Raw genomic sequence first — 57671 nt, forward strand, 5'->3', positions numbered from 1 at the left:
AGCTGCCTGCGCGGCAGCGAACGATGACCGCGCTCATGTCTTTCTCCGTAGCTGTTTCTGAGCTGCCTGCGCGGCAGCGAACCAGCTCGGCGATGTAGGGGGTCATGGGCGTCATTTCTGAGCTGCCTGCGCGGCAGCGAACTCACTTCCGCGGATGTACCACTCGCTCTCAATTTTCTGAGCTGCCTGCGCGGCAGCGAACTCGAACTGACCGAACTCGTCCGCGTGAAGGAATTTCTGAGCTGCCTGCGCGGCAGCGAACCTCGCGTATGGTTATTCGCAAACCGCTGATTATTTTCTGAGCTGCCTGCGCGGCAGCGAACTGGCCGAGATGCAGCCCGAACTTCCGGCGATTTTTCTGAGCTGCCTGCGCGGCAGCGAACCCTCACCTTCCGCTCGATGGGTTCCGGCGTCTTTTCTGAGCTGCCTGCGCGGCAGCGAACGGTGATTATGGCGATGTACCGGCGCGCGTTCTTTTCTGAGCTGCCTGCGCGGCAGCGAACCGCCTCCAGTGCGCGCACGGCAAGCTCGACCTTTTCTGAGCTGCCTGCGCGGCAGCGAACACGGCCGCGCGCCGCAGGGCCTGAATCCCCGTTTTCTGAGCTGCCTGCGCGGCAGCGAACGACGAGAGCCCGTCGAATGCCTGCGACATGATTTTCTGAGCTGCCTGCGCGGCAGCGAACGTGTAATTCATCTAGCCACCTTTCTCGCGTATTTTCTGAGCTGCCTGCGCGGCAGCGAACAATTGAACGCAAAGACCCCAGCCGATTTATCGTTTCTGAGCTGCCTGCGCGGCAGCGAACTGTTCAAGCTGCTGCGGCTTCGGAGTTTGTAATTTCTGAGCTGCCTGCGCGGCAGCGAACGCAGCGAGGCGCGCCGCATCGCGGTTGAGTTCGTTTCTGAGCTGCCTGCGCGGCAGCGAACTGGATCGACCTGCGCCGCCTGTGCTGGCGGGTTTTCTGAGCTGCCTGCGCGGCAGCGAACCGCTCGACGTCCGTTCGTACAGTGCGGTACATTTTCTGAGCTGCCTGCGCGGCAGCGAACAGGCGCTGCTCGATCGCAACAGCCTGGAGCTTTTTCTGAGCTGCCTGCGCGGCAGCGAACGACGCCTTCGAGCTGACTCGGACGTTCGTGATTTTCTGAGCTGCCTGCGCGGCAGCGAACTTCGGCTTGTACGGCCAGGCCGACCCCATCCTTTTCTGAGCTGCCTGCGCGGCAGCGAACGACCTGACCGACGCGCGCGCCGTGATGCGCGTTTTCTGAGCTGCCTGCGCGGCAGCGAACGGCTGCTTGAACGAGTTGCGGAACCGCGGGCTTTTCTGAGCTGCCTGCGCGGCAGCGAACGAGTCCGGCGCGACCCTGCGCGACTACTTCGCTTTCTGAGCTGCCTGCGCGGCAGCGAACGGGGATCGACGTCGGCCGGGACGCGCTCGGGATTTCTGAGCTGCCTGCGCGGCAGCGAACGGTGCGCAACTACGCCGCCATCGCGCTGACATTTTCTGAGCTGCCTGCGCGGCAGCGAACCGTCCACGCCCACGAATCCACCGACGCATTGATTTCTGAGCTGCCTGCGCGGCAGCGAACATGGGGGTCTCGCGCGGGACGCTGCACCGCATTTTCTGAGCTGCCTGCGCGGCAGCGAACCCGCTCACGCTCACCGCCGGCACCGACTACACTTTCTGAGCTGCCTGCGCGGCAGCGAACTCATGGGTGTTCTCCGAAAGGTGGGCTTCGATTTTCTGAGCTGCCTGCGCGGCAGCGAACGACACCGAAAAGGCCGACCGCATCCGTGCGGATTTCTGAGCTGCCTGCGCGGCAGCGAACCGGCGCAGCAGCACGCTGCCGGGGCCGTGCCATTTCTGAGCTGCCTGCGCGGCAGCGAACGATTTCCGACCCGTGCACCGGTGGCTGCACGCTTTCTGAGCTGCCTGCGCGGCAGCGAACCACCACCAGGGTGGCGCCTTCGGGCAGGTGCATTTCTGAGCTGCCTGCGCGGCAGCGAACGCCAGCAACGGCGACACCGGCGCCAGCCGCATTTTCTGAGCTGCCTGCGCGGCAGCGAACGCATCGGGCTACTTCGAATGGCGCGTCGAGGCTTTCTGAGCTGCCTGCGCGGCAGCGAACTCGAGGCGCCGGACAACGACCACGTGCTGTTCTTTCTGAGCTGCCTGCGCGGCAGCGAACTGTGCGTACAGGCACAGGTTCAGGCGCTCGACTTTCTGAGCTGCCTGCGCGGCAGCGAACGCTGGCCTCGGTGGAGGTCAGGAAGAAGTCACTTTCTGAGCTGCCTGCGCGGCAGCGAACGCCGGGGACGCTATCGAGCTCGGTCGTGTACTTTTCTGAGCTGCCTGCGCGGCAGCGAACGATCCGTGCGGACGCGGGCCGCCAATCGCAACTTTCTGAGCTGCCTGCGCGGCAGCGAACGATGAGCTGCTAGGGCTGGCGCCGATCCGTGCTTTCTGAGCTGCCTGCGCGGCAGCGAACGCGAGACTTCACCGTTTCAGCACCGGGGTCTATTTCTGAGCTGCCTGCGCGGCAGCGAACGATCAGGTCGAAGGCGTACGGGTGCAGGAACTTTTCTGAGCTGCCTGCGCGGCAGCGAACTGGGCGAAAGATCAGACTCATGCCATTCATAGTTTCTGAGCTGCCTGCGCGGCAGCGAACACCTGCCGGCCAACGTGCTGCCGCTGCAGCCTTTTCTGAGCTGCCTGCGCGGCAGCGAACATCACGCACATCGGCGACATCGCCCTGGCGCTTTTCTGAGCTGCCTGCGCGGCAGCGAACATTGAAGATCGTTGCGATGAGATCGCGGCCGATTTCTGAGCTGCCTGCGCGGCAGCGAACTATCCGTCTGGCGCTTTGTCGTTGACGTACAATTTCTGAGCTGCCTGCGCGGCAGCGAACGTCCTCTGCTGAACCTCGTTCAAGCCAGCTTTTTTCTGAGCTGCCTGCGCGGCAGCGAACGGGCTGGCCGGCAACGCGTGGGGTCATCCACTTTTCTGAGCTGCCTGCGCGGCAGCGAACAGGATCACGCATCGACGCTGGATGATGTGTTATTTCTGAGCTGCCTGCGCGGCAGCGAACCTCAGCACCAGGCGGGCGCCATGGCTCCCAGATTTCTGAGCTGCCTGCGCGGCAGCGAACCCAGTGGTGGGCCAACAGAAGTGCAGGGTTTTTTTCTGAGCTGCCTGCGCGGCAGCGAACGCCTGGTGTGCTGCTTCGACTTCCTCGGGGCAGTTTCTGAGCTGCCTGCGCGGCAGCGAACTTGGTCACGGCACGGGTTTCCACCTTCTTCTTTTTCTGAGCTGCCTGCGCGGCAGCGAACGGCAGACCGTTCCACATGTCGCGCAGGCGGTTTTTCTGAGCTGCCTGCGCGGCAGCGAACTCGCCGAGTAACCACTATGGCGGCACGGACCATTTCTGAGCTGCCTGCGCGGCAGCGAACTACGCGACATGGCAGGACAGGCAGCGCGCGCATTTCTGAGCTGCCTGCGCGGCAGCGAACTTCCGTGCCGCCTTTCGCGCGCGGCGGTGCCTTTTCTGAGCTGCCTGCGCGGCAGCGAACGAGCACCAGCGCTTTAGGCGCGGCGGCGATCATTTCTGAGCTGCCTGCGCGGCAGCGAACGACAACCGCCGGGCCTACATCGCGCAGTCGGCTTTCTGAGCTGCCTGCGCGGCAGCGAACCTGCATGGCTGCCGTGCAGGAGGTCGCGTGATTTTCTGAGCTGCCTGCGCGGCAGCGAACGCCGGCGATGACCACGGACGGCTTGCCGACTATTTCTGAGCTGCCTGCGCGGCAGCGAACGACTCCAGCGAGATCGAGAAAGAGGCCGATCATTTCTGAGCTGCCTGCGCGGCAGCGAACCTCGCGTGGACCGCGATGGTCGCGCTGTCGCTTTTCTGAGCTGCCTGCGCGGCAGCGAACTCGCCCACCCCGCTTGGCGTCCGACTCGGATATTTCTGAGCTGCCTGCGCGGCAGCGAACGGCAACGGCGATGCCGTCACCGGATTTTCTCTTTTCTGAGCTGCCTGCGCGGCAGCGAACGGGATCACCCACGGCTCGTGGGTTTCCAGCATTTTCTGAGCTGCCTGCGCGGCAGCGAACTTGGTCGCATCGGCGGCGCTTGCCTTGCGACATTTCTGAGCTGCCTGCGCGGCAGCGAACAGAACAGGGGAGGTGTTCGGCGCATAGTTGGCTTTCTGAGCTGCCTGCGCGGCAGCGAACTTGAAGGTGTCCTCAGTGGCCTTTGTGGTCATTTTCTGAGCTGCCTGCGCGGCAGCGAACACGTTGTCACAACTGCGGCAGGCATTGGCAATTTTCTGAGCTGCCTGCGCGGCAGCGAACCAGAACTGCGACGTGTGCTGTGGCAGCGGGTTTTTCTGAGCTGCCTGCGCGGCAGCGAACACCCCGCCGCTGACCGCGCTGCAGGTGACCATTTTCTGAGCTGCCTGCGCGGCAGCGAACGGGAGGAAGCGCGTGGGTAGGGGGTGCGATGCTTTCTGAGCTGCCTGCGCGGCAGCGAACGAAGCCGCTATCTGCCGGCGCCTGCCGTTCCTTTTCTGAGCTGCCTGCGCGGCAGCGAACGCGGTAGCTGCTTCCTCGGCCGTTCTCGCCTATTTCTGAGCTGCCTGCGCGGCAGCGAACGCAGGGTGCATGGGACTACTACGTGCGCAATTTTTCTGAGCTGCCTGCGCGGCAGCGAACGACTCCTACGGCATATCGCACGGGATCATTCATTTCTGAGCTGCCTGCGCGGCAGCGAACGTGTATTTCATCTCGCCACCTTTCTCGCGTATTTTCTGAGCTGCCTGCGCGGCAGCGAACTGTCCATGCCAACCTTTCAGCGCGGCAGGCAATTTCTGAGCTGCCTGCGCGGCAGCGAACACAGAATGGCAACAACGCGGCGCTGGCGGGCTTTTCTGAGCTGCCTGCGCGGCAGCGAACTACACAGCGAAGTTGAAAACCCGCGCGCAGATTTTCTGAGCTGCCTGCGCGGCAGCGAACGTATGGATTCCACCTGTACGGATTCCGCGCCTTTTCTGAGCTGCCTGCGCGGCAGCGAACCTTCCAGGTCAGCGTGTACGAGGTCGATCCAATTTCTGAGCTGCCTGCGCGGCAGCGAACAGCTACATCGACCCCAACGCGCGCTGCGGCGTTTTCTGAGCTGCCTGCGCGGCAGCGAACTTGATGACCTTGTTCATCGCCGCGGTCTCGTTTTTCTGAGCTGCCTGCGCGGCAGCGAACTCGAACGCGAGCGCCATCTCCTCGCGGCGGCTTTTCTGAGCTGCCTGCGCGGCAGCGAACGAGGAGAGCTGAGATGGGCCTGAAGAATAAATTTTCTGAGCTGCCTGCGCGGCAGCGAACTGACGAAGGTGAGAGCGAGGTCACGCTGTGCTTTTCTGAGCTGCCTGCGCGGCAGCGAACGATTCGGTCGCCAATGCTGAGACGTGGCGGAATTTCTGAGCTGCCTGCGCGGCAGCGAACGCCCGCGCATTGATCGCCCGGGCGCCGATCTTTTTCTGAGCTGCCTGCGCGGCAGCGAACGAAATCACCCGCGAACTGAAGATGACGGCCAATTTCTGAGCTGCCTGCGCGGCAGCGAACCATGTTTAGACCTTTGCGCAGCGAGCCGGCCATTTCTGAGCTGCCTGCGCGGCAGCGAACACCCCTAACAGGGATCGGCGTTGATGAAGGTTTTTCTGAGCTGCCTGCGCGGCAGCGAACCACGTCCGCAACCTCTTTCGGGTAGCGCGTGATTTCTGAGCTGCCTGCGCGGCAGCGAACATCTCCGCGCGCCGGCAGGACGTGATCAACGTTTTCTGAGCTGCCTGCGCGGCAGCGAACGCCCACGATTTCGCGGTGTACTGGCGGTTTCTTTTCTGAGCTGCCTGCGCGGCAGCGAACTTGTGCAGACAAATTGCCGCCGCCGTCCCGATTTTCTGAGCTGCCTGCGCGGCAGCGAACTAATCGCCTGGTACTGTCATCCTATGCTGTATTTTCTGAGCTGCCTGCGCGGCAGCGAACTAGAGCGGAACTCATCCAAGTATCTGACTCGCCACGGCAAAGCGCAAAGAAGGAAGCCAGCTCCCTTTGATGAGAGCTGGCTTCCAAGTGGTTGAATGTGCTGACTTGTTGCGTGTTTCAAAAAAATGGGTCAGAACCAGGGCACGGTGGCTGGGCCGCCAAGTCCGTGGCTGTTGAAGGGACCGGCGGTGGCCTCGGGCTGGAGCGGGCCGAGCGCGATGAACAGGCAGAAAGGTTGTCGGGTACTTCGGCTGTGTAGGTGGATGTAGGGCAGATCAGGGCGGCGTTCCACGCTGGTGGGAATGGCATCCCTGGCCTGTTCCATGGTTTCGTCCTTGCGGCGCATGCGCCGTCGTCGCAGCCGATCGGCATTGGTCTTGAATTGCTTGCGTTGCACGGTGCGGTGCGGCGCGTCGGTGGGCGAAGCGGCGATCTCCTTTGTGCGGACGTGATCGCGCATACCTTTTAGCCAGTCGGTGGCCATCAGTTGTTGCAGATCGGCTTGACTACCATGAAGACGAAGCGTGGTGCCCAGCGTGCGCGGGCTCAAGCTGTAGTCGGGGAAGCTGATACCGATGGTGTCCCGGCGCTGCTGCACCAATGCAAGATGCAGGTTGTCGTAGAGCGCGCCCAAGAGTTGTGTCGGTCCCGATTCAGGGTCGGGAACGACCTTGAGGTCGATGTAGTGCGTGGTCATGGCGTCAGTTCGCTTCGCCGAACACGCCGCCGCGGATCAGGGTGGCGATCACGAAATGCTGCTGGTCGGGTTCGGGCGCCTTGTCCTTGATGATCCAGTTGTCGAGAAGGTTGTAGAAGTCGGTCTTTTCCTTGGGCTGGCGATATGCCTTGCCTTGGGTAGTGACTGAGCCGTAGGGCTCGATGGCAATGGGGCCGTTCGCGGCCGCTTCGGGATACCAGGTGTCGATGGTGCGCAGCGCATTGCCGATCTTCTGCGAGTGGATGGCGGCCACGCCATCGACATCGTACAGCGTCTTGCTCTTGTCGCTGCGGCCGCGGTCCAGGATCAGCTCCTGCGAGGGGAACACCTCCTGCCCGGCGCCGATGCGCACGAAGGCAGTGACCTGCAGCAGCACATGGCTATTGCCGGCGAGGCCGTTGGCGATGAGTGCTGCCAGCTCGGACAGTGGCTTGGCTTCCGCGGAAGGCGCCTTGAGGTCGAGCAACGAATGGGTCAGTGCATCGAAGGTCCAACTGGTTTTTGCCTGGCCGTTCTCGATGTGGGCCACGGTCACTTCTACCTGCTCCGCGCAGATGCGGTTGCGCCACAGGAAGCGGCCGTTGGCGAGGTTGGCGGCGTAGCGGTTGGCCAATTCGGCAAAACCGTTCTGTTGGACGTAGCCCGCCACGGTGGCCAACAGTTTCTGCCGATAGGCGGCATCGTTGCAGGCGGAGGGCTGCCCGGTGCCGGCCAGCACACGCAGGGTGAACTGAACCTTCAGCGTGTCGGCATCGGCGGGCAGGGTGGCCACGTCTACGGTTTGCAGGTTGGGGTTCTGGATGGCTGCATCCAGTTTGGCCGGGTCTGTTGCGCCACCTTTCAGGCGGTTGGAGATGGTGCCGCGCACGGATTTTGCGCGCAGCGTGATGGGCGTCCAGTTTTGCGACTCGGTGCGTGCGCTCCAGTTGCCACTGGACATCAGTGCATCGGAAGGGTCGAGTTTGCGCTCGAAGGCGAGGACGGAAGCGGTCTTGAGTTCATTGGCCATGATGGAATTCCTTGTCGTGTCAGAGAGTGGTGTCGGCGGAGCGGTAGTTGTTGCGGCAGCGGTACAGTCCTTCGTCGGGACGGCTGTCGGCGTACCAGAGCAGGTCTTGCGGTGCATGCAGGCGGTGCGGGCCTATCCATTCGCCCATGGAATACAGGCTTTCGACGAAGCGGAAGGGCGTGGTGGCGTCGCGCGCGTGGGCCACGGTGCCCGCATCGTGCAGTTCTCCGAGAGCGCCGTAGCCCACGGGAATGGGCACGACCCAGCCCGAGCCTTTCTTGCGATCGTTTTGCCAGCCACCATTGCCTTCATTGGCCTTGGCGTCGTAATGCCAATTGATGCGCGAGAGCGATAGCCACGCATCGAGACGCGTGGCTTGTGGCGACTGCTTGCGCAACTCGTCCAGCCGGCTGTCGATCAGGTCGTCGCGGGCCACCAATGCCGAGCCTGGCAACAGGCGAGCGCGCAGCTTGCGGAACTCCCTGGCTTGGTCGTCGCTGTCGCCGGTGAAGTTGGCCAGCCATGGGCGATGACGCGAAGCCGCCGCTTGCGTAGCCGGCAACAGCGTGCCACCGGCGATGCGCATGCCTTGCAACAGGTCGAGGATGGTTTCCAGATCGTGCTGCTGCGCGTCCCTGTCCCATGCCCCGGCGTTCACCGCCAGCACCATACTGAGGTCCAGGTGGATGCGACCTTCCTCGACGATGGCAGGCATAGCGGCTCTTCCATCCTTGTCTATGAGTTTCCGCTCGATATCACGCTGAATCGGGTTGCGGGTGAGCCGGAAGCTTTTGACGAAGCCACCCTCGGTGGTCTGCTCCTGCCGGTCGTGGCAGACCACGCCCACGGCACCGAACTCCAGATCCAGCCCGGCGGCGCGGGTTTTGCGTTCCAGTGCCCACATCAGCCCGAGAAAGGCAGTGATGGACGGGAAACCGTGAGTCAACGGGCTGGAGACAGCGTTGGCGTTGTGCACCTTGAGATGCGGCAACACCAGTAGATGGGTGAAGTGCGGAAGCGTATTCATGCGGCACCTGCCTTGGCGCGGGGTTGCAACGGGATGGGCCAGGCCACGTCGAGGATGGCCTGCCGGGCGAAGTGACGCATTTCCGCCTCGCCGAGCATGGTCAGTTTGTCGCTACGCTTGCGGAGTTGACCGTTGAGCCAGAGGCCGAAGCGAACCGCTACTTCGTCGGCCCAGTCGCCATGCTCATAAGCTTGCTTGAAGGCGAGGTCGTCCTCTTGCCAGTGTGGATGCCATGGATCGTTGCGTTCCGGCAGCTCGAAGCGGTCGGGGTCGAGCCAGAGTTGCTCGCACAGCGGTAACTGGCAGGCCTCGTCCCGCGTCCAGCCGGCTGGGTAGCTTCCTCGAATCGCCACGCCGAACATGGCCAACTCTTGGCCGATGGCTTGTTCGATGGTCTCTCGATGGTTGCGGGTTTCCATGGTGGGGTCAGGGTTGGCCTTGAGGAAGGCGGTCAGGGTGCGCAGCAACTCGCGCATCCCGCCGAACCGGTTCAACTCGCCATGCCTTTCCCCGAACACCGAATCGAGCCTGAGCAGGTTCATCGCGGCACCCGGTTTCCAAGCCGGTGGCGGCAACGAAGCCAGCAGGTAGTTCACGCCGCCGCGCTCGCTGTTCAGTTGCGAGATGTTCTGTGGCTTGGTGCCACCCAGCTTGCGGGCGACGAGGTCGCGGTAGTCGCGGTAGATGACATCGGCCGGCTTGTTGTCGCGTCTGGCTTGTCGCATTTCCTTGTTGGCTTCACCAAAGCGCGCATCCTGGATGTCGGCGTGGACGGCATGGGCCAGCGAGCTGGAAAACATCGGCTGCAGCAGGTGGTAGTGGGCGTCGTCCTGCGGATCCTCGCCGACCAGCCAATAGAGCTGCTTGGCCATGGGATGGCTGGACGGCTGCGTTTCTTCGCGCACCAACGAGGCGAAGGCTTTCATCCAGCCTTGAGCCTGTTCGACGTCGTTGGACAGCGCGGCCTGCAGGTCGGTATCGCCGGCCTGCATCCAGTCGAGCAGGCGGCGGCCATCCACCTCTAGCTTGAGCAGCTTGAACACGTCCAGTGCAGCAGCATTGCCCACCACGTCCTCTGCGTAGCCCTCACCCAGCAGGTGGCTGCCGATTTCGGTATGCCGCGGCAGGCCGGACGGGGCGACATGCAGGCTGCTGCCGCGCGCGTCCGGGTGGGTGGCCTTGAGCACATGGGTCACGGCCTGGATCTGGCCCACCCGTCGTGCCGCATCGGCCAACCAAGTGGTGTACTCGTATTTCGATGCCGTGTCGGCATCGTCTTCCTTGCCTTTCAGCTTGGCCTCGCGCCGGGCTTCGATGAAGCCGGTGATGGTGGCGCGGAAGGCCTTTCCTCGGTCAGTCAGTTCGCTCATTCCCCTCTCCCTTTGCGGTTTTCCATCGTTAAGAAGTTCTAGCCCCGGGTGATCTCAGTACTTGCGACGGTTTTCGAGCGTGGCATCGCCCGAAGTGAGTGATTACAATGCAGTCATTGCAATCACTTATGGAGGCCCAGCCATGGCCACCATGACCATTCGAAACCTGGACGACGACCTGAAGGCGCGCCTGCGCGTGCGGGCGGCACGGCATGGGCGCTCGATGGAGGAGGAGGCGCGCAGCATCCTGCGCGCCGCCTTGGCCAATCGTGTTGAGGAAGATTCGGGTGCGTCGCTGTATGTCGCCATCCGCACCCGCGTGGAACCGTTCGGGGGCGTCGACCTGGAGTTGCCGCCGCGTGAGCCGCAGGGCGATCCGCCGGACTTCGGCGAGTGATCGTGCTGGATACCAACGTGCTGTCGGAGTTCATGCGGCCGCAGCCGGACGAGCGCGTGGTGGCATGGCTGAACCGGCAGGCGCGCTCGAACCTGTTCACGACAGCGGTGACGCGCGGCGAGATGTTGTATGGGGTATTGATCCTGCCCGACGGTCAGCGCAAGACGCGCCTGCAGCAGGAGGTCGCGGCGATCTTTGCGGTCGACATGGCGGGGCGCGTGCTGCCTTACGATGAGGCGGCCGCCGATACGCACGCCGCCATCGCCGCGGAGCGGCGCGCCCAGGGACGTCCGGTCGACCAATCCGATGTGATGATTGCCGGCATTGCACGATCGCACGGCGCCACCCTGGCCACGCGCAACTTGCGCGATTTCGAAGGTTGCGGCATTCCCCTGGTTGATCCCTGGCATTGATCTTCCTCAGCGTTGTCTGGTGAAGCCGAGCCATGGGTGCCAGCGCCAGCCTTGATGGTTCTCTTTGAGAGAAGGCACTTCCACGGTGGTGAACCTGCGAGCGGCGAGATCGAGCGGCAGGTCCTGCGCTTCGGCCTGTTCGCCCACCAGCGACGGCAGGTCGAACTCGCCCCAGCAGCTGATACCTGGCGCAACGCTCAACGTGACCTCGTGAAGCAGCTCCCTGGCGGGGACGTAGAGTTTTTCACCGCGGCGACTGCCCGGCGCGTCTTCCACGCGATGCGGCAGCAGATCGTCTTCATCCTCATCGGGCAGCCATGCCAGCGTGGTGCCGGGTTGCTCGTCATGGCGGAACGGTTGCTGTTGCGGCAGCACGCCGGCGAGCGCGGCGTGTGGGTGTTCCCAAGCCGCGGGCGCGTAGTCGCGTTCCAGTCGCGGGGCTGGAACGGCGCTGCGGCGTGTGGAATGAGTGGTGGGCGTAGGCGGCACCGGCAGCATGGCGGCGCGGATGCGCGCCTGCTCCAGATCCACCCAGCGATCGCGCGGCTGCAGTTCGGTTGCGCGCGGCTGGATGCGTGGCTGGGCGTCGAGATGGCGGTATTCGTTCTCGGCCAACAGCATGCGCAGGCTGTGGCTAGCCAGCAGGAAGCGGCCGTTGTCGCGCTCCGTCTCGAAGCCGGGGCGGGCGAATACCGGCTGGCGGCCGTCGCGCTGTTCGATGCCTTTGAGATTGGTGTCGAACACCAGCACGTTGGGCGTTTGCGGCGGCTTGCGGCGGTGGCGCTGCACGCGGCCGGCGAGCTGGATCAGCGAGCGCATCGAGGACGGCTCGGCCACCGCCCAGTCGGCATCCCAGTCGCGGCCCACCTCGCATACCGGCGAAGCCAGCACGACGAACAGATGGTCATGTTCGGCATGCGTGTCGAACGTGTGCCGGACCTGCGGCAGTTGCCATACCGCGTCTTCGCTGCGCCGATTGAACGCGGTATCCAGCATGGCTTCGATGGCCGAGCGCTGTGCCAGCGGAAAGCGGGCGTGATACACGCACAGGTGGATGCGCGTACCTTCCGGCGCGGCCTGCGTGTAGAGCGTGCTGGCCACGTCGAAGATCGGGTCGATGTTGGCCATGCGTACCAGGCCGAAGCTGACGCGCTTGCCGGTGACGGGGTCGGAGTGGGCGTGATCGCGGTGCAGGCGCAGGCAGGCGTCGCGTACGTGCCCGGCGAACTCGGCATGGATGCGCTCGGGCTGTTTGGCGGCGATGTCGATCGGCAGCAGTTCGGCGAGGCGCAAGGGTTCGACGGATTGCAGCTTGGCCACGCGGCGTCTGACGAAGCGCGCATGGCCCGCAGCGAAGCCGTCAGCGTCGGCAAGGATCTCGGTTTGTGCGCCGAATTCGTCCGTCCACAGGCAAGGCACCTCGACCGGTCGCTCGGCACCGCCATCGCGCCCGTGGTTGCGCTGGTAGTGGCGGCGACCGGCGCGATAAGCCATGAACATGCCCTCCACCAGAGCCGGCGGCAATGTGGCCGAGGACAACACCACGCGGCTTCCGAGCAGGCCGGCCCAGTGCATCAGCCGGGTCAGTGCGGGCAGGTCGTCGAGGTCATAGTCGTCCAGTTCGTCCAGCACCAGGTCGCTGCTCATCAGCCGCAGCATCGGTGCGATCTGGCGGCCGGCGCGCAGCGATTCGGTGGCCGGTGCGAGGTGATCGACGGTGCACACCAGCATCGGAGCGGAAATCAGCTTGCGGATTTCGGGGTTGGCCAGCGCCCGTGACAGCAGAGGGTGATCGGCCACGTTGCCCTCGTAGAGCACGTGGCTGTCTTCCTCGATCAGCGCCTGCACAGACGCCGAGCCGCTGGCCTCGGCTTTCGCTTCGTAATGCTCGAACAGGGCGCGGCTGGCGGAGCCGCCGACCAGCACCGCCAGCTCGTCGTCGTTCAAGTGCAGATCGTGGCGATAGCTGCGCCCGGTCTGCAGGGTAAGCGTGCGCAAACCCAGCGCGTAACTCACCCGCAACCCCAGTTGCGGGTCGGCCAGGGCATACAGGATGCGGGCGTTGGCCAGCGTCTTGCCGCAGCCGGTGGAAGCCATGTTGACGATGAAGGCACCATGTTCGCGTGCTGCCTCGCGCATGCCGGTGGCCGCATCGAAGGCTTTGTCCTGCCAGGCGAAGCGTGCGTCGCTGCTGCGTTTGCGCAAGCCACGATGGTTGGCCAGTCGCGGCAGGTAGCGCTCGAAATTGGGCAGCGCGTGGGCGATCAGGCTGGCGGTATGGCCCACGCCGAGGAGGTGTTCCAGCAGTGACTGGTTCATCACGCCGGGACGCAGGGTATTGGCGAACACGGCTTGGTCACGCTGCAGGAAACGCACGCGCTCGGTCGCTGGTTTGCGCTCCTTGTCTACGCCGAGGCTGGAGTAATGGTGGTCGGCCAGCATCAGGCACAGCCGCGAAAGGTGCATCGCGTAGGGATTGCTCAACCAGTCCTCGTTGCGCCGCGACTTGAGTTCCAGCAGTGCCTTGGCGGCACGACGGGCCTGTGTTCGCCACGCGGATGCGACTACCGGAAGCGCTCCGGCCAGCTGCCAGTAGGGCAGGGCCTCCATCGGCGAGCAGCGCTGGTCGATTTCATTCCAGTCGTGGGCCACGCTGGCCAAGGGTGCCTCCAGCCACGTGGATTCGAAGCGGTTCGCGCGTTTCCCCAGCCAGTCCTGCCCGTTGCCGTCTCTCCGTGGCTCGGGGATGAGCGGCAGGCGATGGTGGGTGACGATAAGCCATCCGATGGCGGCGGCAAGAGGCGCTTGGGCAGTGAGGCGGCGAAAAGGATGGCGCTCGATATTCTCGTCCACACCGTCGCGCAGATAACGGCCCGCAGCCGTCCAGTTCGTTTCGCTGGCTTCATCCTCGCTTGCCAGCCTTGCCAGCCAGGCATCGTCGTTGTCGGTGCCGACGAAGGCCAGGAACAGGCGCAGCGAAACCCATTCGTGCCGGTAGCGGTTGCGTTCGTCGAGCTTGTCTTGCAGCCGTTGCTGGAAGGCGAGGCTGGCCTTGCCGAGGTCGTGCAGCAGCGCGGCCAGTTGTGCCAGCAGGCGGATGTCCTGCGCAGTGTTCCAGTCGTTCTCATCGCCTTTGCGGAGCACATCGCTGGTCGTGCTGTTGGTGGGTACGGCGCCTTCGGTGTTGAAACGTCGACCGTCACCGACGATCCACAGAAGTTCGCTGTGGTCCTGCCCGCGTATCCAGTGACAAGCGACGGCGGTGTTCTTGCGTGCAGTCTTGCGCAAGAGCTTGCGCAGGGTGTCCAGCCCGGCTTTGGTGATCGGCGTCTGCCAGGTGCGGTCGCCACGGCGTTCGGCAAACTGGTCAAGGATGCGGCGCGTCTCGGTCAACGCGCGTTTATCGCATTGGCTGACCAACAGCACGTTCATTCCTGCTCCCTTTTTGCCGTGCCAGCCAATGCAGCGGTTTCCAGCGCCACGGCCTTCAAGGTGTCGATCATGAAGTCCAGCGATTCACTACGGGTTAGTGCCTCGATGCAGTTCTGGCGGAAGGCCTGCTCCTCGTCGCCTCGCATTGCCGAGAGAAATGCCTGCGGCAGGATGGTGGCGTCCTTGACAAGGTCGGCAACATCAAACACCAGTCCACCGCGGCGCGTCTTGCCATGCAACACCGCCAAGCCATGCGGCAGGCCCAGCACCCAGGTGGCAGTTGCGCCAAGGCCATAGGCCAGGTAGTTGCCGTGATCCAGAAAGCGATTGGCCGGGTCGCTGCCGCTACCGCGTTTGGCGCGGGTGAACTCGCCGTAGCCCACGGCATCCACTGCCAGTTTGAACAGCGCCTTGGTCAGCCTAGCCTCTTCAGTCAACAGGCTGGCGTTGTCAGGCGCAAGGTCGATGAGGCGATGGGTGCGGGCCAGCAGCTCGGTGAGCCGGCCCGGATTCACGGCGAAGCCCGCGTCGCGCAGCGCGCGATGTTGCCACGCATCTGCAATGCGTCTCGCGCGGGCGTGCTGAAAGGCCTTGGCAGCTGCGAGCCGGAAGTCGTCGTCGAACCAGAAGCGTACCCAGGCCTGCAGGTATTCCGTGGGCCGATACTCGCTTTGTGGCGACAACCATGCGACTTCGACGTCGATTTCATTGGCTGAAAAAAGCGGCGTGCCGCCGCCACCGCAGAAGCCGACCAGGACACCAGCTTTGGCCAGCTCGCGCATCGCTGACTGAGTGATCGAAGTGCCGGTACCCAGCAGCACCGTGGTGGTATTGGCGATGGGTATGTTCCAGTACAGCGACTGCCTGCCGGCGTCGGTGACGTATTCGACCCGACCGCCGTTGACCAGCACGCGGCAGTGCTGGAGGTAGTAGATATTGGCGCGCTTGGAATGCAGGATTGACTTGAGGTCGGTAGGGCCGAAATCGTCCATATCCCTCCCCTTTCCATGTGGCTCGATAGTACACGTTGCGCACCGTGGCCTCCCCGTGTCTCACGTGCTGCGATGGAAGGGACGTCTCGATGGAACGGGCAGCCGGGTGTTCCGCTTCCATGATCGCCATCGCGCAAGCATGAACGTCGCGGCACACGCGCTCACGGGCTGTTGATGTCGCGCTGGTTACCCATGGTGCTTCCCATCGAGTCGGAGAGAACCATGGGCCACGACACTGACCAGCGCGAAGAAGTGCGCCGCCAGGCGGCGGGGATGTCGCCGGCGGGCAAGGCGGATTTCACCGATACCGCGTCGCACGCCAGCGGTGCGGTGGACGGGACCCGCATCTACGAGGTCGCCGCCGGCGACGACCTGCAGGGCATCGCCCGTCGCTTCTACGGCAATGCCGACGGCTGGCGGCGGATCCTGGACGAGAACCGCGACCTCATTGCCGACCCCGGTCGGCTCGTGGCGGGGCAGATGCTGAAGATTCCGGCGAAACCGTGAGCCTCGCGCGGCCAAGGCGACGCGCCGACATCGCGCGTTCAGCTGGCCGCCTCAAGCTGAACGGCGCACCGCGGTGCTGATGGCCTGCTCACGAGCCGTTTACCGCGCCGCCGTTACCTGTGGTCGCCAGCTTCCCGCAGTGCCTTGGTGAAGTCTCGTGTTCGACGCGCTTGGCGACGAACTCCCAACCCGGATCGGACCCAAGCCAGACGGGTCCGTGCAACCCCGGGCTTTCCGCGATGAAAAGAGGTGCCCCCATGAAAACTACCCGACAACCCCTGATGCTTGCCGCGTCGCTGGCCGCAGCACTGGCGCTGGGTGCGTGCGGCAAGAGTGAGCCGGCCTCGCCGGTGCCCTCCAGTCCGCCGCCGAGCGGAACGGCAGCGTCCACCTCGCCGGAGCCACCGGCATTTCCGCCCCCGGCCACCAGCACGGGCTTGGCCAATGAGGGCGCCGTCGCGGCCGTGAGCTTCACCTCGCTTGAAGTGGGTTCGAGCGTCGACGCCAACCACAAGGTCGTGGCCACGGCCACCAGCTTCGCGCCGAAGGACACCATCTACGCGTCGGTCGAGACCACGGGTTCGGGCCACGCCACGCTGACGGCCCGGTGGCTCGGCCCGCGGGACCAGGCCTTGCACGAGGACAGCAAGGAGCTCGATGCGTCCGGCCCGGAAACGACGGCCTTCATGATCAGCCAGCCGGAGGGCTTCCCGCAGGGCGACTACAAGATCGAGATCTCGCTGGACGGGCAGCCGGTGGCGAGCAAGGACTTTTCCGTGAAGCCATGACGCTCCCTGCGCCTGGCCGCCGAAAGGGACGCGCTCGCCGCGTCCCTTTCGTTTTGCGGTGGAAGGGTCGGCGGGCATGACGACATGAAGGCGACGCGCTTTCCCGTGGCACGCTAAAACGCGACAATGGGCAGATTGCACGCGCGATGATCGGGTCTTTCGCCGCCGCGATGACGCCGAGCGTGCAACGACATCCATCCCGCGCCACGCGGCAGCAGAGAGGTTCACTCATACCATGTCCACGTCGTCCAAGATCATCTACACGCTGACCGACGAAGCCCCGTTCCTCGCCACGCAGTCGCTGCTGCCGATCATCGCTGCCTTCGCCGGCACCGCCGGCATCGCGGTGGAGACGCGCGACATCTCGCTGGCCGGGCGCATCATCGCGCTGTTCCCCGAGCGCCTGCGCGAGGACCAGCGCATCGCCGACGACCTCGCCGAGCTGGGCCGTCTGGCCACCACGCCGGAGGCGAACATCATCAAGCTGCCCAACATCAGCGCCTCGATGCCGCAGCTGAAGGCCGCGATCAGGGAATTGCAGGGCCAAGGCTACGCGCTGCCGGATTATCCCGACGAGCCGAAGGACGCCGACGAGAAGGACATCAAGGCGCGTTACGACCGGGTCAAGGGCAGCGCGGTGAACCCGGTGCTGCGCGAGGGCAACTCCGACCGCCGCGCGCCGGTTTCCGTGAAGAACTACGCGCGCAAGCATCCGCACCGGATGGGCGCGTGGAGCACAGATTCGAAGACCCGCGTGGCGCACATGGACGGCGGCGATTTCTACGGCAGCGAGAAATCCGTGACCGTGGAGCATGCCGGCAGCGTGCGCATCGAGTGGTTCGGCAGGGACGGCAGCCAGGTCGTGCTGAAGCCGAAGACGACGCTGCTCGCCGGCGAGATCATCGACGCGGCGGTGATGTCGCGCCGCGCGCTGGCCGCGTTCATCGACGCGCAGATCGCCGACGCAAAGAAGCAGGGCGTATTGTTCTCGCTGCACCTCAAGGCGACCATGATGAAGGTCTCCGACCCGATCATGTTCGGCGTGGCGGTGGGCGAGTTCTACAAGGACGTGCTGATCAAGCATGCCGACGCGCTGAAGCAGGCCGGCTTCAATCCGAACAACGGCATCGGCGATCTGTACGCGCGCCTCGGCAGTCTGCCGGAGGCGACCCAGGCGGCGATCAGGGCCGACCTCGATGCCGAGTACGCGCAGCGTCCTGCGCTGGCGATGGTCAACTCCGACAAGGGCATCACCAACCTGCACGTGCCCAGCGACGTGATCATCGACGCCTCGATGCCGGCGATGATTCGCGACTCCGGCAAGATGTGGAACGCGAAGGGCGAGCTGCAGGACATCGTGGCGGTGATCCCCGACCGCAGCTACGCCGGCGTCTACCAGGCCACCATCGAGGACTGCAAGGCGCATGGCGCGTTCGATCCGGCCACCATGGGCAGCGTGCCGAACGTGGGCCTGATGGCGCAGGCGGCCGAGGAATACGGCTCGCACGACAAGACCTTCCAGATCGCTGGCGACGGCGTGGTGAAGGTGATCGACGAGGCCGGCAAGGTGCTGCTGCAGCATGACGTGGAAGCCGGCGACATCTGGCGCATGTGCCAGACGAAAGATGCGCCGATCCAGGATTGGGTGAAGCTGGCGGTGAGCCGCGCGCGGCACACGCCGGCGGTGTTCTGGCTGGACCCGCAGCGTGCGCACGACCGCCAGGTGATCGCCAAGGTCGAGCGCTACCTGAAGGACCACGACACCAGCGGCCTGGACATCCGCATCATGGATCCGGTGGCGGCCACGAAGTTTTCGCTCGAGCGCATCCGCCAGGGTCTGGACACGATCTCGGTCACCGGCAACGTGCTGCGCGACTACCTCACCGACCTGTTCCCGATCATGGAGCTGGGCACCAGCGCGAAGATGCTGTCGATCGTGCCGCTGATGGCCGGCGGCGGCCTGTTCGAGACCGGTGCCGGCGGCTCGGCACCGAAGCACGTGCAGCAGTTCCTGGAAGAGAACTACCTGCGCTGGGATTCGCTCGGCGAGTTCCTCGCGCTGGCCGCCTCGCTGGAACACCTCGGCAACCGCCACGGCAACGCCGAGGTGGACGTGCTGGCCAAGACGCTGGACCAGGCCAACGGCAAGTTCCTCGACACCGACAAGTCGCCCTCGCGCAAGGTCGGCGGCATCGACAACCGCGGCAGCCACTTCTACCTCGCCATGTACTGGGCACAGGCGCTGGCGGCGCAGGACGTGAGCGCCGCGCTGAAGGCGAGGTTCGCGCCGCTGGCCAAGGCGCTGACGGAGAACGAGGCGACCATCGTCGACGAGCTCGCCCGTGTGCAGGGCAAGCCGGTCGACATCGGCGGCTATTACCACCCGGACCGGATGAAGGCCGGCGCGGCGATGCGGCCCAGCGCCACGCTCAACACGGCGCTGGGGTTGTTGTCCGCGTGATGGCGTGATCGCGGCAGATCAGGCGCTGGCCTGATCCAGCGCCGCGATCTCGTCGGCGCGCAGCGAGAGCTGCAAGGCGCCGAGCAGTTCGTTCAATTGCGTCACGCTGGTGGCGCTGGCGATCGGCGCACTGATGCCCGGGCGCGCCATCAGCCAGGCCAACGCCACCTGGGCCGGCGTGGCGTGATGGGCGGCGGCCACCGCGTCCAGCGCAGCCAGCACGCCGAGTCCGCGCGGATTGAGGTGGGCGCGCACGCCACCGCTGCGTGCCGGATGGCCGGCGAGGTCGGCCGCCTGGCGGTACTTGCCGCTGAGGAAACCGCTGGCCAACGCGTAGTAGCAGATCACGCCGATGTTTTCGCGGCGGATCAGCGGCTCCAGTTCGGCCTCGTAGCCGCGGCGGCTGACCAGGTTGTATTCCGGCTGCAGCACGTCGTAGCGCGGCAGGTTGTGCTGCCTGGATACGGCCAGTGCGTCGGCGAAGCGTTCGGCGCTGTAGTTGGAGGCGCCGATCGCGCGCACCTTGCCCTGCTCGATGAGTCGCGCGAAGCCGCCCAGGGTGTCGGCCAGCAGCACGCTGGCGTCGTCCTCGTGCGCGAAATACAGGTCGATGTGATCGGTCTGCAGCCGCTGCAGCGAACCCTCCACCGCCTGCTGCAGGTTCACCGGCGCCAGCCCGCGGTGCCGCGTCCATTTGCCGACCTTGCTGGCGATCACCACCTGGTCGCGCTTGCCACTGCGCCGCAGCCACTTGCCGATGATGGTCTCCGACTCGCCGCCGTGGTTGCCCGGCACCCATGCCGGGTAGACGTCGGCGGTGTCGATCAGGTTGCCGCCGCCATCGACGAAGGCGTCCAGCAGCTCGAACGCGCGCGGCTCGTCCACCGTCCAGCCGAAGACGTTGCTGCCGAAGGCGAGCGGCGCGATCGAAAGGGAGGTGCCGCCGAGTGACCGCTGTTGCATGGAACGCCTCTCCTGGTAACGAGCATGGAAAAAGGCGCGCGACGGTTGTCGCGCACCTTCATTCACATGGTGCATTCCAGACCGCATTCAAGCCGCGGATGGCTAGTGCGGCGCCACGATGCGCGGCCACACGGCGGCGCAGCAGGCCAGTGCCGCGGCCTTGGCGTCGCGGCTGACGGGTGCTTCGACGGCCTCGGTGTCGGCGGTGTCGGCGGCCGGGGTTTCCGTGCGCCATTCGAGGTCGTCCTTGTGCAGCAGGTGGCCGTGCAGGAACAGCAGATCTTTCCAGATCGAGCTCATGGGGTGCCTCCTCGGGAGGGTGTCAGGCTTGGGGTGTGCTCAAGATACGCGCGCGGACAAGCGCCAAAAAGCGATATATTCGCAAGCCAGACTTGAGAGATATTCAAGATGGGCAAGCTGCCGCTGGGACTGCTGCAACAGTTCGTGCTGATCGCCCGCCAGGGCAATCTGTCGCGCGCGGCGCGCGAGGCGAACCTCACCGTCAGCGCGCTCAGCCATCAGATGAAACAGCTGGAGGAGCGGCTGGATCGGCGCCTGTTCGAGCGCGGGCCGCGCGGGGTGACGCTGACCGTCGACGGCAACTGTTTGCTGGAAGCGGTGGGCGAGCACGTCGACGGCATCGAGCACGCGCTCGGCGCCTATCGCACGCGCCACCACGACGCGCTCACGCTCAGCGCCAGCCCCGGCATCATGTCGAGCTGGCTGGTGCCGCGGTTGCCGAAACTGGTCGCTGCGTATCCGGAGCTGGAGCTCAGCCTGCAATCCGGTTCGACCCTGGTGAACTTCGCGCGCGAACCGGTGGACGTGGCGCTGCGTTACGGCCGCGGCCAGTGGCCGGAGCTCCTCTGCGAAAGGCTGTTCGGCGAATGGATCGCACCGGTGGCCGCGCCCGCACTGGTCGCGCGGATGGCCGGCGTCGATCCGCACGATTTGTCGCGCTGGCCGCTGCTCGGCGAGCCCGGCGAATCGACCCGCTGGAGCGACTGGTTCGGCCGCACCGGCGGCACGCCGCCGAAACGCTACGTGGCGCAGTTCGACAGCCTCGACGCGCTGCGCCATGCGGCGCTGGAGGGTCTCGGCGTGGCGCTGGGGCGGATGGTGACGTCGAAGTCGCTGATCGACGCCGGCCGCCTGCAGGTGCTGGGCAACAGCTACCTGGCGGTGAAGGAGGCCTATTGGCTGGTGTATCCGCCGCGCTCGCAGGAGCACCGCGGCCTGCAGCGCTTCCGAGACTGGCTGCTGGCGGAGGCGGCCGAATACCGGGGGCAGATGTCGAGCTTCCGGCCCGACGACCCGGCGGTCGATTGACGCAGTTGCGCAAAGTGGCTGAAAACAGGCCATCATCGCGGGTCGTTGCCGATCCATTGCGAGGAGTCGAACCATGAAATCACGTGCCGCCGTCGCCTGGGCCGCCGGCCAGCCGCTCTCCATCGAACAGGTCGACGTGGCCAGCCCGAAGGCGGGCGAGGTGCTGGTGCGCATCGTCGCCACCGGCGTGTGCCACACCGATGCGTTCACCTTGTCCGGCGACGATCCGGAAGGGCAGTTCCCGGTGATCCTCGGCCACGAGGGCGGCGGCATCGTCGAGGAAGTCGGCGCGGGCGTGACCTCGCTCAAGGTCGGCGACCACGTGATTCCGCTGTACACGCCCGAATGCGGCGAGTGCAAGTTCTGCCGCTCGGGCAAGACCAACCTGTGCCAGAAGATCCGCGTCACCCAGGGCCGGGGCCTGATGCCCGACGGCACCTCGCGGTTCTCGCTCGACGGCAAGCCGCTGCTGCACTACATGGGCACCAGCACGTTCAGCGAGTACACCGTGCTGCCGGAAATCTCGCTGGCGAAGATCAACAAGGCCGCGCCGCTGGAAAAGGTCTGCCTGCTCGGCTGCGGCATCACCACCGGCATCGGCGCGGTGCTCAATACGGCGAAAGTGGAACCCGGCGCCTCCGTCGCGGTGTTCGGCCTGGGCGGCATCGGCCTGTCGGTGGTGCAGGGCGCGGTGATGGCCAAGGCCGGACGCATCATCGCGATCGACCGCCACCCGGAAAAGTTCGCGATGGCCAAGGCGCTCGGCGCCACCGACTGCATCAACGTGGCCGACTACCCCGACACGCCGATCCAGCAGGTCATCGTCGAGCTCACCGATGGCGGCGTGGACTACTCGTTCGAGTGCATCGGCAACGTGCACGTGATGCGCTCGGCGCTGGAGTGCTGCCACAAGGGCTGGGGCGAGTCGATCATCATCGGCGTGGCCGGCGCGGGCCAGGAGATCAGCACGCGGCCGTTCCAGCTGGTCACCGGCCGGGTGTGGCGCGGCTCGGCGTTCGGCGGCGTCAAGGGTCGCTCGCAACTGCCCGGCTACGTCGACCGCTACCTGGCTGGCGAGATCCACATCGACGAGATGATCAGCCAGGTGCTGCCGCTGGAGCGCATCAACGAGGCGTTCGAGCTGATGCACGGCGGCAAGGTGATCCGCTCGGTGATCCATTACTGAGCCGTTCTTGCGGGCTGCGGGATGCCGTAGAATGGGTGCGCGAGAGGGGCGGGCGCACGGCTCGCTTCCACCTGTCCACCTGGTCTGCACGGTCTTTCCGCCATATTGGCCGCCATCAACCGCTTTGTGCTCCACCTGCCCCGCGACGGCCTCGGCCGGAGGCGGGCAGTCGCGTGGCGCATTCGAACCACCACTGCATCGCGTCCGGACGGCCTGCGGGCCAGGGAGTCAACGATGAACCAAGCGAATCCTGCCAACTCTTCGTCCCGCGCACGATCGCGGCCGCGTTTCGCCTGGCTGCTGATCGCCGCGCTGGCGCTGCCGGCATGTGCGCAACAGGTGGCGCCGGGCGCCTCCACCGAAGCGGACCAGCCGGCCGATGCGCTGGTGCCGCCGACCAGCGCCAGCGATTTCACCGCCTCGCAACTGGACCAGGTGCTGGCGGGCAGCTGGCGTTCGCCGGCCAACCGTGCGCGTGACGTCTATCGCCATCCCAAGGCGACCTTGCAGTTCTTCGGCGTGCAGCCGGACCAGACGGTGATCGAGATCACCCCCGGCGGTGGCTGGTACAGCGAGATCCTGGCGCCGCTGCTCAACGACAACGGCCACTACATCGCCGCGGTGACGGCGCCGCGCCGCGACGCCGAGGCGCGCCGCGACGACAGCGCGCTGCATCGCCTGTTCGCCGCCGATCCGGCGCACTACGGCAACGCGAAAATCATCGAGTTCGATCCGCACGCGCCGGTGTTCGGCCCGCCCGCCTCGGCGGACGCGGTGCTGACCTTCCGCAATGTTCACAACTGGGTCCAGGCAGGTACCGCGCCGGCCATGTTCAAGGCGTTCTTCGCGGTGCTGCGGCCCGGCGGCGTGCTGGGCGTGGCCGACCATCGCGCCGCGCCGGGTGCCAGCCTCGAATCGGTGAAGGGCAGCGGCTACCTGCCCACCGACTACGTGGTGAAGCTGGCCGTCGAGGCTGGTTTCGTGCTCGACGGCAGCAGCGAGGTCAACGCCAACCCGCAGGATACGCACGACCATCCCAAGGGCGTGTGGACGCTGCCGCCCACGCTCACCCTGGGCGAGCAGGATCGGGCGAAGTACCAGGCCATCGGCGAGTCGGATCGCATGACGCTGCGCTTCGTCAAGCCGACCGCGCCGACGAGTGCCGCCACTGCCGCCGCCACGTCCGCCCGGTAATCCGGGCGGTCGCTGCACCCGTCATGCTGCTGGCGCTGAACAAGCCGTACGGCGTGCTCTGCCAGTTCACCGACCGCGAAGGCCGCGCCACGCTGGCCGATTACGTCGCGCAAACGGACGTCTATGCGGCTGGACGGCTGGATCGCGACAGCGAAGGTCTGCTGCTGCTCACCGACGACGGCGCACTCGCACACCGGCTCACCGACCCGCGCCACAAGCAGGCCAAGACCTATCTGGCCCAGGTCGAAGGTTGCATCGACGAAGCCGCGCTGGCCGCGCTGCGCCGTGGCGTGAGATTGAACGACGGCCCGACCCTGCCGGCCGAGGCCGCCTTCGCCGCCGAACCGGACTGGCTGTGGCCGCGCGACCCGCCGGTGCGCTTCCGCCAGGCGATCCCCACCAGCTGGCTCAGCCTCACCCTGCGCGAAGGCCGCAACCGTCAGGTGCGTCGCATGACCGCCGCGGTCGGCTTTCCGACCTTGCGGCTGATCCGCGTGCGCGTCGGCGACCACACGCTGGATGGCCTGGCCCCCGGCGAGTCGCGCGTGCTGACGGTGTAGGGCGGGCGCTGCCCGCCGCTCTTCACTCTTCGGGACGCGGAATCCGGCGGGCAGTGCCGCCCTACGCCAGCGGCGGCAATCCGAAGAACGCCTCGGCGGTCGCCGTGCTGTTCGCGGCGGTGACTTCCGGACTCTCGCCGCGGTCGCGGGCGATCTCCTCGCAGATGTGCCTCAGGTACATCGGCTCGTTGCGCCGATGCGCCGGCGACGGACGCACCGTGCGTGGCAGCAGGTAGGGCGCGTCGGTCTCGATCATCAGGCGGTGCGCGGGGATCTCGCGCACCAGCTCGCGCAGGTGGGTGCCGCGGCGTTCGTCGCAGATCCAGCCGGTGATCCCGATGTGGCAATCCAGTGCGAGGTAGTCGCGCAGCGCCTCGCCGGTGTCGGTGAAGCAGTGCACCACCGCGCCGGGCACCTTGTCGCGCCAGCGCCGCAGCAGCGCGACGAAATCGTCGTGCGCATCGCGCTGATGCAGGAACAGCGGCTTGTGCACATCCGCCGCGATCCGCAGTTGGCGCTCGAACACGGCCAGCTGGACCTCGCGCGGCGAGTAGTTGCGGTTGTAGTCCAGCCCGGTTTCACCGACCGCGCGCACCGCCGGGTCGCGCGCCAGCTCGCGCAGCAGCGCCTCGGTGGCGTCGTCGAAGTCGATCGCGTGGTGCGGATGCACGCCGGCGGTGGCGAACAGGCGGCCGGCGTGGTCGTGTGCCAGGGCCAGCGCGTGGCGGCTGCCGTCGGCAGAGGCGCCGGTCACGATCATCCGGCTCACGCCGTGCTCCTGCGCACGCGCCAGCATGGCGTCGAAGTCGTGCCGGAACGACTCGTGGCCGAGATTGGCGCCGATGTCGATGAGCTGCATGAAAGGCCTGCGGGAAGCGGGAAATGGGCGACGAAAGAACACGAGTTTGGACAGGTTCTCGGAATTTTTCCAATTGACGGGCCGTGCGCCGCTCTCCTACGGTCGCCGATTCGCCGCTCCGGGGAGGGCGGCGGAATCCAGCTGACCGTGCTGCGGCGCCTGCGCACCGCCACGGCAGATCGTCTGACTGTTTTGGGGGATGGAAATGCTCAACAAGAAACTCGTCGCTGCCCTGGTCCTGGCTCTGGGTGGCGCCACCGCCGCGTCGTGCATGGCCGCAACGCCGCTGCACATCCACGCCGGTGCGATGGGTCGGATCGCGCCTGCAACGCTGGCGAACCGACTGGGCCTGGGGACGGACGCCTCGTTCCAGGCGGATCGCCAGCTGCGCACCGCGCACGGCACGCTGAAATCGCGCGAGCGGCAGACCTGGCGCGGCGTGCCGGTTTACGGCCGCAGCGTGGTGGTGGAACGCGACACGCGCGGCGCGGTGCTGTCGGTAGCGGGCTCGGCCGAGCGCGACATCGGCGCGCAACTCGCTTCGGCGCAGCCGCGGCTGACGGCCGCCGCCGCTACCGCCGCGCTGCGCCGGCACATGGGCGATACCGGCCTGGCGGCACGCAATGTCGACAGCGAGCTGTTCGTCTACCCGCAGGCCGGTCGCGCGCCGCGGCTGACCTATCGCGTGTCCTACGTGCTGGACAACCACGGCCAGCCGTCGCGACCGACCGCGATCGTCGACGCCGACACCGGCGCCGTGCTCAAGCAGTGGGACGGGCTCGCCCACGGCCGGCGTCCGCCGGGCGGCGGCAGCACGCCGGTCGCGGTCACCGCCACCGGCCCGGGCGGCAACGCGCTGACCGGCTCGTACAACTACGACAACTCCGGCCCGGGTCTCGAGCGCCTCGATGCGGTGCGCATCGGCAGCGTGTGCTACCTGCAGGACGCCGACGTGGCCACCTACAACCTGGCCGGCGGCCAGCGCGTCACGCAGTGGTCGTTCGGCTGTGCCGGCAGCAATCCGGCGCTGTGGGTGAGCCAGGGCGACGCGATCAACGGCGCATATTCACCGATCAATGATGCGCATCATTTCGGCGGCGTGGTGCACGACATGTACTCGACCTGGTTCGGCGAGCCACCGCTGAAGAACACCGACGGCTCGGCGATGCAGCTGTCGATGTGGGTGCACTACGGCACCAACTACGAGAACGCGTTCTGGGACGGCCGCGAGATGGTGTTCGGCGACGGCGACCAGTACTTCTTCCCCTTCGTGGTGCTGGACGTGACCGGGCACGAGATCAGCCACGGCTTCACCGAGCAGCATTCGGGGCTGGAATACACCGGCCAGTCCGGCGGCATGAACGAGGCGTTCTCCGACATGGCCGGCGAGGCGGTGAAGTACTTCGACCGCGGCAGCAACGACTTCATGGTCGGCGCGGACATGGTCAAGCCGGCCACGGTGCCGCTGCTGGGCATGGCGGCGCTGCGCGACATGTGCACGCCGAGCAACGATGGTGCATCCATCGACAGCGCGCGCGATTACAACGACTCGCTCGACGTTCATTACAGCAGCGGCGTGTACAACCGCGCGTTCTGCCTGCTGGCCAAGACCAGCGGCTGGAACACGCGCAAGGCGTTCGAGGTGTTCCACGACGCCAATGCGCTGTACTGGAGCCCGGCCGAAACCTTCGACGGCGGCGCCTGCGGAGTGGAACAGGCCGCCACCGACCGTGGCTATGCCGAGGCCGACGTGGCCGCTGCCTTCAACGCAGTGGACGTGGCCTGCGCCGCACCCTGAAGCGGCCCGTTCGGGCCGAATCCGCCACCGGGCGTGACCGGCGCAAGCCGCACGCCCGGGTGGCTGCACATCACACGCCAGGCACCGCCACGCGCATCGTCGCGCGGGCGGCGCCGCACAGGAATCTCAAAATCATGAACACGATCTACAGCAAGATCTGGAATGCCGCGCTGGGCGCGGTGGTGGTGGTATCGGAGCTGGCCTCGCGGCGCGGCCGTCGCGGCGGTTCGCGCCTGCGCCTGGTCGCCGCCGGCGTGCTGGCACTGGCGCTGGCGCCGCTGACGATCCACGCGCAGACCGCAGCCGCGAGCTGCACCTACACCGTCGACGGCGTCACCACCACGGTGCCGGCCACGCCCACCGGCGACGGCGCCTTCGTCTGCGGCGTGGATGCGGTCGCCAGCGGCGACAACGCCAGCGCATTCGGCTCCCACGCCAGCGCCACCGATGGTTCCGCCACGGCGGTGGGCGGCGACTATGTCGATACCGACGGCACGGTCTACAGCACCGAGGCGAGTGCCTATGGCGCGACCGCGTTGGGCGCCGGCGCCGGCGCGGACGGCATCGACAGCACGGCGGTCGGCTCGCTGGCGTACGCCACCGGGCAGGGCGCGTTCGCCGGCGGCGCCAACTCCGGCGCGGATGGCTACAACAGCGTGGCGCTCGGCGCCAACGCGCAGGCATCGGACCGCGGCGGCATCGCGATTGGCGGCGGCGATCCGGACCCGGCCAATGGCTTCCTCGCCACCGAAGCCCAAGGTGAGGGTTCCATCGCCGTCGGTTCGCTGGCGGCTGCCGAAGGGCGCGGCGCGATCGCGCTGGGCTACCAGACCGTCGGCGTCGGCGACAACGCCACCGCCACCGGCAACGGTGCCTGGGCGCAGGGCGCCGGCGCAACCTCGGTCGGCGGCGCGGCCTACACCGGCGCCGACGCGGCCACCGCGGTAGGCAACAACGCCACCGCGCTGGCGCAAGGCGCGTTGGCACTGGGCGCAGACAGCCATGCCGAAGGCGTGTTCTCGATCGGCATGGGTACGCAGGACAGCAACGGCTACGGCGGCGCCATTGGCGAACAATCGCTGGCGCTGGGCTACGACAGCGGCGCGCTGAATGCCGGCACGGTCGCGCTGGGCGGCTACAGCGTTGCGCCGGGCTTCCTGGGCACGGCGCTGGGCTACAACTCGATGGCCATCGGTGACTACTCCCTGGCCAGCGGCACGGGTGCAGCGGCCAGTGGCGCCAGCAGCGTGGCGGTGGGCGAGAACTCGGCGGCCAGCGGCGACGAGAGCGTGGCCGTGGGTGGCAGCGCCGTCGGCGGGCAGTTCTTCACCGAGGCATCGGGCGTCGGCGCGACCGCGCTGGGCGCCGGCAGTTACGCCACCGGCGACTATGCCGCGGCGTTCGGCTGGCTGGCCGGCGCCGACGCGGTCAACGGCACCGCGCTGGGTTCGGGCGCGTGGGTGCAGTCCACCGCCGACAACGCGGTGGCGCTGGGCGCGCAGTCGCTGGCCGATCGCGCCGACACGGTGTCGGTGGGCAGCGCCGGCTTCGAGCGCCAGATCACCAACGTGGCCGCCGGTACCCAGGGCACCGATGCGGTGAATCTGGACCAGCTCAATGCGCTGCAGGCGCAACTCGACCTGACCGGCGCCGCGCTGGGCGACAATACCGCCGCGATCACCACCAACACCGCGGCGATCGGCGCGTTGGACGGCCGCGTCACCACCATCGAGGGGCAGATCGGCGATCTGCGGCAGAGCACGATGGAGCTGGGCGCGGTGGCGATCGATACGGTCGGCGACGGCAGCGACGACGCCAACGTGCTGGCCGGCTCCAGGGGCCTGGCGATCGGTTCGGCAGCCTCCGCCGGTGGCGATCATGCCACCGCGATCGGCGGTGACAGCCTGGCCGCCGGCGCGAACGACACCGCGATCGGCGGCAATGCCAGGGTGAACGCCGACGGCAGCACCGCCGTGGGCGCCAACAGCACGGTCGCGGCGAGCGCCACCAACGCGGTGGCGCTGGGCGAAGGCGCCTCGGTGACCGCTTCCGGCGCCGTCGCGCTGGGCCAGGGTTCGCTGGCCGATCGCGCCAACACGGTGTCGGTGGGCACGGCCGCGAACAACCGCCAGGTCACCAACGTGGCGGCCGGCAGCCAGGCCACCGACGCGGCCAACGTGGGCCAGGTCGAGCAGGCGCTGGTGACGGCCAAGAGCTACACCGACGCCAACGCGCAGCAGACCCTGCGCAGCGCCAACGCCTATGCCGACGCCAAGTTCGCCAACGTCGCCTCCACCGCCGACGTGAACGGCTTGCGCGACCAGATGAACGACCGCTTCCACGGCGTCGACAAGCGCATGGACCAGGTCGGCGCGATGGGCACGGCGATGGCGCAGATGGCGTTCAGCACGCAGGGCATCAACACGCCCAACCGGCTGGGCGTGGGTGTGGGCGGCTACCGCGGTGAAGCGGCGTTGTCGGTCGGTTATTCGCGGCAGCTGTCGCCGCGCGCCAACCTGACCTTCGGCGCGGCGGTGAGCGGCAACGAGGCATCCGGCGGCGTGGGTGTCGGCTTCGGCTGGTGACACGGTGGGGACGGCGGGCGGTCTGATGCCCGTCGTCCCCGTTTCGCGGTGGGTAATGCCCCGCAGGCTCCGTTGTGATACCAATGGCGTTTTCCGCGCGGTGTCGGGGGGCGCCGCGTATCGGGCATGCATTGAACGTGAGGTGACGGATGTCGGCAGCCATCGAGCCGGCGGGTGGCGGGGCAGGCGTGGGCGATGACCGCGAGGCCGCTGTCTGCGCCTGGCTGGTCGCGCGCGGCCGGCTGAAGGATTCCGACCTGGGCCGCGCACGGCGCCTGCACGAGGAATCCACCGAAGGTACGCTCACCACGCTGATGGCGCGGTTGGGGCTGGTTTCCGAACGCGACCTGGCCGAGGCCTGGGCCGAACTGCTGCAGGTGCCGCTGCTGGCCGCGCGCGACGCGCCGGAATTGCCGCCGGCCGAGCTGGAACTCTCGTTGCGCTTTCTCAAGCAGCAGCATGTGGTGCCCGTGCAGGAAGGCAGCGACGGGCTGGCCCTGCTGGTGGCCGATCCGGCCGATCCGTATCCGCTGCACGCGGTCGAGCTGGCCGCCGGACGCCCTGTCGCACTGCGCGTGGGGCTGCGTTCGGAGATCGATGGCCTGATCGAGCGCTATTACGGCTCCGGCCGTTCGGCGATGGGCACCATCGTGGAGAACCTCGACGGCAGCGCCGCCGAGGAGGACGACGTCGAGCACCTGCGCGACCTCGCCTCCGAGGCGCCGGTGATCCGGCTGGTGAACCTGATCCTGCAGCGCGCGGTGGAGCAGCGCGCCTCGGACGTGCACATCGAGCCGTTCGAGAACCGCCTGAAGGTGCGCTACCGCATCGACGGCGTCCTGCATGAAGTCGAAGCGCCGCCGTCGTCGTCGACCGCCGCGGTGATTTCGCGCGTGAAGATCATGGCGCGGCTGAACATCGCCGAGCGCCGCCTGCCGCAGGACGGTCGCATCCAGCTGCGCGTGCAGGGCAAGGAGCTGGACCTGCGCGTGTCCACCGTGCCGACCAGCTTCGGCGAATCGGTGGTGATGCGCATCCTGGACCGCGAATCGGTGGTGTTCGATTTCGCCTCGCTCGGCTTCACCGACAGCTTCCAGCAGCGCTTCGTCGACGTGCTGAACAAGCCGCACGGCATCCTGCTGGTCACCGGCCCCACGGGCTCCGGCAAGACCACCACGCTGTACACCGCGCTGAGCCAGATCAACACCAACGACGTGAAGATCATCACCGTCGAGGACCCGGTCGAATACCAGCTCGAAGGCATCAACCAGATCCAGGTGAAGCCGCAGATCGGGCTGGATTTCTCCGGCGCCCTGCGCTCGATCATGCGCCAGGACCCGGACGTGATCATGATCGGCGAAATGCGCGACCTGGAAACCTGCCGCATCGCGATCCAGTCCGCGCTTACCGGCCACCTGGTGCTGTCCACGCTGCACACCAACTCGGCCGCCGGCGGCGTCACCCGATTGCTCGACATGGGCGTGGAGGATTACCTGCTCGGCTCCACCATCAACGGCATCCTGGCGCAGCGCCTGGTGCGCCGGCTCGATCCGGAAACCGCGATTGCCTACGAGGCCTTGCCCGAGGTGATCGCGCAGTTCGAACTGGAGAAATACACCGACGAACGCCCGATCCGCCTGTGGAAACCCGGCACCAGCGCGACCAACCCCAGCGGCTACCGCGGCCGCCGCGCGATCATGGAGTTCCTCACCATGAGCGACCCGCTGCGTCGCCTGGTGATGCAGCGCGCCAGCGAGGGCGAGATCGAGAAACAGGCCCGCGCCGAAGGCATGCGCACCATGTACGAGGACGGCATCGCCAAGGCCGTCGCCGGCATCACCACGCTGGAGGAGGTGATGCGTGTCACGCAGGAGGGCTGAGAATCGGGAATCGGGAATAGGGAATAGGAAGAGCAGGGGCCGCAAACTCGCGGCGACCCGCTTTTCCCATTCCCTATTCCCTATTCCCCATTCCCGGCTGGCGGAGCCAGCCAAGTGAGCCAGTTCCGCTACAAGGCCGTCAACGACGCCGGCGAAACGCTGCAGGGCCAGATGGAAGCGGGCAGCGTCGACGAGGTGATCGCACGGCTGCAGGACCAGGGGCACACGCCGCTGGAGGCGCGCTCGGCGGAGGGCGCGGCGACCGGCAGTGGCTTGGCCGGCATGTTCAAGCGCGGGCCGTTCACCGGCGATCAGCTGGCGCTGTTCACCCATCAGCTGGCGACCCTGCTCGGCGCGGGCCAGCCGCTGGACCGCGCGCTGACCATTCTGCTCGACCTGCCCGAGGGCGAATCGGCGAAGAAGCTGATCGAGCGGGTACGCGATCGCGTGCGCGGCGGCACCACGCTGTCCGCGGCGCTGGACGAGGAGCACGGCGTGTTCCCGCGCCTCTACATCAGCCTGGTGCGCGCGGGCGAGGCGGGCGGTTCGCTGGAGGAAACTCTGCGCCGGCTGGCCGACTACCTGGAGCGCGCGCAGGCCTTGCGCGGCAGCATCACCAACGCGCTGATCTATCCGGCGTTCCTGATGGTCGGCGTGCTCGGTTCGCTGGTGCTGCTGCTGGCCTACGTGGTGCCGCAGTTCGTGCCGATCTTCCAGGACATGCAGGTGCCGATCCCGTGGATCACCTCGGCCGTGCTGGCGCTGGGCAACCTGCTGGCGGACTGGTGGTGGCTGATCGCGGTACTGCTGATCGGCGGCGGGCTGGTGTGGCGCGCGCGGCTGCGCGATCCGGCGGCGCGGCTGGCCTGGCACACGCGCCTGCTGGGGCTGCGCGTGATCGGCCCGCTGCTGCTCAAGGTCGAGACCGCGCGCATCGCCCGCACGCTGGGCACCTTGCTGCGCAACGGCGTGCCGCTGCTCGGCGCGCTGACCATCGCGCGCCAGGTCACCGGCAACGTTGCGCTGGACGCGGCGCTCGGTGCGGCGCACGAACAGGTCAAGGGCGGTGCCGGCCTGAGCCTCGCGCTGGGCCAGTCGAAACTGTTCCCGCGCCTCGCGCTGCAGATGGTGCAGGTGGGCGAGGAAGCCGGCCAGCTCGACGGCATGCTGCTGAAAGTGGCCGACACCTTCGAACTGGAATCGCGCCGCTCGATCGACCGCCTGCTCGCCGCGCTGGTACCCGCGCTGACCATCGTGATGACCGTGCTGGTGGGCATCATCATGGCCGCCATCCTGCTGCCGCTGCTGAGCATGACCAGCAGTATTCAGTGATTGAGAGCAGGGAATAGGGAATGGGGAATAGGGAATAGGGAATAGGGGAGTACGAAGCAGTTGGGTTTTTCGATTCAGTGATGGAGAGAACGTGATGGTGATGTCTTTGGTGTCGATGGAACGGAGAGTTGGAGATCGGGAGCGGGGAGGCGGGAATGCGGCAGGCTCCCGAGCGCGCCCTATTCCCTATTCCCCATTCCCTATTCCCGGGCGAAGCCGCGGGCGCACGCAGCGCGCCGGCGGCTTCACCCTCCTCGAAATGCTCGCCGTGATCGCGCTGATCGGCATCGTGGCGGTGGCGGTGATCACCAAGGTCATCCCCAGTTTCGACAAGGGCAAGTACAAGACCGGCAAGATTCAGTTGAGCACGCTGTCGCAGGACATCGACAACTACATGCTCGACAACGGCACGCCGCCGCAGCAGCTGGTCGACCTGGTGAAAAAGCCCGGCAACGCGCCCAACTGGCAGGGCCCGTACGCCAAGGAGTCGCAGCTGAAGGACCCCTACGGCCACGACTACGGCTACCAGTACCCCGGCCAGCACGGCAAATACGACCTCGTCTTCTACGGCGAGGATGGCAAGCCCGGCGGCGACGGGCTGAATGCGGATGCCGGGAACTGGCAATGAAGCCGGGAATAGGGAATAGGGAATGGGGAATGGGAAGAGCGACGTGCTCGAGCGCTCTTCCCATTCCCTATTCCCCATTCCCTATTCCCTGCCGTGGGCGCGCGCAGCGCGCCACCGGCTTCACCCTCCTCGAAATGCTCGTGGTCATCGTGCTGATCGGGTTGGCGGCGGTGGCGGTGTCGGTGTCGGTGACGCGGGGGCTGGCCGGGGCGCGGGTGCGCGCGGCCAGCAGCGAACTGGCCGGGGCGTTGCGCGCGACGCGGGCGCAGGCGATCGTGCATGCCGACGAGCAGGTCTTCGACGTCGATACCCGCGCCAACAGCTACCAGGGTGCCAGCCATCGCGACGTCGCCCTGCCCAAGGGCCTCAAGGTCAGCATCACCAGCGCAAAGGAAGACCGCCCCGACGACCATACCGGCCGCATCCGCTTCTTTCCCGACGGCAGCTCCACCGGCGGCCGCATCACCTTGAAAGCCGGCCAGCGCGAATGGCACGTCAACGTGTCGTGGCTGACTGGCGAGGTGCGGGTGGTGGATCAGCCATGAGGGCGGGGAACAGGGAATCGGGAATAGGGAATAGGCAAAGCAAGTTGCCGCGGGGCCGTGGCTGTTGCTCTTCCCATTCCCTATTCCCTATTCCCCATTCCCGGCGCGCTCCGCGCGCCAACGGCTTCACCCTCCTCGAAGTGATCGCCGCGATCGCCCTGCTGGCGATCGCGTTCACCGTGTTGATGCGGGTGGCGGGCGGCTCGATCCGCCTGAGCGAGAATGCCGCCGACCACAGCGAGGCGGCGTTGTGGGCGCGCAGCCTGCTCGACACGGCGTTCACCAACGAGCCGGTGCGGCCGGGCAGCACGTCCGGGCGGTTCGACCAGCGCTTTCGCTGGCAGTTGAACGTGGCGCCGTGGCGTCCGGGCTCGACGCCGGCGCAGGCACCGCTGCAGCTCTATCAGCTCGATCTGGAAGTCAGCTGGGGTCCGGCGGTCCATCCGCAGGTGGCCCATTTCCGCACCCTGCGGCTGGCCGCGGCGGAGCCGGCGCAGGCGCAGCCATGAAGAAGCGCGCCGCCGGCTTCACCCTGCTGGAAATTCTCGCCGCGCTGGTGCTGCTGGCGCTGCTGCTGCTGGGCGTGTACTCGGGCATCGCCAGCGCCAGTCGCAGCGTGCGCTCGGGCACCGCCGCGATCGAGCGGATGGACCAGCTGCGCGCGGCGCAACAGTTCCTGCGTCGCGAACTGGCGCAAAGCCTGGCTGCGCCGATCAGCCGCACCGATCGTGGCGAGCCGGTCTATTTCCAGGGCGACGCGCACGAGATGCGTTATGTCGCGCCGCTGCCGGGCTACCTCGGCAAGCTCGGGCCGCAATTGCAGCAGTTGCAACTGGTCGACGACGGCGCCGGCGGCCTGCGCCTGGAGCTGCGCCTGGCCCTGCTGCCGCCCGATGGCGGCCCGCCGCAGGCGCTGGGTGAGCCGCAGGTGCTGTTCGACCACATTCGCGCAGGCGGCTTCCACTATCTGGGCACCGATGCCGACGGCAGCGCCTTGCCGTGGGCAGGCGAGTGGACGGCCGACCGCTCGCTGCCGCAAGTGGTGCGCATCGAGCTGCAGCCGCAGGGCCGCGCCAGCTGGCCGCGGCTGGACATCCCGCTGCGCATCGAACCGCTCGACGCCGGTGGGCCGTTGCGCATCCACGTACTGCGACGTACCCCGCCATGAGCGGCCGTCTGGAAAACGCGTCCAGCCAGCGCGGGGTCGCCCTGCTGCTGGTGCTGTGGGCGTGCACCTTGCTGGCGATCCTGCTCGGCGGTTACGCCGCGCTGGCGCGCACCGAGGGCTTGCAGGCGCGCTACCAGTTCGCCGGCACGCAGGCACATTACGCCGCGGAGGCCGGCCTGATGCGCGCGATCTACGGTCTGCAGGACCCGCGCATCAAGCAGCGCTGGATCGGCGACGGGCGGCCTTACCCGTTCACCTACGACCACGCCAGCGTGGTGGTGCGTGCGATCGACGAGGACGGCAAGGTCGATCTCAACAGCGCCACGCCGGAGGTGCTGCAAGGCCTGCTGCATGCCGCCGGCTTGCGGCCGCGCGAGGCCGGCGAACTGGTCCGCCACATCGTCGACTGGCGCAGCCCGCCCAGCCTCGCCGGTGAAGTGGACAGCCAGCGCGCCGCCTATGCCGCCGCCGGTCGCGACTACGGCCCGCGCCACGGCCCGTTCGTCACCGTGGAGGAGCTGCAACTGGTGCTGGGCATGACGCCGGCGCTGTACCGCCAGCTGGCGCCGGTGCTGACGATCTGGTCCGGCAGCCCCAGCCCCAACCCGAACACCGCGCCGCCGCTGGCGCTGGAGGCGATTCCCGGGATGACTCCGCAGCAACTGGCCGCGATCCGCGCCACCCGGGCGAAAAACGCCAGCGATCCGAGTCTGGCTCTCAACAACGGAACCACGCATAGTATCGAGTCCGTCGCCACCCTGGCCGACGGGACGAGCGCGGTGTTGCGCGCGACGATCCGCATGCAGCCGGGGCAGGCTGGCGAGAAGCCTTACGCCGTATTGCGCTGGCAGGAGGGAAAGTCCGAATGAGTACGGCGATGCCGTCGCTGCAGCCGGGTTGGGAGCGCGTTCGCCGCCAGTGGCGCGCCTCGCCGCTGCCGGGTTTTCTTGCCTGGTGGGGCGGCGAACTGCGCGCGCTGCTGCCGCCGCGCTGGCGCAGCTGGTTCGGCAGCGGCGCGGACTGGTACCTGCTGCAGGTCGAGGGCGAGACCTGGTCGCTGCGCCGGCGTGGCCATGCCGAGGTGCTGGCGCAGTGGAACGAGGCGGTCGAGGATCTGCCCGGGCGCAGCTTCGGCGCGGCGCTGGCACAGGTCGATCGCGAGGATCTGCGCGTCGCCCTGCTGCTGCCGTCCGCCCAGGTGCTGCGCCGCAGCCTGTCGTTGCCGCTGGCCGCGCGCGACAACCTGCACCAGGTGGTCGGTTTCGAGATGGATCGGCAGACCCCGTTCGGCGTGGCGCAGGTGTATTACGCCGTGCGCGAACTGAACGCGACGGCCGCCGGGCGCTGCCAGGTGGAACTGGTCGCGGCGGCCCGCGCCGGCGTCGATCCGCTGCTCGCGCGCCTGCGCACGCAGGGCATCGCGGTCGATGCGGTGGACGTGGCCGCGGCCGACGGTCGCCTCGGCGTGAACCTGTTGCCGCCGGAGCAGCGCCCGCGCCGCGCGCATCCGCGGCGACGGCTCAACCTGATCCTTGCTGCCGGCGTGGTGTTGCTGTTGCTGCTGGCCGGCCTCGAATGGCGGCACAACCGCGAGGTCGCGCTGGCCACCATGCAGGACCAGGTCGCCGCGATGCGCGGCGAGGCGGCGCAGGTCGCCTCGCTGCGCCAGCAACTGCAGGACAACGCCGGCGCCGCCGGTTTCCTCGCCCAACGCAAGAAGAACACCGTCGGCATGCTGGAGCTGCTGCGCGATGCCACCGCGCGCCTGCCCGATGGCACCTGGCTGGAGCGCCTGAGTGTCGATGCCACCGGCCAGATCGGCATGCAGGGGCAGAGTCAGCAGGCGGCCAAGCTGCTCGACGCCTTGAAGGATTCCAGCGTGATCACCGATGCCGGTTTCCAGGGCAGCATCCAGCCCGACGCCGCCACCGGCAAGGAGCGCTTCTACCTCACCGCGCGCATCAGGCAAGCCGCGGCGGCCAGGCCCGCGCCGACCGCCGGCAGCGGGGACACGCCATGACGCGCCCGACCCTCGCGCCGCGTGAACGCCGCATCGTTGCGGTGGCGCTGCTGCTGCTGGCGGTCGCGCTGGCCTACCTGGTGCTGCTGCACTGGTGGTTCGTCGCGCCGCTGCGGCAGATCCACGAGGAGATGGCGCACCTGCGCGACACGCACAGCCGCTACGCCGCCGCGATCGCGGAGAAGCCGGCGCTGCAGCGCCGGCTGGACGAGATGGGCGCGGGCCAGGCCGCCAGCGACGCGTTCCTCGCCGCCAGCGATCCGAACAATGCCGCCGCCGACCTGATGCAGCAGGTGGTGGACGTGGTCGGCCGCAACACCGGGCGCGGGCGCTGCGTGGTGAGCCAGAAGATGCCGTTGCCGACGCCGCCGACGTCGGCCGGCGAGCCGTATCGCAAGGCCGCCGTCAGCATCAGCCTGAGTTGCGACATCGAACCGCTGGCGGCGGTGCTGCAGGCGCTGGAGCAGGGCCGGCCGTACCTGTTCGTCGACGACCTCAGCATCTATCGCAACCCGGTCGCCGCACAGCGCGAGCAGGGCGCGCCGCTGGAAGTGCAGTTCACGCTCTCCGGTTACGTGCGCCCCTCGGCCGGCGCGCCGATGCCCGCCGATGCCGATGCCGGAGCCGCGCCATGAACGCCGCCCAGCAACGTCGACTCACTCCCGTGCTGGCCGGCGTGGCCGTGCTGTTGGGCGTGCTGCTGCTGATGCTGCTCGGCGGGGTCGGCCGCGCCATTCGCTGGACGGCGCCGCGCACGCTGTCGCCGCTGCCGCCGGCCGGCAGCGCCGACCTGCCGCAAGCCGTGCCGCTGCAGCAGTTCAGCGTGGTGTGGAGCAAGCCGCTGTTCAATCCCGACCGCAAGCCGGTGGCGCATGCCAGCGAGGGCGGCAGCAACCTGGGCGACCTGGAGCTGACCGGCATCATCATCACCCCCAGCCTGCGCATGGCGCTGCTGCACGACAAAAACGGCAACCACGAGATCCGCCTGCGCCAGGGCGAGAGCCTGCCCGACGGCAGCGTGACCCTGGTCGAGGTGCAACAGCGTTCGGCGGTGTTCGATTCGGCCGCCGGCCGCACCGAACTGAAACTGCCGGCCGGCGCGCCGATCGACCAGGTTCGCGGCGACGCCGCACCGGATCGCGACCGACCGCCGGCGGCGGGCGCCTCGATGCTGCACCCGCAGCCCGATGCCTCGGCGCGACCGCACTTCGAATCCGGTCCCGGGCCCGCCCGCTCGTCCATGGCGCCGGCCGCCTCGAACAGCCCATCCCGGTCGACGCTGGAACAACTGCGTCGCACCATCGAAAAACGTCGTGCGGAACGCGCTGCCGCGTCCCACGAAGGAGAGCACTGAACCCATGCCTCGCCGATTCCTCATGCGCACCGCGCGCACCGCCATCCTGGCCGCCGTGGTCGCACTCGCCGGCTGCGCCAGCCTCCCGCAGCCGCGCGACGACGGTGCGCTGCAACGCGAAGCGATGGCCGGCACGCACGCCCCGGTGCCCGCGCCGCTGCCGCTCAACCGCGACCTGGCCGCGCCCACCGCCGCGCCGCCGGCGGCCACCATCAGCGCCGGCAGCGGGCAGTTCGTGCGGCCCTCCGCGCTGGTCACGCCGCGCAAGAGCGCCACCGGCAAGGATGCGGTCACCTTCAACTTCGAGAACCAGCCGGTGCAGGCGGTGGTCAAGGCGATCCTCGGCGACCTGCTCAAGCAGAACTACACCATCGTGCCGGGCGTGGAGGGCAACATCTCCTTCTCCACCGCCGAGCCGGTCGAGCAGGAGCAGGCGCTGCCGATCCTGGAAACCCTGCTGGGCTGGACCCACAACGCGCTGGTCAAGCGCGCGGGCGGTTACGTGGTGTTGCCGGAGAAGGATGCCGTCGCCGGCAACCTGGTGCCCAGCCTCGGCGCGGCCGCGCCCGGCGGCGGCCTGCAGGCGCGGCTGTTCCCGCTGCGCTACATCTCCGCCACCGAGATGCAGAAGCTGGTCAAGCCGTTCGTGCGCAAGGATGCGGTGCTGCTGGTCGATCCCTCGCGCAACCTGATCGTGCTGGCCGGCACGCCACAGGAGCTGGCCGACGACGAGCGCATGATCCGCACCTTCGACGTGGACTGGTTGCGCGGCACCTCGGTGGGCGTGTTCAACCTGCAGTACGCCCGCGTCGCCGAGCTGATGCCCAAGCTGGATGCGTTGTTCGGCGAACACGGCAGCACGCCGCTGGCCGGCATGCTGCGCTTCATCCCGATCGAGCGCACCAATGCACTGGTGGTCATCAGCACCCAGCCCGACTACCTGCGCGAAGTGGGCGAGTGGGTCGCCAAGATCGATGCCGGCGGCGGCAACCAGCCGCAGCTGTTCGTCTACGACGTGCGCAATCTCAAGGCCTCCGACCTGGCCCGTTACCTGGCGCAGATCTACACCAACGGCGCCGGCAGCGGTGGCGACAACGGCGGCCAGGTCGGGCCGGGCCTGAGCAGCGGCACGCTGGGCAGCGCCGACAACGTCAACGCCAACCCGCTGGGCAGCACCGCCGGCAGCTTCGGCAACACCGGCACCGGCGCGGTCGGCGGCGGCGCGATGAACGGCGCCGGCAGCGGCGGCTTCAACAGCGGCGGCGAGAGTCGCGACGGCAGCGGCAACGGCCAGCCGGGCGCGATGTCCGGCGGCATGGCGACCAGCTTCGGCAACAGCGGCGGCAACGCGGAAACCAGCCAGCAATATGCCTCCAGCGACGGCAGCGTGCGGATCAGCTCGGTGGACAGCAACAACCAGTTGCTGATCCGCGCCCGCCCCTCGCAGTGGGAGGAGATCAAGCGCGCGATCGACAAGCTCGACAACGTGCCGCTGCAGGTGCAGATCGAGACGCGCATCCTGGAAGTCAGGCTCACCGGCGCGTTCCAGTTCGGCGTGCAGTGGTACCTGAAGGGTTTCGTCGGCAGCACCGTCGACAACAACGGCAACTTCATCCCCGGCTCCACCACCGCCAGCCAGTACGGCGCGCTGGGAGTGGGCGGGCCGGCGTACGGCGGCCAGCCGTTCTTCTACTCCTTCCTCAACTCCAACATGCAGGTCGCCGTGCGCGCGATGGAGACCAGCGGCAACACCAAGACGCTGTCGGCACCCTCGATGGTGGTGATGAACAACCAGGTCGGCGCGATCCAGGTGGGCGACAGCATTCCGATCAACCAGACCACGGTCAACACCGGTATCGGCACGGGCACCAGCTACAACTCGGTGGACTATCTCAACACCGGCGTCATCCTCAAGGTTCGCCCGCGGATCAATCCCGGCGGCCTGGTCTACATGGACGTCAGCCAGCAGGTCAGCCAGCGCGATTCCTCGCAGCAATTGGTCAACGGCAACCCGTCGATCTCGCAGCGCGCGCTGTCCACCCAGGTCGCGGTGCAGAGCGGCCAGACCGTGCTGCTCGGCGGCCTGATCCAGCAGGACGAGGGCGTCACCAACACCGGCATCCCCGGCCTCAACCGCATCCCCGTCATCGGCCGGTTGTTCGGCAACACCAACCGCAACCGCGACCGCACCGAACTGATCGTGCTGATCACCCCGCGCATCATCCGCAACAGCGACGAGGCCAAGCAGGTCACCGACGAGTACCAGGAGAAGTTCGAGTCGCTGGCGCCGCTGCGCCAGGGCGGCGAGGCGAGCGCCGCGAGCGTGACGCCGGTGGCTGCCGCACCCGCGCCGAGCTGGCCCGAGCAGTTGCAGCAACATGCCGAGCTTGCGCTGGGCAAGGCCGACTACGCGAACGCGGAGCGCCTCGCGATGCAGTCGTGGCAGCAGGGCACGCGCCAGGGCAGCCTGTGCGAGCGCAACTGGCAGGTGATCGCCCAGGTGCGCCAGCACAACCAGGATGCCGCCGGTGCGCAGACTGCACGCCAGAGCCAGCAAGCCTGCCGCCAGCCGTCGCCCTGAGAGCGTGTGAAAAAATCCCCCGCCTGCTGCGGACATCGCCGAACGCCCCTGGCGGGGGCCGCGCCGTTGAATCAGCCTGGGGCGGCCACGTCATCGAGCGACAGGACGGACAGGTAGCCTTTGGCGACCAGCACGTCCAGATCCACCGTGATTTCCCCTGGGTCGGTGGCCAAGGCCGCATCCGTCGGGACAACCCCGACCCAGCGGTTGCGGCCATCGCGTTTGGCCCGATACAGGCACTGATCGGCCAGGTTGACCACGTCCTCCCAGCCAAAGTTGTGCTTCGATGCGGCAAACACCGGGTACGAGGCAAAGCCGACCGAACATGTGCGGTGTATCGTCAAGCCGTTGCCGAGGTCGAAGGGATGATCGGCAACCATGGTGCGGATCCGGTCGGCAACGACGGGGCCGAAGGCATTGTTGGCGAAGCGCGCGACGATGAGGAACTCCTCGCCGCCCCAGCGTACCGGGGTGTCCGTCTCGCGCGTCGCCGCGACAAGAATGTCCCGCAGCTGCGCCAGGACGCGGTCGCCGGCAGCGTGCCCGTAGCGATCGTTGACCTCCTTGAAGTGGTCAAGATCCATCATCAGGAACAGCAGATTGATGTTGGCGTCGGCGTGATCGGCATAGCCCAGGGCGAGGTTCCGGTAGTTGCGCTGAACCGTGGCGATGTCCTTGTCGACATGGTCGATGACGTAACGCCGGTTTCTGAGTCCGGTCAGTGCATCCGTAATCGTCTGATCGACCAGCGCGGAGTTGGCGCACTCCAGCGCTTCGGTACGTTCCTCCACCAGCTTTGTGAGCGCCTGGTTTCGTCGACGTTGCGCAGACGCCAGCGCATGGCCCCTTTGGCGACAAGCAATAGCAGGGCGCACCACGTCAGGTAAGCCCACCAGCTGCGATACCAGGGCGGCAACACGCGAAAGCTGAAGTTTGCCTCGCTGCCGAGACCGCCATAGGCGTCGCGCGCGCGAACGCGGAAACGATAGGAGCCCTCGGGCAGGTTGGTGTAGTCACGATAAGTTTCGTTGGTCCACGCCGACCAAGTGTTATCCATGCCCTCGAGCATGACCTGGTAGCGCTCGGCAGCACCCATTTCGAAGTCGGGTTGCGCGTAGTCGAAGCGCAAGCTGTTCTCGCGCCAATCCAGCTCAGCGGGGGCAACCCTGCCGGCCCCGCCCCAGAGCAGTTTCCCGCCGTGCGTGGCGACGTTCCGCAGCAGCGTCGCGGCAGGTGTCGCGTAGTCTTTTTGCCTGTGGGGATCGTGGCGATAGAGACCGTCGTTCGTGCCCACCCAGATCACGCCATCCGGTTCCGACGTCAGGGCGAACACCGTCTTTCCCGACAACGCCTGCAAGGGGCGCTCCTGCCAGTGATAGCGGCCTTGGGCGTCGGCCACGGCGACACCCAGCGCCTTGAGGTGGCGGGCAGGGTCGACCGTGTACATCCACACGCTGCCGAACGCATCCTGCTCAAACTTCCAGACTTGCCGGGTGCCGGACCCGAACAACCCGGAGAAGCGTTCGTCCGGCACCAGCGCGCGCCCGCTCGCGTCGAGTTTTTGAATGCCTGAGGCCGTACCGAATCGGATGTCGCCGTTGACAAGGCCAAGAGTGACGAAACGAGGTTCCTCCGGATGGGTCACACTCGGCTGGAGCCTTTCCATCCGGGGTGATGTTGCTGGCCGCGCCTGTCCGGAGAGATCAAGCCTTGCCGCACCTTCATCCATGAAGCCGATCCACAAGGTGCCGGCGGCGTCCGCGAGCAGCGAATGGATTTCGCCCGCCACGACCTTGCCCTCGTCGACCAGCCTGCCCGATGCAAACCGCATCGACAGCAAACCGTCACGCTGGCCTGCCAGCAAACGGTCATCGTGCGGGGCAACGCGCGCCAGGGTGAAGGAAAACTCTCGCGAGAGTTGCCGCGCCGCACGGTTCCCATCGACCTCGAAAAGACCTTGCGCGCTGGCAACCAGCAAGGACCCATCCATGTCCAGCATGTCCCAGACCTGGCCATGGATGCCCGCAACCCGAGTGAACCGGGCCTTCGTCTCGTCGAGTCGGAACAGACCCTTGGCCGTGCCTGCGTACAAGGTGCGTCCATGGCGGTGGATCGCCATGACCGAACCGTCCAGGCCGCTCATGCGGGTGAAACGGGTCAGCGGCGAACCCACTTCGACCCGCGCCAGGCCATTGTCCAGCGCGAGCCAGAGCCCGGCGTCGCGATCCTGCATCATGCCGTAGACGGTGTCGCCAATGAGACCTTCCGCCATGCCGACACGGCCCACTTCGTCGCCCTGGCGGTCGAGCAGCATCACGCCACCCTGCAGCGTGGCAACGGCGAGCCGGCCATCGGCAAGCCACTGCGCGCCGTAGATCTGATCGGCTTTGAGCGCTTCGGCGTTGCGGGTGGACCAGGGACGGTAGGCATGCCCGTCGAAGATCGACCATCCGGCCTGCCGGCTTCCGATCAGGATGGACGCGGGTTTTCCCGCCTCGGCCCAGGGAACCATGGCGTAGATCCTGTCGGTCGCGAATCGCGCGCCGCCCTCGACCCGTTCCAGCCGACCGGCCACCAGCTTCTCCAGCCCCTGGTCCATTTGCTGGATGTACAACTGGTGATCCAGGTAATAGGCGAGGTGGAACTCGGTTTGTGCCTTCCACACCCGTACCTTGCCGGAGGCCAGATGGAACAGCCGGCTGCTGGTCGCAAAGTAGATTCCATCGTCGCCAGGCAGTACGTTCCACACGTCGGCGAAATCGCGATCCTCCGGCGGTATCCGATCGAGCAGCGACACGTAGTGCATGCGACCCGCGGCATCCGGCGCGAGATATCCGAAATCGCCAACGCAGCCGACGTAGACGCGTCCCCGCGCATCGGTGGCCAGTGAGCGCACCGTGCTCTGGCGGGGAACCGCGATGTGCCGCCACTGGGTGCCATCGAACTCCAGCACGCCATCGTCGCCATTCCCGACGTAGATGATTCCCCGTGCGTCCTGCACCACGGCCCAGTTCTGCGGGTAGCCGCCGTAGTCCTCGGGATTGAAGTTCTTCAGCAGCGGCATGCCGATCGGGCGTGCGGACAGAGGCGCGACATCAGGCGCCGGGGGCGCGGCCCAGGCGGCGGCTGCGAAAACCCAAAGGCCCCCAAACAGGCAACGCAGGAAGCGAAGGCGCCGCCCCTTGCTGGATGGTGGCATGGTGAACAATCGGGATACTCCTGGTTCCATGAAAACGTGTGGCGACCCATGAGCGGTTAGCCCAATCAGTACATCGGCCACCTGAAGCCACGCTTGAGGCCAGCTCGCGGGCAGTACCCTTGCTCTCGCGAATCCCGAATCCCGACGCGGGAGCATCGCTCGCGAGCGGCTCCTGGCTGTCCTGGTGGGGCGGGCCTTTATCATGCAGCGGATGACTGCGCCCGATTTCCCGATCCTCCCGTTGCTGCCCGAGATCCGCGCCGCGCTCGCGGCAAATCCGCGGCTGGTGCTGGAGGCGCCGCCCGGCGCCGGCAAGACCACTCAGGTGCCGCTGGCCCTGCTCGATGCGCCGTGGCTGGCCGGCCGCAGGATCGTGATGCTGGAACCGCGCCGTCTCGCCGCGCGCGCCGCCGCGCAGTTCATGGCGACGCAGCTCGGCGAGCCGGTCGGGCAGACGGTGGGCTACCGCATTCGCTTCGAGTCGAAGGTGAGCGCTGCCACCCGCGTCGAGGTGGTCACCGAAGGCATCCTCACCCGGCTGATCCAGGCCGATCCCGAACTGGCCGGCATCGGCGCGATCATCTTCGACGAGTTCCACGAGCGCCACCTGGCCGGCGACCTCGGCGCCGTGCTCGCGCTCGACGTGCAAGCCACCTTGCGGCCGGACCTGCGCCTGCTGCTGATGTCGGCCACGCTGGATGGCGAGCGCATCGCCGGCTGGCTCGACGCGCCGCGCCTTTCCAGCCCCGGGCGCAGCTTCCCGATACGCATCGAACATCCGCCGGCGCGCGCGCAGGAAAGCGCCGAGCAGCATCTCGCCCGCACCGTGCGCCAGGCGCTCGATGAAACCGACGGCGACGTGCTGGTCTTCCTGCCCGGTCGGCGCGAGATCGCGCGAACGCAGGCGCTGCTGGAGAGAATGCTCCCCTCCCCCTTCGGGGGAGGGGTTGGGGGAGAGGGTGCGGTCGGAGCCGAGCGCCCCGCTCCGCCCGTACCCTCTCCCGCCCCTAAAGGGGCACCCTCTCCCGGAGGGAGAGGGGAACAAATCGACATCGTGCCCCTGCACGGCGAGCTGTCCCTCACCGAGCAGCAATACGCCCTGGCCCCGGCCGAACCCGGCACGCGCCGCATCGTGCTGGCCACCAACGTGGCCGAATCGAGCATCACCTTGCCCGGCATCCGCGCGGTGGTCGACAGCGGCCTGGCGCGCGAGCCGCGCTTCGATCCGCACTCCGGCTTCACCCGGCTGGAGACGGTCACCATCTCGCAGGCCTCGGCCGATCAGCGCGCCGGCCGCGCCGGTCGCGTCGCGGCGGGCGTGGCGTATCGGCTGTGGCCGCAGAGCCGCCGGCTGGAGCGCAGCCGTGGCGCGGAGATCGCACAGGCGGAGCTGTCCGGCCTGGCGCTGGAGCTGGCGGCCTGGGGTGTCACGGCGGCGGATGGCGGCGACCTGGCCTGGCTCGACCCGCCGCCGCCCGGCGCGCTGGCCCAGGCGCGCGAACTGCTGCAGGCACTCGATGCGCTCGACCGCGACGCATGCATCACCGCGCTGGGTCGGCGCATGCTGGAGCTGGGCGCCAGCCCGCGGCTGGCCGCCGCGGCGCTGCGCGCGCCGCACGAACAACGCGCCGTGGTCGCCGACCTGCTGGCCCTGCTGGAGGCGCGCTCGCCGTTGCGCGGGGCGCAGGCGCGCAACGACGATCTGCGCGTGCGCGTGGCCGCCTTGCACGCTTGGCGCGACCGCCGCGGCGGCGCGCCGCGCGGCGAGGTCGACGCCGGCGCGCTGGCCGCGATCGAGCAGGCCAGCAAGGGCTGGCGCAGACGTCTGGACGTCCGAACCGCGGCCACCGGCGTACCCGACAGCCACGCCGTGGGCGACCTGCTGGCGCACGCCTTCCCCGACCGCGTCGCCCATCGCGATGGCGACGATCCGCGCCGCTACGTGCTGGCCAACGGCCGCGGCGCCCGCCTGCACGAACACACGGCGCTGCTCGGCGAACCCTGGCTGGTGGTGACCGACCTGCGGCTGGAGTCGCGCGACAGCCTGGTGTTCAGCGCCGCGCCGCTGGACCCGCGCACGCTGGAGCGCGACTTCCCCGCGCATTTCACCCGCGAACGCACGCTGCGCTGGAACGAGCAGCGCGGCGCGGCCGAGGCGTTCGAGGAAAGCCGCTTCGGCGCCATCGTGCTGAGCCGCCACAGCGTGCCGGTGCGCCCGGCCGATGCCTTGCCGGCCATGCTGGCGGCGATCCGCGCGCGCGGCCTGGACGCGCTGCCGTGGAGCGACCACGCCCGCCGCCTGCGCGCGCGCATGCAGGCCTTGCGCGCATGGCTGCCCGAGCGTGGGCTGCCCGACGTGTCCGACGCAAACCTGCTGGTCACGCTGGAACAGTGGCTGGCGCCGTACCTGCATGGCAAGCACCGACTCGACGCCCTGGGCGCGGAGGAGTTGTCGCAGGCGCTGGCGTCGCTGTTCGACCATTCGCAGCGCCAGCTGCTGGACGCCCAGGCACCGGAACAAGTCGTGGTGCCCAGCGGCCAGTCACGCCGCCTGGAATACGCCGGCGCCGACTCGCCGGTGCTGGCCGTGAAACTGCAGGAACTGTTCGGCCTGGCCGACACTCCGCGCGTCGGCGGCGGCCGCATCCCGGTCACCCTGCACCTGCTCTCCCCCGCCGGCCGCCCGATCCAGGTCACCCAGGACCTGCGCGGCTTCTGGGAACGCACCTACCCCGAGGTGAAAAAGGAACTCAAGGGCCGCTACCCCCGCCACCCCTGGCCCGACGATCCATGGACGGCGCAGGCCACGCATCGGGCCAAGCCGCGGGGAAGGTGAGGCCGGCCAGCAACAGCTCAATCATCCGCCCCTGCGGCCGATAGCCGGGAAGGGGGAGATTCCGCCGGTCGACATGGGCGGGGACCCTGCGGCCGTGCGCTTTTCATCTGGCGCGCGCATTCTGCTCCTGTAGCATCGAACACACTGGACCCCATGGCAGCGGAATTGCCACAGCTTATGGATCTCCACGAGCTCCATCCAACGCGAACGGATCGCCGGACCGGCGGTGCGTTCGAGCCCGTGGCTGTGGCAGCTTCGGGCTGGCGCCGCAGCGCCCTGTGGTGGAGCTTGCTCGCCTTGCTGGCGGGCCTGGCGCTGGCCTTCGCGGCCCACCTGCAACAGCAGCGGCGGCATCTCACCGAGCAGTCGCTGGTGCGTGGCGAGATGGCGGGCAAGACCTATGCAGCCCTGCTGAACCGCCTGCACGAGTCCGAATCGCTGCTGCGCGCGGTGCAGACGCTGTTCCTCTCCTCGGACGAAGTCAGCGAGACCGAGTTCACCAACTTCTACGACAACATGCGCCCGCACGTGCAGTTCCCCGGCCTGCTGGCGCTGGCCTACGCGCAGCGCGAGAGCGGTCCGCAGGGCGAGCATTTCATCACTAGCTGGGTGCAGCCGCGCAAGGGCAACGAGGCGGTGGTCAGCCTCGACGTCGCGGCGCAACCGAGCAACCTGGCTGGGCTGCTGGCGTCGCGCGACAGCGGCGAGGTGGCGTTGTCCGCGCCGTTCCGCCCGGTACAGCAGACCGGCGCCGGCGCACCGGACGGGTTCACCATGCGCCTGCCGGTGTTCAGCCCGGGCGACCCGCCGCGCACCATGGCGCAGCGCCGCGAGCGCATGCGCGGCTCGATCGCGGTGTCGTTCCGCATCAGCAAGCTGCTTGGCAACGTGCTGCAGCCGGACGTGGGGCGGCAGCTGCGGCTGACCTTGCACGACGTCACCGACCCGGCGCGCGCAGTGCCGATGTTCGATTCCGCGCCCGCGGCGGCGACCGGCGACGACTTCCGCTTCGAGCGCCGGCTCGCCTATGGCGGGCGCGTGCTGGACGTGGTGATGCGCTCGCGCCCGATGCGCCCGACGGCGTTCGACTGGAGCCAGTCGGCGCTGCCGGTGGGCGTGCTGGCCAGCGTGCTGCTGGCCATGCTGGTGTACTCCATGGTCAACACGCGGCAGCGCGCGCTGGAACTGGGCTGGCAGATGAGCCGGCGTTACCGCGAGAGCGAGGAGCGTTTTCGCGCGCTCAACGAGTTGTTGCCGGCGCTGGTGATGCTGGCCGATGCCGACGGCGGGCGCATCACCTACGCCAATCAGGCGTCGCGCAATCGCCTCGGCGACCGCATCATCGATCAGCGCCTGCCCGAACTGTTCGACGACGACGACCTGCACCGGCAACTGCAGGCGCGCGACACCAGCGGCTGCGGCCGGATGGAGGCGCAGTTGCGGGACGCCGGCGGCGAGCGCTTCTGGGCCAGCGTGGCGGTTTCGCGGGTGGAGCTGGGCGGCCACGCCAAGCTGCTGCTGGTGGCCAGTGACATCAGCGAGGAGCGCCAGCTCAACCAGTTGCTGAGCTACCAGGCCAGCCACGACGTGCTGACCGACCTGTACAACCGCCGCGAGTTCGAGCACCAGCTGCAGGCGCTGCTGGCGGCCGGGTCGTTCGCCTCGCCGGTCGCCGCCCTGCTGTACGTGGACCTGGATCAGTTCAAGCTGGTCAACGACACCTCCGGCCACCCCGCCGGCGACCAGCTGCTCACCCAGCTGGCGATCGTGATGCGCCGGCAGCTGGGCACGGGCGACGTGCTGGCGCGGCTCGGCGGCGACGAGTTCGGCGTGCTGCTGACCGGCGTGGCCGACCGCGAGGAGGCCGAGCGCAGCGCCGAGCGCATCCGTCGCTGCATCGACGGCTACGTGTTCATCTGGGAGCAGACCAGCTACATGGTCAGCGCCAGCATCGGCGGGGTGGTGATCGACCACTCCGGCGTGTCGGCCCGCGACCTGCTCGCCCAGGCCGACACCGCCTGCTACATGGCCAAGGAGATGGGCCGCAACCGCGCGCATTTCTACTCCGGGCGCGACGACCAGACCGTGCGCCGGCGCAGCGAGATGGACTGGGCCAACCGCCTGCGCTGGGCGATCGACGAGCGCCGCCTGCAGCTGGCCTACCAGGAGGTGTGGCCGCTGCCGCCCGGCAGTGGCCGGCCGGGCATCGAGATGCTGCTGCGCTTCCGCGAGGAATCAGGCGAACTGATACTGCCCGGCGTGTTCGTGCCGGCGGCCGAGCGCTACGGACTGATGCCGCTGGTCGATCGCTGGGTGATCGAGACCACGCTGGCGAATTTCGACCGGCTGCATCCGGACGGCAGCGCGATGGAGATGGTGGCGATCAATCTCTCCGGCGCCAGCATCGAGGACACCGCCCTGGTCGAGGACATCATCGACTGGTTGCGCCGCTACCGCGTGGAGCCCGCGCAGGTGTGCTTCGAGATCACCGAGACGGTGGCCGCGCGCAGCCTCTCGGCGGTGGCGCGCTGCATGGCGCAGCTGCGCGCCGCCGGCTGCCGCATCGCGCTGGACGACTTCGGCGCCGGCATGTCCTCGTTCACCTATTTGAAGCACCTGCCGCTGGACATCATCAAGATCGACGGCAGTTTCGTGCGCGACATGCTGACCGATCCGGTCAGCCACCTGATGGTCAAGGCGGTCACCGACATCGGCCACCGGCTGGGGCTGGAAGTGGTCGCCGAGTGGGTCACCGACACGCCCACCGTGCAGGCGCTGACCGCGCTGGGCGTGAATCGCGTGCAGGGCTTCGGCCTGCACCGGCCGGAGCTGGCGCTGTTCCAGCGCGAGTGAGGGCGTCGGGCCGGGGCTGATGCAGGTCATGGGGCCGGCATGCATGGCTGTGGCACGATGGGAAGTCATTCGCATTCGCGGGATCACGCCATGTCCGACCAGCCCTCCACCTCGTCGCCGCTTGCCGACATTCCCCGGCTGCTGGCGGCGGCGCCGCACCGGCCGCTGTTCCTCGCCGGCACCGTCGCGGTGATGTTGAGCATGGCGTGGTGGGCGCTGGAGCTGACCTCGCTGCGGTTCGGCCTGGCTGGCTGGCCGCAGCCGTCGATCCCGCCGCTGTATGCGCACGGCGTGCTGATCCAGTACGGCCTGTTCCCGCTGTTCATGTTCGGCTTCCTGATGACCACCTTCCCGCGCTGGCTGGGTCGCCCGGACCTGCCGCGCACGCGGTTCCTGCCGGTGGCCGGCTGCCTGTTCGGCGGCTACGTGCTGGCGCACGCGGGTCTGCTGGCGCTGCCGCGCGTGCTGGAGCTGGGCGTGCTGCTGATGCTGCTCGGCTACGCGATCGGCGTGTGGACGCTGGCCGGCGTGCTGCGTGCCTCGGTGGCCGAGCGCAAGGGGCATGCGCGCTCGTGCCTGGCGGCGCTGTCGCTCGGCACGCTGGGGCTGGCGATCTTCCTCGCCTACCTGTTCGGCGCGCCGGCGCAGTGCGCGCTGCTGGCGGTCAGGATCGGCACCTTCGGCCTGCTGCTGCCGATCTATTTCACGGTGATGCATCGCATGCTGCCGTTCTTCACCGGCAACATGGTCAAGGGCTATGCGGTGGTGCGCCCGGACTGGAGCATGCCGGTGGTATGGATGCTGCTGCTGGCGCACCTCGTGCTGTCGTGGCGCGGCGTGCTGGGCTGGCTGTACATGGTCGACGTGCCGCTGGCGCTGGTGTTCGCCTGGCACTCGCTGACCTGGCGGCCGTGGCGGGCGATGCACCCGGGCCTGCTGGCGGTGCTGCACCTGGCATTCGCGTGGCTGCCGGTGGCGTTCGTGCTGTTCGCGGTGCAGGACGTGGTCTACGCCACCAGTGGCCAGTTCATCCTCGGCCGCGCGCCGCTGCATGCGCTGGGCATCGGCTTCTTCGGCTCGATGCTGGTGGCGATGGTGACCCGCGTGACCATGGGCCACTCCGGCCGGCCGCTGCAGATGGGCGCGGTGCCGTGGCTGTGCTTCGTGCTGCTGCAGGTGGTGGCCTTGCTGCGCATTCGCGCCGAACTGGGTGGCGACATGTACCTGTGGCTGGTGATCGCCGCCTACGGCTGGCTGCTCGCCTTCCTGCCGTGGGTGCTGCGCTCGGCGTGGATCTACCTGACCCCGCGGGTGGACGGCAAGGCGGGGTGATGGCGGAGCGCGGGCTGCGGCCTTCGCTTCGCGAGGTCGGCGAGCCTTCCCGGTTTCTGCAGGTTCTCCATGCCGTACCGCTCGCCCGCCGGTTGCCGCAATTCTCCCCGCCGTCATTCCCGCTTTTGCGGGAATGACGCCGTGTGATGAGCGGCGACGTGGGGTGAATGACGCCGTCGTGGATATGGCGATTCTTGCGGGTCAGGCGCGTCGGCTGAAACCGATGTGGCGCGGTGACGCAGCGGGCGGGTTTCGGGGAGTCTTTTGACGCCGGTCAAATGGCGGCGGGTTTTGCCGGGCATGCTTCGAGCCAGGCACAACCAACGGGAAGATCCCCATGTCGCGTCCGCTGTCCACCGTCCTCGCCGCCCTCGCCGTGTTCGCGCTGGCGGCCTGCTCCGACAAGCCCCCGGCGTCGCCCGCCGCGGCCACCCCACCGGCCAGCACCTCGGTGGCTTCCCAGCGCGGCGATTTCGGTCCGCCGCAGGGTGAGCCAATCAAGGCGGTGCTGACCAGCCCGCCGCACGTGCCGCCACCGATCCATCGCAACTACCCGGCGAAGGTCATCGTCGAGCTGGAGGTGATCGAGAAGGAGATGCCGATTTCCGAAGGCGTCAGCTACACGTTCTGGACCTTCGGCGGCACCGTGCCGGGCAGCTTCATCCGCGTGCGCCAGGGCGACACGGTGGAGTTCCACCTGAAGAACGCGCCGGACAGCAAGATGCCGCACAACATCGACCTGCATGGCGTGACCGGGCCGGGCGGTGGCGCGGCGTCCAGCTTCACCGCGCCGGGGCATGCCTCGCAGTTCACCTTCAAGGCGCTGAACCAGGGCATCTACGTCTACCACTGCGCCACCGCGCCGGTGGGCATGCACATCGCCAACGGCATGTACGGCCTGATCCTGGTCGAGCCACCGGAAGGCCTCTCGCCCGTCGACCACGAGTACTACGTGATGCAGGGCGACTTCTACACCACCGGCAAATATCGCGAGAAGGGCCATCAGCCGTTCGACATGGAAAAGGCGATCGACGAGCACCCGACCTACGTGCTGTTCAACGGCAAGGAAGGCGCACTCACCGGCGACAACGCCCTGACCGCCAAGACCAACGAGACGGTGCGCCTGTTCATCGGCAACGGCGGCCCCAACCTGGTCTCCAGCTTCCACGTGATCGGCGAGATCTTCGACAAGGTGCAGCCCGAAGGCGGCACGGTGGCGCAGCACAACGTACAGACCACGCTGATCCCCGCCGGCGGCGCGGCGATGGTGGAGTTCCACACCGACGTGCCGGGCAGCTACGTGCTGGTCGACCACTCGATCTTCCGCGCGTTCAACAAGGGCGCGCTGGGCATCCTCAAGGTCGACGGGCCGGAGAACAAGCTGGTCTACTCGGGCAAGGAGGTCGACTACGTCTACCTGGGCGACCGCTCGGAGCCGAACCTCAAGGCGGTGACCGCCGCGGCCAAGGCGCACGCGGCCGGCACGCTGACCAAGGAGGAGCAGATCGCCGCGGGCAAGCAGCTGTTCACCGGCACCTGCTCGGTTTGCCACCAGGCGAACGGCGAAGGCCTGGCCAACGTGTTCCCGCCGCTGGCCAAGTCGGATTTCCTGGCCGCCGACCCGAAACGCGCCATGACGATCGTGACGCACGGCCTGACCGGCAAGATCACCGTCAACGGCCACGAGTACGATTCGGTGATGCCGCCGATGAGCCAGCTCAATGACGACGAGGTGGCCAACATCCTCACCTACGTCATCAACAGCTGGGACAACCCGGGCGGCCAGTACAGCAAGGAAGACGTGGCCAAGGCGCGTGCCGAAGCCGGCCCGCACGCGGACCCGGGGCACTGAGCATGCGCATGCGGCTGGCCCTGGCATGGTTCGGCCTGGTGCTGGCACTCCCGGCAGCGGCGGCGGAATACGCCGCGCTGCCGGGAGGCACCTTCGCCAGCGTGCTGCCTGCCGACGGCAAGGCGGCCGCGGCGCAGGTCGCGCCGTTCCGCCTGCGCACCGAGCTGGTCACCAATGGCGAGTACCTGGCGTTCGTGCGCGAGCACCCGCAATGGCGGCGCGACAAGGTCGCCGGCATCCTCGCCGACGCGCGTTATCTCACCCAATGGGCCGGCGCCGATGAACTCGGCGAGCAGGCACTCCCGCGCCAGCCGGTGACGCGGGTGAGCTGGTTCGCCGCGCAGGCGTATTGCGAAAGCGAAGGCGCGCGGCTGCCGAGCTGGTACGAGTGGGAGTTTGCCGCGGCGGCGGACGCCAGCCGTCGCGACGCGCGGGCCGACCCGGCCTGGCGCGAGAACATCCTGGGCTGGTATTCGCGGCCATCGAACGCCGCGCTGCCCGCCGTCGGCGGTACGGCCAACGTCTACGGGGTGCGCGACATGAACGGCCTGGTGTGGGAGTGGGTCGACGATTTCAACGCGCTGATGGTGGCCAGCGACAGCCGCCAGCAGGGCGATCCCGACCTGCTGAAGTTCTGCGGCGCCGGCGCGATCAGCCTGCAGGAGAAGGAGAACTACGCGGTGCTGATGCGCATCGCGATGCTCTCCGCGCTGAAGGCCGCCGATACCACCAACAACCTTGGCTTCCGCTGCGCGAAGTCGAACTGAAGGAGCGGCGATGAAACACTTTCTGGGTGCACTGGCACTGCTCGCTGCGCTGTGCGGCGGCACTGCCGCGGCCGCCACGCCGCTGCCCGGCGATTCGGTCTACAACCTGCCGGTGCAACTGACCACGCAGGATGGCCGGCAGCAGATGCTGGCCGCGCGTCGCGGGCGGCCGCAGCTGGTCACGATGTTCTACACCTCGTGCCAGATGGTCTGCCCGATGATCATCGACAGCCTGCGCCTGACCCGCAACGCGCTCGATCCGGCCGCGCGCGCGAAGATCGACCTGCTCGCGGTGAGCTTCGACCCGGCTAAGGACGACGTGGCCACGCTGAAGAGCTATGCGGAGAAGCGCAAGCTGGACGGGCGCATCTGGACGCTGGCCCGCGCCGAGCCGGCGCAGGTGCGGCAATTGTCCGGCGTGCTCGGCCTGCAATACCGGCAGCTGCCCGATGGCGAGTTCAACCACTCCAGCGAGCTGATCCTGCTCGACGCCGAGGGCCGCATCGCCGCGCGCACCACGCTGATCGGCCGGCTCGATCCGGCGTTCGTGAAGGCCATCGAGGAGACGCTGGCGAAGCCGTGAGCCGGTGCGCCAAGTGGACGTCCATGCGTCCGTTGCCGAAGCCGCCGTCATGGCGGCTTTTTCGTGCACCCGCGCGGCGTGTTGTCACAGTCGCCGCTTCGATGGCGCCGAGCTGACGGCGGTCAACTGGCCGGAGGCGGGCAGTCCGCAGACTGCGCGCATCCAACAAGGGGACATCCGATGAAGCCGATCCGCCACATGCTTTCCGCCAGCTGCGTGCTGGCCGCCACGCTGGGTGCACCAGCGGCCCGGGCCGCCGTCGACGCGATCGCGCCGCCGGCGGCGAACGCGCCGCTGCAGCTGGAATGGGATGCACGACTGCGCCACGAACAGGTCGACGACGACGCCTTCAGCCGCGACGCGGCGGCCACGACCTTGCGCCTGCGGCTGGGCCTGCGCGCCAGCTTCGGGGAGGGCTGGAGTGCGCTGCTGGAAGGTGCCGGCGTGGCCGCGGCCAACGAGCACTACAACAGCGGCGCGAACGGCCGCACGCAGTATCCGGCGATCACCGACCCGCGTGGCAGCGAACTCGACCAGGCCTGGCTGGCATGGCAAGGCGACGTGTTCGGCGCCACGCTGGGGCGCCAGCGACTGCTGCTGGACAACCAGCGCTGGGTCGGCAACAGCGGCTGGCGCCAGCACGAGCAGACCTTCGATGCGCTGGCGCTGCAATGGCAACCGCTGGACAGCGTGACCGTGCGCTACGACTGGCTCGATCGCGTGCATCGGGTGGCCGGCCGCGACGCGCTCAATCCGCTGGCGCGCGAGCGCGCTCTGGACACGCACCTGCTCAACGCCGCATGGGTCCGCGGCGCGCAGCAATGGGTCGGCTATGCCTACCTGCACGAGGACCGCGACGTGGCCAGCGCATCGAGCGCCACCTGGGGCGCGCGCTGGAGCGGCAAGGCGCTGCACGACGGCAACGGCGCGGGCTGGACGCTGGAAGCGGCGCGGCAGCGCGACTACGCCAACAATCCGCTGCATTTCGCGCACAACTACTGGCTGCTGGAACCGACCTGGACGCAGGGCGGCATCACCGCGAAGCTGGGCTGGGAACATCTGGGCGGCAACGGCCAGCATGCGTTGCAGACGCCGCTGGCGACGCTGCACGCGTTCAACGGCTGGGACGATCAGTTCAACGTGACGCCCGCCGGCGGCCTGGAGGATCGCTACGTCGGCGCCGCCGGCAAGTTCGGTCGCAGCGGGCTGGCCGGCAAGCTCGCCTGGGTGGTGGCCTACCACGACTACCGCGCGGATTGCGGCGGCCGCTACGGCAGCGAGTGGAACGCATCGCTGAGCCTTCCGCTGATCGCCGGCCTCGACGCCATGCTCAAGCTGGCCGACTATCGCGCCGATGGTCTCGGTCGCGACAACGCGCGGGTGTGGCTGCAGCTGGAATGGCGCGGCCGGCAGGCGCTGGCGGGCGCGCGTTGAGCGTCGCTGGCGCGGCTGCGTTGACCCAGGTCAGCGCGCCCGCGCCCCTGCTGCGTTGAGATGGCCGCATGCCTGTCTCTCCACCGCCGGCCCACCACGACCACGCCACCGACGATGGCACCACCATCGCGCTCGACCTGCGCGCGCTGCCGGCGCCGGAGCCGATGATGCGTGCATTGGAGGCAGCCGATGCGCTGGCGCCGGGGCAGACGCTCGAGCTGCTCACCCCGCTGCTGCCGACGCCGCTGCTCGACCTGCTGTCCGGTCGCCGTCTGCATGTCCGTGCGGAGATGCTGCCCGCCGGCGGCGCGCGCGTGCGGATCCATCGCCCGGACGACGATGGCCCGACTGGCGCTTGACCAGGCGCCGCCGGCATCGTTGCCGCGGCGGTTCCTGCTGAGTGCGCCGCTGTGGGGCGTGCTCGCCGGCGCGCTGCTGCTCGTCGACGGCGACGTTGCGCTGCGCACGCGCTGGCAGCCGGCCACGCTGGCGCTGGTGCACGTGTTCACCCTGGGCGTGTTCGGCAACGTGATGTTCGGCAGCGTGCTGCAATTCCTGCCTGCCGCCGCCGGCGTGCGGGTGCGTGGCGGCGCGCGGCTGGGGCGATTGCTGCACGCCGTGTTCAACCTCGGCGTGCTGTTGCTGGTGGCCGGCCTGCACGAAGGCTGGCGCGGCGCGCTGCGCGGCGGTGCCGTGCTGTTGCCGCTGGCGTTCGCGACGTTGGCCGGGATGACCGTGCCCGGCCTGTGTGTCGCCGCGGGTCAGCGGCTGCTGCGCGCGGGCATCGGCGCGGCGATCGCCTTCGGCGTGCTGACCGCGCTGCTCGGCGCGCTGTTGGCGCTCGCGCTGGTCGACGGCACGACGCTGTCGATGGCGGCGCTGGTGGACGTGCACGCCAGCTGGGGCGTGCTGGGCTGGACCGTGCTGCTGCTGGCCAGCGTGGCGCGGATCGTGATGCCGATGTTCCAGGGCACGGCGGCGATGCCGGCGCGGGCGCAGACCCTGTGGCTGGCCAGCGTGCTGCTGATGCTGCCGGCCGCGGCATGGTGGCGCTGGGCCCGCGACGACGGCCGCTGGCTGCTCGCCACCGTGGCGGTGCACGTCGCGCTGTTCGCCGGCGCTGCGTTGTGGCTGCAGTGGCGCTCGCCGCGCGTGCGTCGCGCACCCTTGCTGTGGAGTTGGCGCGGCGGCCTGATCGTGCTGGCGCTGGCCGCCGTGCTGCTGACCGGAGGCGCTCGCACCGCCGTGCTGGCGGCGACGCTGGGGCTGGGCATCGCGCTGCCGCTGCTGCTTGCCGGCATGGCGCTGGAGATCGTTCCCTTCATCGGCTGGATCGACCTGCACCGACGCTGCGGCCGCGGCCTGCAGTTGCCCGGCGTGCAGCGGTTGCTGCCCGACAGCGACAAGCTCGGCGTGCTGCTGGCGCAATGGCCGCTGCTGCTGTTGCCAGCCGCGGTGCTGTGGCCGTCGCCGTGGCTGGTACGTGCGGCCGGCGTGGCGCTGGCGTGCGCGTGGCTGGGCACGTGGTCGGCGTTGCGCGGCGTGCACCGGCGCGCCGAGGCATTCGTGGCGGCGTTGCCGCAGCACCCGTGAGCGGAAAGCGTCCGACGTCATCGCGGTGGTGCGTCGGTTGCGGTTGACCTCGATCAAGGCGCGCCCGCGCGGTTGCCGGCGATGATGCGCGCCATCATGCC

At 68.0% G+C, this 57671-nt stretch carries 42 protein-coding genes and 1 CRISPR repeat array (1 of these 43 cut by a window edge); of the genes, 31 read left to right on the forward strand and 11 right to left on the reverse strand.

Annotated features, from left to right (window positions below):
* Positions 1 to 6025: direct repeats of the CRISPR family, unit length 28 nt; unit sequence TTTCTGAGCTGCCTGCGCGGCAGCGAAC (it extends 2706 nt beyond the left edge of the window).
* Positions 6026 to 6155: 130 nt separating this feature from the next.
* From cas6f to csy1, 4 genes are read right to left on the reverse strand one after another with little or no spacing between them, the layout of a single operon-like run.
* A complete protein-coding gene (gene cas6f, locus ACVCL9_RS16830) occupies positions 6156 to 6722 on the reverse strand; it encodes a type I-F CRISPR-associated endoribonuclease Cas6/Csy4 (RefSeq protein ID WP_447097267.1) in 567 nt (188 codons plus the stop codon).
* 4 nt (positions 6723 to 6726) lie between these two features.
* Positions 6727 to 7869 (reverse strand): type I-F CRISPR-associated protein Csy3, encoded by a 1143-nt coding sequence (gene csy3, locus ACVCL9_RS16835; RefSeq protein ID WP_447097266.1) that lies wholly within the window; start codon positions 7867 to 7869, stop codon positions 6727 to 6729.
* A complete protein-coding gene (gene csy2 / locus ACVCL9_RS16840) occupies positions 7772 to 8779 on the reverse strand; it encodes a type I-F CRISPR-associated protein Csy2 (RefSeq protein ID WP_447097265.1) in 1008 nt (335 codons plus the stop codon). Before csy2 ends, csy3 begins: the two co-directional genes overlap by 98 nt.
* On the reverse strand, positions 8776 to 10149 hold the full coding sequence (gene csy1 / locus ACVCL9_RS16845; protein ID WP_447097264.1) for a type I-F CRISPR-associated protein Csy1: 1374 nt from the start codon (positions 10147 to 10149) through the stop codon (positions 8776 to 8778). The genes csy2 and csy1 overlap by 4 nt, the downstream gene beginning before the upstream one ends.
* Before the next feature lie 142 nt (positions 10150 to 10291).
* Here csy1 and ACVCL9_RS16850 point away from each other — a divergent pair, with 142 nt between their 5' ends.
* Positions 10292 to 10546: a FitA-like ribbon-helix-helix domain-containing protein gene (locus ACVCL9_RS16850; protein ID WP_447097263.1), complete on the forward strand. Its 255-nt coding sequence runs from the start codon at positions 10292 to 10294 to the stop codon at positions 10544 to 10546.
* On the forward strand, positions 10543 to 10959 hold the full coding sequence (locus tag ACVCL9_RS16855; protein ID WP_447097262.1) for a PIN domain-containing protein: 417 nt from the start codon (positions 10543 to 10545) through the stop codon (positions 10957 to 10959). The genes ACVCL9_RS16850 and ACVCL9_RS16855 overlap by 4 nt, the downstream gene beginning before the upstream one ends.
* Before the next feature lie 6 nt (positions 10960 to 10965).
* On the opposite strand, the gene cas3f is transcribed toward ACVCL9_RS16855, so the two are convergent.
* Positions 10966 to 14391 carry a type I-F CRISPR-associated helicase Cas3f gene (cas3f, locus tag ACVCL9_RS16860; protein ID WP_447097261.1) on the reverse strand — a complete coding sequence of 1142 codons (3426 nt, stop codon included), beginning with the start codon at positions 14389 to 14391 and terminating at the stop codon, positions 10966 to 10968.
* Complete coding sequence (gene cas1f, locus ACVCL9_RS16865; RefSeq protein WP_447097260.1) at positions 14388 to 15383, reverse strand: type I-F CRISPR-associated endonuclease Cas1f; 996 nt, start codon at positions 15381 to 15383, stop codon at positions 14388 to 14390. The genes cas3f and cas1f overlap by 4 nt, the downstream gene beginning before the upstream one ends.
* 222 nt (positions 15384 to 15605) lie before the next feature.
* Here cas1f and ACVCL9_RS16870 point away from each other — a divergent pair, with 222 nt between their 5' ends.
* From ACVCL9_RS16870 to ACVCL9_RS16880, 3 genes are all read left to right on the forward strand, one after another.
* Positions 15606 to 15890 (forward strand): LysM peptidoglycan-binding domain-containing protein, encoded by a 285-nt coding sequence (locus ACVCL9_RS16870; protein ID WP_447097259.1) that lies wholly within the window; start codon positions 15606 to 15608, stop codon positions 15888 to 15890.
* 257 nt (positions 15891 to 16147) lie between these two features.
* Positions 16148 to 16678: a hypothetical protein gene (locus tag ACVCL9_RS16875; protein WP_447097258.1), complete on the forward strand. Its 531-nt coding sequence runs from the start codon at positions 16148 to 16150 to the stop codon at positions 16676 to 16678.
* A gap of 235 nt (positions 16679 to 16913) precedes the next feature.
* A complete protein-coding gene (locus ACVCL9_RS16880; protein ID WP_447097257.1) occupies positions 16914 to 19139 on the forward strand; it encodes an NADP-dependent isocitrate dehydrogenase in 2226 nt (741 codons plus the stop codon).
* Positions 19140 to 19157: 18 nt separating this feature from the next.
* Here ACVCL9_RS16880 and ACVCL9_RS16885 read toward each other — a convergent pair whose 3' ends face one another.
* Complete coding sequence (locus tag ACVCL9_RS16885; protein WP_447097256.1) at positions 19158 to 20102, reverse strand: aldo/keto reductase; 945 nt, start codon at positions 20100 to 20102, stop codon at positions 19158 to 19160.
* 102 nt (positions 20103 to 20204) lie between these two features.
* Positions 20205 to 20402: a hypothetical protein gene (locus ACVCL9_RS16890; RefSeq protein ID WP_447097255.1), complete on the reverse strand. Its 198-nt coding sequence runs from the start codon at positions 20400 to 20402 to the stop codon at positions 20205 to 20207.
* Positions 20403 to 20510: 108 nt separating this feature from the next.
* On the opposite strand from ACVCL9_RS16890, the gene ACVCL9_RS16895 reads away from it, so the two are divergent.
* The 4 genes from ACVCL9_RS16895 (at position 20511) to ACVCL9_RS16910 (ending at position 24371) form a co-directional block, all read left to right on the forward strand.
* Complete coding sequence (locus ACVCL9_RS16895; RefSeq protein WP_447097254.1) at positions 20511 to 21431, forward strand: LysR substrate-binding domain-containing protein; 921 nt, start codon at positions 20511 to 20513, stop codon at positions 21429 to 21431.
* 73 nt (positions 21432 to 21504) lie between these two features.
* Entirely contained in the window at positions 21505 to 22617 is a 1113-nt protein-coding gene (locus ACVCL9_RS16900; protein WP_447097253.1) for an S-(hydroxymethyl)glutathione dehydrogenase/class III alcohol dehydrogenase, read from the forward strand.
* Between the two features lie 234 nt (positions 22618 to 22851).
* A complete protein-coding gene (locus tag ACVCL9_RS16905; RefSeq protein ID WP_447097252.1) occupies positions 22852 to 23811 on the forward strand; it encodes a class I SAM-dependent methyltransferase in 960 nt (319 codons plus the stop codon).
* Positions 23812 to 23834: 23 nt separating this feature from the next.
* A complete protein-coding gene (locus ACVCL9_RS16910; RefSeq protein ID WP_447097251.1) occupies positions 23835 to 24371 on the forward strand; it encodes a pseudouridine synthase in 537 nt (178 codons plus the stop codon).
* A gap of 61 nt (positions 24372 to 24432) precedes the next feature.
* Here the strand turns inward: ACVCL9_RS16910 and ACVCL9_RS16915 are convergent, their stop codons facing one another.
* Complete coding sequence (locus ACVCL9_RS16915; protein WP_447097250.1) at positions 24433 to 25230, reverse strand: TatD family hydrolase; 798 nt, start codon at positions 25228 to 25230, stop codon at positions 24433 to 24435.
* 205 nt (positions 25231 to 25435) lie between these two features.
* Here ACVCL9_RS16915 and ACVCL9_RS16920 point away from each other — a divergent pair, with 205 nt between their 5' ends.
* From ACVCL9_RS16920 to gspD, 13 genes are all read left to right on the forward strand, one after another.
* Positions 25436 to 27028, forward strand: a complete 1593-nt coding sequence (locus ACVCL9_RS16920; protein WP_447097249.1) for a M4 family metallopeptidase — start codon at positions 25436 to 25438, stop codon at positions 27026 to 27028.
* 134 nt (positions 27029 to 27162) lie between these two features.
* Positions 27163 to 29613, forward strand: coding sequence for an ESPR-type extended signal peptide-containing protein (locus ACVCL9_RS16925; protein ID WP_447097248.1), 2451 nt, complete (start codon positions 27163 to 27165; stop codon positions 29611 to 29613).
* Between the two features lie 149 nt (positions 29614 to 29762).
* Positions 29763 to 31493 carry a type II secretion system ATPase GspE gene (gspE, locus tag ACVCL9_RS16930; RefSeq protein WP_447097247.1) on the forward strand — a complete coding sequence of 577 codons (1731 nt, stop codon included), beginning with the start codon at positions 29763 to 29765 and terminating at the stop codon, positions 31491 to 31493.
* Between the two features lie 114 nt (positions 31494 to 31607).
* Entirely contained in the window at positions 31608 to 32825 is a 1218-nt protein-coding gene (gspF, locus tag ACVCL9_RS16935) for a type II secretion system inner membrane protein GspF (RefSeq protein WP_447097246.1), read from the forward strand.
* Positions 32826 to 33027: 202 nt separating this feature from the next.
* Positions 33028 to 33453: a type II secretion system major pseudopilin GspG gene (gspG, locus tag ACVCL9_RS16940; protein ID WP_447099489.1), complete on the forward strand. Its 426-nt coding sequence runs from the start codon at positions 33028 to 33030 to the stop codon at positions 33451 to 33453.
* 83 nt (positions 33454 to 33536) lie between these two features.
* Positions 33537 to 33998 (forward strand): GspH/FimT family pseudopilin, encoded by a 462-nt coding sequence (locus tag ACVCL9_RS16945; RefSeq protein WP_447099488.1) that lies wholly within the window; start codon positions 33537 to 33539, stop codon positions 33996 to 33998.
* Between the two features lie 89 nt (positions 33999 to 34087).
* Positions 34088 to 34507: a prepilin-type N-terminal cleavage/methylation domain-containing protein gene (locus ACVCL9_RS16950; RefSeq protein WP_395121333.1), complete on the forward strand. Its 420-nt coding sequence runs from the start codon at positions 34088 to 34090 to the stop codon at positions 34505 to 34507.
* On the forward strand, positions 34504 to 35166 hold the full coding sequence (locus ACVCL9_RS16955; protein ID WP_395116336.1) for a prepilin-type N-terminal cleavage/methylation domain-containing protein: 663 nt from the start codon (positions 34504 to 34506) through the stop codon (positions 35164 to 35166). Before ACVCL9_RS16950 ends, ACVCL9_RS16955 begins: the two co-directional genes overlap by 4 nt.
* Positions 35163 to 36035, forward strand: a complete 873-nt coding sequence (locus tag ACVCL9_RS16960) for a general secretion pathway protein GspK (protein ID WP_447097245.1) — start codon at positions 35163 to 35165, stop codon at positions 36033 to 36035. Before ACVCL9_RS16955 ends, ACVCL9_RS16960 begins: the two co-directional genes overlap by 4 nt.
* Positions 36032 to 37186 (forward strand): type II secretion system protein GspL, encoded by a 1155-nt coding sequence (locus ACVCL9_RS16965; protein ID WP_447097244.1) that lies wholly within the window; start codon positions 36032 to 36034, stop codon positions 37184 to 37186. Before ACVCL9_RS16960 ends, ACVCL9_RS16965 begins: the two co-directional genes overlap by 4 nt.
* Positions 37183 to 37821: a type II secretion system protein GspM gene (gene gspM / locus ACVCL9_RS16970; protein WP_447097243.1), complete on the forward strand. Its 639-nt coding sequence runs from the start codon at positions 37183 to 37185 to the stop codon at positions 37819 to 37821. Before ACVCL9_RS16965 ends, gspM begins: the two co-directional genes overlap by 4 nt.
* On the forward strand, positions 37818 to 38540 hold the full coding sequence (locus ACVCL9_RS16975; protein ID WP_395116344.1) for a hypothetical protein: 723 nt from the start codon (positions 37818 to 37820) through the stop codon (positions 38538 to 38540). The genes gspM and ACVCL9_RS16975 overlap by 4 nt, the downstream gene beginning before the upstream one ends.
* Positions 38541 to 38544: 4 nt before the next feature.
* Positions 38545 to 41121, forward strand: a complete 2577-nt coding sequence (gspD, locus tag ACVCL9_RS16980) for a type II secretion system secretin GspD (RefSeq protein ID WP_447097242.1) — start codon at positions 38545 to 38547, stop codon at positions 41119 to 41121.
* A 71-nt stretch (positions 41122 to 41192) separates the two neighbouring features.
* On the opposite strand, the gene ACVCL9_RS16985 is transcribed toward gspD, so the two are convergent.
* Positions 41193 to 41912 (reverse strand): GGDEF domain-containing protein, encoded by a 720-nt coding sequence (locus ACVCL9_RS16985; RefSeq protein WP_447097241.1) that lies wholly within the window; start codon positions 41910 to 41912, stop codon positions 41193 to 41195.
* The gene (locus ACVCL9_RS16990; protein ID WP_447097240.1) at positions 41840 to 44185 is read right to left on the reverse strand and encodes a ligand-binding sensor domain-containing protein; all 2346 of its coding nucleotides are present in this window, start codon (positions 44183 to 44185) and stop codon (positions 41840 to 41842) included. Before ACVCL9_RS16990 ends, ACVCL9_RS16985 begins: the two co-directional genes overlap by 73 nt.
* Positions 44186 to 44531: 346 nt before the next feature.
* Here ACVCL9_RS16990 and hrpB point away from each other — a divergent pair, with 346 nt between their 5' ends.
* The 9 genes from hrpB to ACVCL9_RS17035 all read left to right on the forward strand — a co-directional run bounded on the left by hrpB (position 44532) and on the right by ACVCL9_RS17035 (position 57570).
* The gene (gene hrpB / locus ACVCL9_RS16995) at positions 44532 to 47156 is read left to right on the forward strand and encodes an ATP-dependent helicase HrpB (protein WP_447099487.1); all 2625 of its coding nucleotides are present in this window, start codon (positions 44532 to 44534) and stop codon (positions 47154 to 47156) included.
* A 240-nt stretch (positions 47157 to 47396) separates the two neighbouring features.
* Positions 47397 to 50009: a bifunctional diguanylate cyclase/phosphodiesterase gene (locus ACVCL9_RS17000; protein WP_447097239.1), complete on the forward strand. Its 2613-nt coding sequence runs from the start codon at positions 47397 to 47399 to the stop codon at positions 50007 to 50009.
* A 90-nt stretch (positions 50010 to 50099) separates the two neighbouring features.
* Positions 50100 to 51341, forward strand: a complete 1242-nt coding sequence (locus tag ACVCL9_RS17005; RefSeq protein ID WP_447097238.1) for an NnrS family protein — start codon at positions 50100 to 50102, stop codon at positions 51339 to 51341.
* 337 nt (positions 51342 to 51678) lie between these two features.
* On the forward strand, positions 51679 to 53193 hold the full coding sequence (nirK, locus tag ACVCL9_RS17010; protein ID WP_447097237.1) for a copper-containing nitrite reductase: 1515 nt from the start codon (positions 51679 to 51681) through the stop codon (positions 53191 to 53193).
* 2 nt (positions 53194 to 53195) lie between these two features.
* Entirely contained in the window at positions 53196 to 53960 is a 765-nt protein-coding gene (locus tag ACVCL9_RS17015; protein WP_395116356.1) for a formylglycine-generating enzyme family protein, read from the forward strand.
* A 10-nt stretch (positions 53961 to 53970) separates the two neighbouring features.
* The gene (locus tag ACVCL9_RS17020; RefSeq protein ID WP_447097236.1) at positions 53971 to 54543 is read left to right on the forward strand and encodes an SCO family protein; all 573 of its coding nucleotides are present in this window, start codon (positions 53971 to 53973) and stop codon (positions 54541 to 54543) included.
* Positions 54544 to 54723: 180 nt separating this feature from the next.
* Entirely contained in the window at positions 54724 to 55977 is a 1254-nt protein-coding gene (locus ACVCL9_RS17025; protein WP_447097235.1) for an alginate export family protein, read from the forward strand.
* Positions 55978 to 56045: 68 nt separating this feature from the next.
* A complete protein-coding gene (locus ACVCL9_RS17030) occupies positions 56046 to 56336 on the forward strand; it encodes a DUF2249 domain-containing protein (RefSeq protein WP_395116363.1) in 291 nt (96 codons plus the stop codon).
* Complete coding sequence (locus tag ACVCL9_RS17035; RefSeq protein ID WP_447097234.1) at positions 56317 to 57570, forward strand: hypothetical protein; 1254 nt, start codon at positions 56317 to 56319, stop codon at positions 57568 to 57570. The genes ACVCL9_RS17030 and ACVCL9_RS17035 overlap by 20 nt, the downstream gene beginning before the upstream one ends.
* The last annotated feature ends 101 nt before the right edge of the window (positions 57571 to 57671 follow it).

It is taken from the genome of Rhodanobacter sp. UC4438_H5 (assembly GCF_052978405.1).

What these genes read in the sequence shown, in the direction of transcription:
- ACVCL9_RS17025 (WP_447097235.1), top strand. Translation starts at nt 54,724, where the DNA reads ATGAAGCCGATCCGCCACATGCTTTCCGCCAGCTGCGTGCTGGCCGCC.
- ACVCL9_RS16960 (WP_447097245.1), top strand. Translation starts at nt 35,163, where the DNA reads ATGAGCGGCCGTCTGGAAAACGCGTCCAGCCAGCGCGGGGTCGCCCTG.
- cas1f (WP_447097260.1), bottom strand. Translation starts at nt 15,383, where the DNA reads ATGGACGATTTCGGCCCTACCGACCTCAAGTCAATCCTGCATTCCAAG.
- ACVCL9_RS16895 (WP_447097254.1), top strand. Translation starts at nt 20,511, where the DNA reads ATGGGCAAGCTGCCGCTGGGACTGCTGCAACAGTTCGTGCTGATCGCC.
- gspD (WP_447097242.1), top strand. Translation starts at nt 38,545, where the DNA reads ATGCCTCGCCGATTCCTCATGCGCACCGCGCGCACCGCCATCCTGGCC.
- ACVCL9_RS16880 (WP_447097257.1), top strand. Translation starts at nt 16,914, where the DNA reads ATGTCCACGTCGTCCAAGATCATCTACACGCTGACCGACGAAGCCCCG.
- hrpB (WP_447099487.1), top strand. Translation starts at nt 44,532, where the DNA reads ATGACTGCGCCCGATTTCCCGATCCTCCCGTTGCTGCCCGAGATCCGC.
- csy2 (WP_447097265.1), bottom strand. Translation starts at nt 8,779, where the DNA reads ATGAATACGCTTCCGCACTTCACCCATCTACTGGTGTTGCCGCATCTC.
- cas3f (WP_447097261.1), bottom strand. Translation starts at nt 14,391, where the DNA reads ATGAACGTGCTGTTGGTCAGCCAATGCGATAAACGCGCGTTGACCGAG.
- ACVCL9_RS16915 (WP_447097250.1), bottom strand. Translation starts at nt 25,230, where the DNA reads ATGCAGCTCATCGACATCGGCGCCAATCTCGGCCACGAGTCGTTCCGG.
- ACVCL9_RS17020 (WP_447097236.1), top strand. Translation starts at nt 53,971, where the DNA reads ATGAAACACTTTCTGGGTGCACTGGCACTGCTCGCTGCGCTGTGCGGC.
- gspE (WP_447097247.1), top strand. Translation starts at nt 29,763, where the DNA reads ATGTCGGCAGCCATCGAGCCGGCGGGTGGCGGGGCAGGCGTGGGCGAT.
- ACVCL9_RS16965 (WP_447097244.1), top strand. Translation starts at nt 36,032, where the DNA reads ATGAGTACGGCGATGCCGTCGCTGCAGCCGGGTTGGGAGCGCGTTCGC.
- csy1 (WP_447097264.1), bottom strand. Translation starts at nt 10,149, where the DNA reads ATGAGCGAACTGACTGACCGAGGAAAGGCCTTCCGCGCCACCATCACC.
- ACVCL9_RS16990 (WP_447097240.1), bottom strand. Translation starts at nt 44,185, where the DNA reads ATGCCGCTGCTGAAGAACTTCAATCCCGAGGACTACGGCGGCTACCCG.
- ACVCL9_RS17035 (WP_447097234.1), top strand. Translation starts at nt 56,317, where the DNA reads ATGGCCCGACTGGCGCTTGACCAGGCGCCGCCGGCATCGTTGCCGCGG.
- ACVCL9_RS16925 (WP_447097248.1), top strand. Translation starts at nt 27,163, where the DNA reads ATGAACACGATCTACAGCAAGATCTGGAATGCCGCGCTGGGCGCGGTG.
- ACVCL9_RS17005 (WP_447097238.1), top strand. Translation starts at nt 50,100, where the DNA reads ATGTCCGACCAGCCCTCCACCTCGTCGCCGCTTGCCGACATTCCCCGG.
- ACVCL9_RS16890 (WP_447097255.1), bottom strand. Translation starts at nt 20,402, where the DNA reads ATGAGCTCGATCTGGAAAGATCTGCTGTTCCTGCACGGCCACCTGCTG.
- ACVCL9_RS16885 (WP_447097256.1), bottom strand. Translation starts at nt 20,102, where the DNA reads ATGCAACAGCGGTCACTCGGCGGCACCTCCCTTTCGATCGCGCCGCTC.
- ACVCL9_RS16975 (WP_395116344.1), top strand. Translation starts at nt 37,818, where the DNA reads ATGAACGCCGCCCAGCAACGTCGACTCACTCCCGTGCTGGCCGGCGTG.
- gspM (WP_447097243.1), top strand. Translation starts at nt 37,183, where the DNA reads ATGACGCGCCCGACCCTCGCGCCGCGTGAACGCCGCATCGTTGCGGTG.
- csy3 (WP_447097266.1), bottom strand. Translation starts at nt 7,869, where the DNA reads ATGCACCGCAAGACCTGCTCTGGTACGCCGACAGCCGTCCCGACGAAG.
- ACVCL9_RS16910 (WP_447097251.1), top strand. Translation starts at nt 23,835, where the DNA reads ATGCTGCTGGCGCTGAACAAGCCGTACGGCGTGCTCTGCCAGTTCACC.
- ACVCL9_RS16900 (WP_447097253.1), top strand. Translation starts at nt 21,505, where the DNA reads ATGAAATCACGTGCCGCCGTCGCCTGGGCCGCCGGCCAGCCGCTCTCC.
- nirK (WP_447097237.1), top strand. Translation starts at nt 51,679, where the DNA reads ATGTCGCGTCCGCTGTCCACCGTCCTCGCCGCCCTCGCCGTGTTCGCG.
- ACVCL9_RS16920 (WP_447097249.1), top strand. Translation starts at nt 25,436, where the DNA reads ATGCTCAACAAGAAACTCGTCGCTGCCCTGGTCCTGGCTCTGGGTGGC.
- ACVCL9_RS16905 (WP_447097252.1), top strand. Translation starts at nt 22,852, where the DNA reads ATGAACCAAGCGAATCCTGCCAACTCTTCGTCCCGCGCACGATCGCGG.
- ACVCL9_RS16955 (WP_395116336.1), top strand. Translation starts at nt 34,504, where the DNA reads ATGAAGAAGCGCGCCGCCGGCTTCACCCTGCTGGAAATTCTCGCCGCG.
- ACVCL9_RS17030 (WP_395116363.1), top strand. Translation starts at nt 56,046, where the DNA reads ATGCCTGTCTCTCCACCGCCGGCCCACCACGACCACGCCACCGACGAT.
- cas6f (WP_447097267.1), bottom strand. Translation starts at nt 6,722, where the DNA reads ATGACCACGCACTACATCGACCTCAAGGTCGTTCCCGACCCTGAATCG.
- ACVCL9_RS17015 (WP_395116356.1), top strand. Translation starts at nt 53,196, where the DNA reads ATGCGCATGCGGCTGGCCCTGGCATGGTTCGGCCTGGTGCTGGCACTC.
- ACVCL9_RS16870 (WP_447097259.1), top strand. Translation starts at nt 15,606, where the DNA reads ATGGGCCACGACACTGACCAGCGCGAAGAAGTGCGCCGCCAGGCGGCG.
- ACVCL9_RS16850 (WP_447097263.1), top strand. Translation starts at nt 10,292, where the DNA reads ATGGCCACCATGACCATTCGAAACCTGGACGACGACCTGAAGGCGCGC.
- ACVCL9_RS16875 (WP_447097258.1), top strand. Translation starts at nt 16,148, where the DNA reads ATGAAAACTACCCGACAACCCCTGATGCTTGCCGCGTCGCTGGCCGCA.